Source organism: Pseudomonas sp. Colony2 (assembly GCF_019382755.1).
Taxonomy (GTDB): domain Bacteria; phylum Pseudomonadota; class Gammaproteobacteria; order Pseudomonadales; family Pseudomonadaceae; genus Aquipseudomonas.
Window position 1 is genome coordinate 5,473,255 of the sequence record NZ_CP080030.1, and the last position, 54,006, is coordinate 5,527,260.

49 protein-coding genes, 4 tRNA genes and 1 riboswitch are annotated in these 54,006 nt (G+C 60.3%); of the genes, 14 read left to right on the plus strand and 39 right to left on the minus strand.

What is annotated here, in order from left to right; genetic code table 11:
- Both JV201_RS21860 and ttcA read right to left on the minus strand, forming a co-directional pair.
- Positions 1-659: DNA-3-methyladenine glycosylase I (locus JV201_RS21860; RefSeq protein WP_219407211.1), on the minus strand; the 659-nt coding region annotated here is incomplete at its 3' end.
- A gap of 67 nt (positions 660-726) precedes the next feature.
- The gene (ttcA, locus tag JV201_RS21865) at positions 727-1,551 is read right to left on the minus strand and encodes a tRNA 2-thiocytidine(32) synthetase TtcA (protein ID WP_219406035.1); all 825 of its coding nucleotides are present in this window, start codon (positions 1,549-1,551) and stop codon (positions 727-729) included.
- A 362-nt stretch (positions 1,552-1,913) separates the two neighbouring features.
- Here ttcA and JV201_RS21870 point away from each other — a divergent pair, with 362 nt between their 5' ends.
- Together JV201_RS21870 and JV201_RS21875 are read left to right on the plus strand one after the other, a co-directional pair.
- Positions 1,914-2,516 (plus strand): Yip1 family protein, encoded by a 603-nt coding sequence (locus tag JV201_RS21870; RefSeq protein WP_004371402.1) that lies wholly within the window; start codon positions 1,914-1,916, stop codon positions 2,514-2,516.
- Between the two features lie 128 nt (positions 2,517-2,644).
- Positions 2,645-3,139, plus strand: a complete 495-nt coding sequence (locus tag JV201_RS21875) for a SprT family zinc-dependent metalloprotease (protein ID WP_004371405.1) — start codon at positions 2,645-2,647, stop codon at positions 3,137-3,139.
- 123 nt (positions 3,140-3,262) lie between these two features.
- Here JV201_RS21875 and JV201_RS21880 read toward each other — a convergent pair whose 3' ends face one another.
- Both JV201_RS21880 and JV201_RS21885 read right to left on the minus strand, forming a co-directional pair.
- The gene (locus tag JV201_RS21880) at positions 3,263-4,444 is read right to left on the minus strand and encodes a CaiB/BaiF CoA-transferase family protein (RefSeq protein ID WP_219406036.1); all 1,182 of its coding nucleotides are present in this window, start codon (positions 4,442-4,444) and stop codon (positions 3,263-3,265) included.
- Positions 4,445-4,593: 149 nt separating this feature from the next.
- Complete coding sequence (locus JV201_RS21885) at positions 4,594-5,928, minus strand: dicarboxylate/amino acid:cation symporter (protein ID WP_008435307.1); 1,335 nt, start codon at positions 5,926-5,928, stop codon at positions 4,594-4,596.
- A gap of 337 nt (positions 5,929-6,265) precedes the next feature.
- On the opposite strand from JV201_RS21885, the gene JV201_RS21890 reads away from it, so the two are divergent.
- Positions 6,266-7,264: an AraC family transcriptional regulator gene (locus JV201_RS21890; RefSeq protein WP_003214223.1), complete on the plus strand. Its 999-nt coding sequence runs from the start codon at positions 6,266-6,268 to the stop codon at positions 7,262-7,264.
- Positions 7,265-7,393: 129 nt separating this feature from the next.
- On the opposite strand, the gene JV201_RS21895 is transcribed toward JV201_RS21890, so the two are convergent.
- The 3 genes from JV201_RS21895 to JV201_RS21905 are packed head-to-tail and all read right to left on the minus strand — an operon-like array spanning position 7,394 to position 9,741.
- Positions 7,394-8,740, minus strand: coding sequence for an ATP-binding protein (locus tag JV201_RS21895; RefSeq protein WP_023659245.1), 1,347 nt, complete (start codon positions 8,738-8,740; stop codon positions 7,394-7,396).
- Complete coding sequence (locus JV201_RS21900; protein ID WP_003214228.1) at positions 8,737-9,414, minus strand: response regulator transcription factor; 678 nt, start codon at positions 9,412-9,414, stop codon at positions 8,737-8,739. Before JV201_RS21900 ends, JV201_RS21895 begins: the two co-directional genes overlap by 4 nt.
- An 18-nt stretch (positions 9,415-9,432) precedes the next feature.
- Positions 9,433-9,741: a hypothetical protein gene (locus JV201_RS21905; RefSeq protein WP_003214230.1), complete on the minus strand. Its 309-nt coding sequence runs from the start codon at positions 9,739-9,741 to the stop codon at positions 9,433-9,435.
- Positions 9,742-9,921: 180 nt separating this feature from the next.
- On the opposite strand from JV201_RS21905, the gene JV201_RS21910 reads away from it, so the two are divergent.
- A complete protein-coding gene (locus JV201_RS21910) occupies positions 9,922-10,638 on the plus strand; it encodes a 4'-phosphopantetheinyl transferase (RefSeq protein ID WP_102369713.1) in 717 nt (238 codons plus the stop codon).
- On the opposite strand, the gene JV201_RS21915 is transcribed toward JV201_RS21910, so the two are convergent.
- Positions 10,635-12,245, minus strand: coding sequence for an ATP-binding protein (locus JV201_RS21915; RefSeq protein WP_003214234.1), 1,611 nt, complete (start codon positions 12,243-12,245; stop codon positions 10,635-10,637). The genes JV201_RS21910 and JV201_RS21915 overlap by 4 nt on opposite strands.
- Positions 12,242-12,967 carry a response regulator gene (locus JV201_RS21920; RefSeq protein WP_008435295.1) on the minus strand — a complete coding sequence of 242 codons (726 nt, stop codon included), beginning with the start codon at positions 12,965-12,967 and terminating at the stop codon, positions 12,242-12,244. The genes JV201_RS21915 and JV201_RS21920 overlap by 4 nt, the downstream gene beginning before the upstream one ends.
- Positions 12,968-13,771: 804 nt before the next feature.
- Here JV201_RS21920 and JV201_RS21925 point away from each other — a divergent pair.
- Entirely contained in the window at positions 13,772-16,669 is a 2,898-nt protein-coding gene (locus JV201_RS21925) for a ribonucleoside-diphosphate reductase subunit alpha (protein ID WP_008435294.1), read from the plus strand.
- Between the two features lie 364 nt (positions 16,670-17,033).
- Here JV201_RS21925 and flgE read toward each other — a convergent pair whose 3' ends face one another.
- The 6 genes from flgE to JV201_RS21955 form a co-directional block, all read right to left on the minus strand.
- Positions 17,034-18,356 (minus strand): flagellar hook protein FlgE, encoded by a 1,323-nt coding sequence (gene flgE / locus JV201_RS21930; RefSeq protein WP_003214240.1) that lies wholly within the window; start codon positions 18,354-18,356, stop codon positions 17,034-17,036.
- Positions 18,357-18,387: 31 nt separating this feature from the next.
- On the minus strand, positions 18,388-19,116 hold the full coding sequence (flgD, locus tag JV201_RS21935) for a flagellar hook assembly protein FlgD (protein ID WP_003214242.1): 729 nt from the start codon (positions 19,114-19,116) through the stop codon (positions 18,388-18,390).
- 16 nt (positions 19,117-19,132) lie between these two features.
- Positions 19,133-19,585: a flagellar basal body rod protein FlgC gene (gene flgC, locus JV201_RS21940; RefSeq protein WP_003214244.1), complete on the minus strand. Its 453-nt coding sequence runs from the start codon at positions 19,583-19,585 to the stop codon at positions 19,133-19,135.
- A 3-nt stretch (positions 19,586-19,588) separates the two neighbouring features.
- On the minus strand, positions 19,589-19,996 hold the full coding sequence (gene flgB, locus JV201_RS21945; protein WP_003214246.1) for a flagellar basal body rod protein FlgB: 408 nt from the start codon (positions 19,994-19,996) through the stop codon (positions 19,589-19,591).
- Between the two features lie 233 nt (positions 19,997-20,229).
- Complete coding sequence (gene cheR, locus JV201_RS21950; RefSeq protein ID WP_003214248.1) at positions 20,230-21,057, minus strand: protein-glutamate O-methyltransferase CheR; 828 nt, start codon at positions 21,055-21,057, stop codon at positions 20,230-20,232.
- Positions 21,058-21,100: 43 nt separating this feature from the next.
- The gene (locus tag JV201_RS21955; protein ID WP_003214250.1) at positions 21,101-22,033 is read right to left on the minus strand and encodes a chemotaxis protein CheV; all 933 of its coding nucleotides are present in this window, start codon (positions 22,031-22,033) and stop codon (positions 21,101-21,103) included.
- A gap of 80 nt (positions 22,034-22,113) precedes the next feature.
- On the opposite strand from JV201_RS21955, the gene flgA reads away from it, so the two are divergent.
- The 4 genes from flgA to JV201_RS21975 all read left to right on the plus strand — a co-directional run bounded on the left by flgA (position 22,114) and on the right by JV201_RS21975 (position 24,705).
- Positions 22,114-22,878, plus strand: a complete 765-nt coding sequence (gene flgA, locus JV201_RS21960) for a flagellar basal body P-ring formation chaperone FlgA (protein ID WP_032899382.1) — start codon at positions 22,114-22,116, stop codon at positions 22,876-22,878.
- Between the two features lie 142 nt (positions 22,879-23,020).
- Positions 23,021-23,344 carry a flagellar biosynthesis anti-sigma factor FlgM gene (flgM, locus tag JV201_RS21965; RefSeq protein WP_003214254.1) on the plus strand — a complete coding sequence of 108 codons (324 nt, stop codon included), beginning with the start codon at positions 23,021-23,023 and terminating at the stop codon, positions 23,342-23,344.
- A 48-nt stretch (positions 23,345-23,392) separates the two neighbouring features.
- Positions 23,393-23,860 (plus strand): flagellar protein FlgN, encoded by a 468-nt coding sequence (gene flgN / locus JV201_RS21970; RefSeq protein WP_003214256.1) that lies wholly within the window; start codon positions 23,393-23,395, stop codon positions 23,858-23,860.
- 95 nt (positions 23,861-23,955) lie between these two features.
- Positions 23,956-24,705, plus strand: a complete 750-nt coding sequence (locus JV201_RS21975) for a flagellar brake protein (protein ID WP_087694479.1) — start codon at positions 23,956-23,958, stop codon at positions 24,703-24,705.
- Positions 24,706-24,765: 60 nt separating this feature from the next.
- Here the strand turns inward: JV201_RS21975 and JV201_RS21980 are convergent, their stop codons facing one another.
- On the minus strand, positions 24,766-26,148 hold the full coding sequence (locus JV201_RS21980; protein WP_003214260.1) for an MFS transporter: 1,383 nt from the start codon (positions 26,146-26,148) through the stop codon (positions 24,766-24,768).
- Positions 26,149-26,490: 342 nt separating this feature from the next.
- Positions 26,491-26,567 (minus strand) — tRNA-Arg (locus JV201_RS21985).
- 336 nt (positions 26,568-26,903) lie between these two features.
- Here JV201_RS21985 and JV201_RS21990 point away from each other — a divergent pair.
- The 3 genes from JV201_RS21990 (at position 26,904) to JV201_RS22000 (ending at position 28,093) form a co-directional block, all read left to right on the plus strand.
- A complete protein-coding gene (locus JV201_RS21990; protein WP_102604982.1) occupies positions 26,904-27,131 on the plus strand; it encodes a hypothetical protein in 228 nt (75 codons plus the stop codon).
- A 20-nt stretch (positions 27,132-27,151) separates the two neighbouring features.
- Positions 27,152-27,331: a PA3371 family protein gene (locus tag JV201_RS21995; protein ID WP_003214263.1), complete on the plus strand. Its 180-nt coding sequence runs from the start codon at positions 27,152-27,154 to the stop codon at positions 27,329-27,331.
- 435 nt (positions 27,332-27,766) lie between these two features.
- Positions 27,767-28,093 (plus strand): Arc family DNA-binding protein, encoded by a 327-nt coding sequence (locus JV201_RS22000; RefSeq protein ID WP_003175643.1) that lies wholly within the window; start codon positions 27,767-27,769, stop codon positions 28,091-28,093.
- A gap of 103 nt (positions 28,094-28,196) precedes the next feature.
- On the opposite strand, the gene mgtE is transcribed toward JV201_RS22000, so the two are convergent.
- The 8 genes from mgtE to ltaE all read right to left on the minus strand — a co-directional run bounded on the left by mgtE (position 28,197) and on the right by ltaE (position 35,948).
- Positions 28,197-29,639 (minus strand): magnesium transporter, encoded by a 1,443-nt coding sequence (gene mgtE / locus JV201_RS22005; protein ID WP_003214265.1) that lies wholly within the window; start codon positions 29,637-29,639, stop codon positions 28,197-28,199.
- A 339-nt stretch (positions 29,640-29,978) separates the two neighbouring features.
- A tRNA-Arg gene (locus tag JV201_RS22010) sits at positions 29,979-30,055 on the minus strand.
- 72 nt (positions 30,056-30,127) lie between these two features.
- Positions 30,128-30,204 (minus strand) — tRNA-Arg (locus JV201_RS22015).
- A 109-nt stretch (positions 30,205-30,313) separates the two neighbouring features.
- A tRNA-Ser gene (locus JV201_RS22020) sits at positions 30,314-30,404 on the minus strand.
- Positions 30,405-30,466: 62 nt separating this feature from the next.
- On the minus strand, positions 30,467-30,655 hold the full coding sequence (gene csrA, locus JV201_RS22025; RefSeq protein WP_002554426.1) for a carbon storage regulator CsrA: 189 nt from the start codon (positions 30,653-30,655) through the stop codon (positions 30,467-30,469).
- A 186-nt stretch (positions 30,656-30,841) separates the two neighbouring features.
- The gene (locus tag JV201_RS22030) at positions 30,842-32,083 is read right to left on the minus strand and encodes an aspartate kinase (RefSeq protein WP_003214308.1); all 1,242 of its coding nucleotides are present in this window, start codon (positions 32,081-32,083) and stop codon (positions 30,842-30,844) included.
- A 95-nt stretch (positions 32,084-32,178) separates the two neighbouring features.
- A complete protein-coding gene (gene alaS, locus JV201_RS22035; RefSeq protein ID WP_219406037.1) occupies positions 32,179-34,797 on the minus strand; it encodes an alanine--tRNA ligase in 2,619 nt (872 codons plus the stop codon).
- Positions 34,798-34,943: 146 nt separating this feature from the next.
- Positions 34,944-35,948 (minus strand): low-specificity L-threonine aldolase, encoded by a 1,005-nt coding sequence (gene ltaE, locus JV201_RS22040; protein ID WP_219406038.1) that lies wholly within the window; start codon positions 35,946-35,948, stop codon positions 34,944-34,946.
- 190 nt (positions 35,949-36,138) lie between these two features.
- Positions 36,139-36,308: riboswitch (FMN riboswitch) on the plus strand.
- A 111-nt stretch (positions 36,309-36,419) separates the two neighbouring features.
- Between ltaE and JV201_RS22045 the strand changes: the two genes are divergently transcribed.
- Positions 36,420-36,929, plus strand: a complete 510-nt coding sequence (locus JV201_RS22045; RefSeq protein WP_076015023.1) for a 6,7-dimethyl-8-ribityllumazine synthase — start codon at positions 36,420-36,422, stop codon at positions 36,927-36,929.
- Positions 36,930-37,059: 130 nt separating this feature from the next.
- Here the strand turns inward: JV201_RS22045 and astE are convergent, their stop codons facing one another.
- From astE to acs, 14 genes are all read right to left on the minus strand, one after another.
- On the minus strand, positions 37,060-38,064 hold the full coding sequence (astE, locus tag JV201_RS22050) for a succinylglutamate desuccinylase (RefSeq protein WP_003214315.1): 1,005 nt from the start codon (positions 38,062-38,064) through the stop codon (positions 37,060-37,062).
- An 11-nt stretch (positions 38,065-38,075) separates the two neighbouring features.
- A complete protein-coding gene (locus tag JV201_RS22055) occupies positions 38,076-38,366 on the minus strand; it encodes a hypothetical protein (RefSeq protein WP_003214319.1) in 291 nt (96 codons plus the stop codon).
- 23 nt (positions 38,367-38,389) lie between these two features.
- Positions 38,390-39,736 carry an N-succinylarginine dihydrolase gene (astB, locus tag JV201_RS22060; protein WP_177041352.1) on the minus strand — a complete coding sequence of 449 codons (1,347 nt, stop codon included), beginning with the start codon at positions 39,734-39,736 and terminating at the stop codon, positions 38,390-38,392.
- Between the two features lie 158 nt (positions 39,737-39,894).
- Positions 39,895-41,364 carry a succinylglutamate-semialdehyde dehydrogenase gene (gene astD, locus JV201_RS22065; RefSeq protein WP_219407212.1) on the minus strand — a complete coding sequence of 490 codons (1,470 nt, stop codon included), beginning with the start codon at positions 41,362-41,364 and terminating at the stop codon, positions 39,895-39,897.
- A complete protein-coding gene (astA, locus tag JV201_RS22070) occupies positions 41,361-42,386 on the minus strand; it encodes an arginine N-succinyltransferase (RefSeq protein WP_003214325.1) in 1,026 nt (341 codons plus the stop codon). The genes astD and astA overlap by 4 nt, the downstream gene beginning before the upstream one ends.
- A gap of 49 nt (positions 42,387-42,435) precedes the next feature.
- Positions 42,436-43,455 (minus strand): arginine/ornithine succinyltransferase subunit alpha, encoded by a 1,020-nt coding sequence (gene aruF / locus JV201_RS22075; RefSeq protein ID WP_003214328.1) that lies wholly within the window; start codon positions 43,453-43,455, stop codon positions 42,436-42,438.
- Between the two features lie 245 nt (positions 43,456-43,700).
- Positions 43,701-44,921, minus strand: coding sequence for an aspartate aminotransferase family protein (locus JV201_RS22080; protein ID WP_003214332.1), 1,221 nt, complete (start codon positions 44,919-44,921; stop codon positions 43,701-43,703).
- A gap of 310 nt (positions 44,922-45,231) precedes the next feature.
- Positions 45,232-46,212, minus strand: coding sequence for a GlxA family transcriptional regulator (locus tag JV201_RS22085; RefSeq protein WP_003214334.1), 981 nt, complete (start codon positions 46,210-46,212; stop codon positions 45,232-45,234).
- Positions 46,213-46,459: 247 nt separating this feature from the next.
- Positions 46,460-47,224, minus strand: coding sequence for an ABC transporter ATP-binding protein (locus JV201_RS22090; RefSeq protein WP_003214336.1), 765 nt, complete (start codon positions 47,222-47,224; stop codon positions 46,460-46,462).
- A gap of 27 nt (positions 47,225-47,251) precedes the next feature.
- A complete protein-coding gene (locus JV201_RS22095; protein WP_219406039.1) occupies positions 47,252-48,364 on the minus strand; it encodes a succinylglutamate desuccinylase/aspartoacylase family protein in 1,113 nt (370 codons plus the stop codon).
- 1 nt (position 48,365) lies between these two features.
- Positions 48,366-49,064: an ABC transporter permease gene (locus JV201_RS22100; RefSeq protein ID WP_008435252.1), complete on the minus strand. Its 699-nt coding sequence runs from the start codon at positions 49,062-49,064 to the stop codon at positions 48,366-48,368.
- The gene (locus tag JV201_RS22105) at positions 49,061-49,750 is read right to left on the minus strand and encodes an ABC transporter permease (RefSeq protein ID WP_003214341.1); all 690 of its coding nucleotides are present in this window, start codon (positions 49,748-49,750) and stop codon (positions 49,061-49,063) included. The genes JV201_RS22100 and JV201_RS22105 overlap by 4 nt, the downstream gene beginning before the upstream one ends.
- Positions 49,751-49,841: 91 nt before the next feature.
- Positions 49,842-50,627 (minus strand): ABC transporter substrate-binding protein, encoded by a 786-nt coding sequence (locus JV201_RS22110; RefSeq protein WP_003214343.1) that lies wholly within the window; start codon positions 50,625-50,627, stop codon positions 49,842-49,844.
- Between the two features lie 684 nt (positions 50,628-51,311).
- On the minus strand, positions 51,312-53,267 hold the full coding sequence (acs, locus tag JV201_RS22115) for an acetate--CoA ligase (RefSeq protein ID WP_219406040.1): 1,956 nt from the start codon (positions 53,265-53,267) through the stop codon (positions 51,312-51,314).
- A 394-nt stretch (positions 53,268-53,661) separates the two neighbouring features.
- Between acs and JV201_RS22120 the strand changes: the two genes are divergently transcribed.
- Positions 53,662-53,931, plus strand: a complete 270-nt coding sequence (locus JV201_RS22120; RefSeq protein ID WP_219406041.1) for a DUF2790 domain-containing protein — start codon at positions 53,662-53,664, stop codon at positions 53,929-53,931.
- Positions 53,932-54,006: the final 75 nt, after the last annotated feature.

Below are 54,006 nucleotides of genomic sequence, written 5' to 3' on the forward strand. Positions count from 1 at the left end.
GTGTAAGCCAGCATCATCGACAACTGGCACATCGGCCGCCCGCTCTCGGCATGCCACTGGTTGAACGCGCCCTGCACCGTGGCCAGGTCCCGCAGGCTGGTGGGCACCTTGTCGACGATCTTCTGCGCATTCAGCGCCGCCACCACGTCATAGCTCGGCACGAACGTGTCCTTGCCCACCATCCGTAAAAAGCGCGGCGCCGACAGCCCGCCCAACTGGTGGCCGTGCTTGCTCAGGTACTTCCACAGGCCGACGATATCGGTCACCGGCCAGTCGGCAATAAACCCGCCGAAGCTGCCTTTTTCCTTCTCGATATCCAGAATCATCTGCGCATTGCGCGGCACGCTCTTGAGCTTGCCCAGGTGACGGATGATGCGCGTGTCCTGCATCAGCCGCTCCAGGTGCTCGGCGCCCATGAGCACGACTTTTTCCGGGTCAAACCCAAAGAACACCTGCTCGAAGGCCGGCCACTTGGCGTCCACCACGCTGTGCTTCAGGCCGGCGCGAAACACCCGCAGCGACAAGGTCGACAGGTAGCGGTCATCGCTGATCTTGCGCAGTTTCGCCGGGGTCAGGGGCACAGGCAGGTGGGCTTCCAGCTCGGCCGCCGAACCAAACCGGTTCAGACAATATTCGTGCAGCCACTTGTAATCGCGCATGCCCTCTCCTAAGGATTGAAATGAAAACGGCGCCCAGGAGCGCCGTCTGTCAGAGCGGTGAAAACACTCAGAGGTTCACTACGTTGACGAAGCGCGACGTTGCACTTTCGTCGATACGCAAACTGGTGAAGTCGAACAGGTTACGGTCGGCCAACTGCGACGGCTGCACGTTCTGCAGACTGCGGAAGATGCTGTCGACGCGGCCCGGGGTCTTGCGGTCCCAATCCTGGAGCATGTCCTTGACCACCTGGCGCTGCAGGTTTTCCTGGGAGCCGCAGAGGTTGCACGGGATGATCGGGAATTGCTTGAGGTCGGAGTAGGCCTGGATGTCCTTCTCATGGCAGTACGCCAGTGGGCGGATCACCACGTTGCGCCCGTCATCGGCCCGCAGCTTGGGCGGCATGGCCTTGAGGCTGCCGTTGAAGAACATGTTGAGGAAGAAGGTTTCGACGATGTCATCGCGGTGATGACCGAGGGCCATCTTGGTCGCGCCGATTTCGTCGGCAAACGTATAGAGCGTGCCACGGCGCAGGCGCGAGCACAGCGAGCAGGTGGTCTTGCCTTCCGGGACCAGCTCCTTGACCACCGAATAGGTGTCTTTCTCGACGATGTGGTACTCGATCCCCAATTCCTTGAGGTAGGCCGGCAGCACATGCTCGGGAAAACCCGGCTGCTTCTGGTCCATGTTCACGGCAACGATGTCGAACTTGATCGGCGCGACCTTTTGCAGGTGCATCAGCACGTCGAGCATGGTGTAGCTGTCCTTGCCGCCGGACAGGCAGACCATGACCTTGTCGCCCTCTTCGATCATATTGAAATCGGCGACTGCCTCGCCGGCCAGGCGACGCAGGCGTTTTTGCAGTTTGTTCTGGTTGACCGTAAGAGTGCCCATGGCGCTTGGATCCGCGAAAGGTGTGTGACGAAAAGCCGGGTATTTTACCGGGATGGACGACCGAGTTCCAATGTGGGAGCGGGCTTGCTCGCGAACGCGAAGTGTCATTCGCCAGGTGTTTAGCTGACCCACCGCATTCGCGAGCAAGCCCGCTCCCACAGTTGACCGCATTCCAATCAACAGACCCCGCCGCGATTAAGCCCAATGTTTACAGCGCAATTTGCTCTAAAGCCCCACACTTTTTCCGGTCATCACTTCCTATACTGCGACATAAGGTCGCACATATATCCAGACCTTTCAGGCCTATTGGCCCGTGGGCGCTCCGCTGGGGGGCGATGGTAATAACGACAGGAGTGACTGGCATGATCCATCACGTCGTGGGACTTTTCACCCACCCCGATCAGGAATGGCGGGAAATTCGTGGAGATAAAGAAGAAAGCATCGGCCACATGTACCTCACCCACACGCTGATTCTCGCGGCCATCCCCGCTGTCTCAGCCTTTATCGGTACCACTCAGGTGGGTTGGGTTATCGGCAGCCGCGCCCCGGTGATGCTGACGGTGGAAAGCGCGTTGTGGATGACCCTCATGTCCTACGCGGCGATGCTCGGCGGCGTGGCGGTGATGGGCGCGTTCATTCACTGGATGGCCCGCACCTATGACGCCAACCCCAGCATGGCGCGCTGCGTGGCGTTTGCCACCTACACCGCGACACCGCTGTTTATCGGCGGGCTGGCGGCGCTGTACCCGCATATGTGGCTGGGCATGGTGGTGGGTACGGCGGCCATTTGCTACACGGTGTATCTGCTGTACGTGGGGCTGCCGACCTTCATGAACATCCACCCGGACGAGGGCTTCCTGTTTTCCAGCTCGGTACTGGCGGTAGGCCTGGTGGTGCTGGTGGCGATCATGGCCTTTACCGTGATCGTCTGGGGGCTGGGCGTAGGCCCGATCTACACCAACTGACGCGGTTTACCCGCAGGAAAAGCCACCGCAAGGTGGCTTTGTGCGTTATGCATGACCATTCGGCGCCTGACAGATTCGGATACACCCTTGTTTGCGGCATACTGGACGTCTCTGGAGATATGTACAGCATGCCCGAGCAACTCAATACCCGCGTCGAAGATTGTTTCCTGCAAGCCGAATCCTTTTTCAAACGAAGCTTCAAACGCCCCCAGGTCAGCCTCAAGCTGCGGGGCCAGAAGGCCGGTGTCGCGCATTTGCACGAGAACCTGCTGCGCTTCAACCCGCAGCTGTACCGTGAAAACAGCCAACACTTCCTTAAACAGACAGTCGCCCATGAAGTGGCCCACCTGATTGCCCACCAGTTGTTCGGCGAGCGCATCCAGCCCCATGGCGAGGAATGGCAGTTGATCATGCGTGGGGTTTACGAACTGCCGCCGGACCGCTGCCACACCTATGAAATCCAGCGGCGGCGCGTCACGCGGTATATCTACCGCTGTCCGTGTGCCGACAGTGACTTCCCGTTTTCGCCCCAGCGCCACGGGTTGGTGGGCCAGGGGCGGCGGTATTTGTGCCGCAGGTGCCGGCAGACTTTGGTGTTTACCGGGGAAACCCGCGTCGAGTGAGGTTTGTGGTGGATTTAAGGGCCCCTTCGCGAGCAAGCCCGCTCCCACATTTGATCGCATTCCAACGATGGAACTCGGTTGAATGTGGGAGCGGGCTTGCTCGCGAAGGGGCCGGCCCAGGCGCTACTGAATCACCTTGGCACGCCGCAAATCGTCTATCTGCTGAGCACTGAATCCCAACTCCGCCAACACCTCATCGCTGTGAGCGCCCACCGCCGCGCCTATGTGCCTGGCCGCCGGCAAACCCTCGGAAAACTTCAGCGGGCAGGCGATTTGCGCCTGGCTGGAACCATCGCCCCGCGGCACCTGGCTGACCAGCTCCCGGGATTTCAACTGCGGGTGTTCAACGGCCTCGCTCAGATTCAGCACCGGCTCGACACACGCATCAATCCCGGCAAACAGCTCACACAGCTCATCAAAGCTGCGTTTCTCGAACTCGACCTGCAGCGCCAGCTTGAGGGCTTTCTGCTGCTCGGGTTTGGGCGATAGGCCCATTGCCGCCAATTCAGGGCGGCCAAGGGCCGTACACAACTGCTGCATAAACGCCGGCTCCAGACTGCCCACCGACAACCAGCGTCCTTCCCGCGATCGGTAATAGTCATAGAAACTGCCGCCATTGAGCACTTGGTTCTCCCACGCCGGCTCCACGCCGCACGCCAGGTAACCGGCGCCGGCCATGGCATTCAGGCTGAAGGCGCAGTCGGTCATGCTCACGTCCAGGTATTGCCCCACCCCACTGTGCTGCCGGGCAATCACCGCCGCCAGCAAACCGATCACCGCGTGCAACGAGCCGCCCCCCACATCCGCCAACTGCACACCCAAGGGCAACGGCCCGCTGTCCTGGCGCCCGGTGTAGCTGGCAATGCCTGCCAGGGCCAGATAATTGATGTCATGGCCGGCGCGATCCTTGTAGGGGCCGGTCTGGCCGTAGCCGGTGATGGAGACGTAGATCAGCTTTGGGTTGATCGCCTTCAACGCCTCGTAACCCAGGCCCAGGCGCTCCATGACCCCGGGGCGGAACTGCTCGAGGACGATGTCGTAGTCCGCCACCAGTTGCCGCACGATCGCCACCGCCTCGACCTGCTTGAGGTCCAGGGCCAGGCTGCGTTTGTTGCGGTTCAGATAGGCATGGCTGGCCGACACGCCCTGGTCATGGGGCGGCAGTACTCGCAGCAGGTCCATGCGTGTGGGGGATTCGATGCGCAACACCTCGGCGCCCATGTCGGCCAGCAGCAACGAGGCGAACGGCCCCGGCAGCAAGGTGGAGAAATCCAGTACTTTGAGGGACGCCAAGGGACCTGACATGCGGACTCCGATTCCGATTCGATTGGCCACAGAGTAGGCAAACCCTGCGGTCGGCGGCAATCACATAAACCATCATCCGAAGTGACTGATGCTTCCCGAAGGCATAAAAAAACCCATCCGAAGATGGGTTTTTCACAAACGCTGCAGCCTTACTTGACGGCGGTTGGAGCCGGGCCTTCGGCCACGCCCAGGTCGTCTTCTTCACGGGTGTCGGAGATACCGCGACCACCGGAAGCCAGTTCAACTTTCAGCTTGTCTTCGTCCAGTTCCTTGACCCACTTGGCCACAACCAGGGTTGCAACAGCGTTGCCAACCAGGTTGGTCAGTGCGCGGGCTTCGGACATGAAGCGGTCGATACCCAGGATCAGCGCCAGGCCGGCAACCGGCAGGTGGCCAACAGCCGATAGGGTAGCGGCCAGTACGATGAAACCACTACCCGTCACGCCAGCAGCGCCCTTGGACGACAGCAGCAGTACCAGCAACAGGGTGATCTGGTGGGTGATGTCCATGTGGGTGTCAGTCGCCTGGGCGATGAACACGGCAGCCATGGTCAGGTAGATCGAAGTACCGTCCAGGTTGAAGGAGTAGCCAGTCGGGATAACCAGGCCGACTACCGACTTCTTGGCGCCCAGGCGTTCCATCTTGATCAGCATGCGTGGCAGTGCGGATTCGGACGAGGAAGTACCCAGTACGATCAGCAGTTCTTCACGGATGTAGCGGATCAGTTTCAGGACGCTGAAGCCGTGTGCGCGGCAGATGGCGCCCAATACCAGCACCACGAACAGGATGCAGGTGATGTAGAAGCAGATCATCAGCTGACCGAGCTGCACCAGCGAACCTACGCCGTAGGCACCGATGGTGAACGCCATGGCGCCCAGGGCACCGAGTGGCGCGAGCTTCATGATCATGTTGATGATGTTGAACATCACGTGGGCGAAACGATCGATGAAGTCCAGCACCGGCTTGCCGTAGGCACCCAGGCGGTGCAGGGCGAAACCGAAGATCACCGAGAACATCAGCACTTGCAGGATGTCACCGGTAGCGAACGCGCCAACGATGGTGTTCGGGATCACGTTCAGCAGGAAGCCAACGATGCTCTGGTCGGCACCGGCAGTCACGTAGGCCGCGACTTTGGAGGCGTCCAGGGTAGCCACGTCGATATGCATGCCGGCGCCCGGTTGCACGACGTTGACCACGACCAGGCCGATCAGCAGGGCGATGGTGGAGACGATTTCGAAGTACAGCAGCGCGTAGCCGCCGGTCTTGCCGACCGATTTCATGCTTTGCATGCCAGCGATGCCGCTGACAACGGTGCAGAAGATGATCGGGGCGATGACCATTTTGATCAGCTTGATAAAGCCGTCACCCAGTGGCTTGAGGGCCACGCCGGTCTGCGGGTAGAAGTGACCGAGCAAAATACCGATAACGATTGCAACGATCACCTGGAAATACAGGGATTTGTACAGTGGCTGACGAGTCGTCATTGCAAAGTTCCTCAATCGTCCCGTGTGGCAAATATCCGCCATTGCCCACGACACTTGAATTGCGAACCCTCCTGCACTGGAGGGATTTGTTGTTTGAGAGCCTGCTCGAGGCGGTCTCCCTGCGCTCTGTATCGCAAGCGTCGTGCCACTTCTGCTGAAACTCCCTGAAGGCCTTTAGACATCAGCGCTCGGGCGATTTCCAGCTTAAGGTTATGCCTACAGACAGTGGCGGATTTCCGCCTGCTCGCCTGATCTCGTCCTACAATTTGGCGGATATCCGCCTTGTTGCACCCGCCCGGGGTGGCTAACATCCGCCACTCAATGGACGAGGCCCCTCATGCGTGAACGAACCATCGCCAGTCACTACGCCCGAGCCGCTCTCGGCGGTGCTCGCCGGGCCGGCTACGATTATTCGGGCCTGCTGCAGCAGGTCGGCATCACTGCGGAACTGCTGAGCGAGCCCCGCGCCCGCATCGCTCCCGAGCAATTCACCCAGTTGTTGCAAATGCTGTGGCTGGCGCTGGATGACGAATACCTGGGCTTCGCCGAAGGCCCGAGCAAGCGCGGCACCTTCGCCATGATGTGCCACGCGCTGATTCACTGCCGCACCCTGGAGAAGGCTCTGGAACGCGGCTTATTATTTTATAGCCTATTCCCGCAGGGTCCGCGCTGGCGTCTGACACGTGAAGGGGAAATGGCCCGCCTGAGCCTGGACGATTCGCAACTCTGGGACCCGGATCACTTCCTCAGCGAATGCCTGCTGGTGATCTGGCATCGACTCGGCAGTTGGCTGATTGGCCAGCGCATCCGCCTGCACCAGGCCACCTTCAGCTACCCGACGCCGCCCCACGCCGGTGAGTACGACTTGCTGTTCCCCTGCCCACAGGTATTCGCGGCGCCCACCAGCAGCCTGGTGTTCCCCAGCCGCTACCTGAGCCTGCCGTTGTTGCAGGACGAGCGCACCCTCAAGCATTTCCTCGAACGCTCCCCGGCCGACCTGCTGTCGCGGCCGGATGAAGGCGACAGCCTGAGCAGCCAGTTGCGCCGCCTATTGAGCCGCGACCGCACGCCCTGGCCCGACCTCGAAGCCGTCGCCCAGCACCTGCATATCAGCCCGCAGACCCTGCGTCGGCATTTGCGGGAGGAAGGCACCAGCTTTCAGGCGCTCAAGGATGAGTTGCGCCGGGACATTGCGATCTATCATTTGGGGCGGGCGGATTTGTCGCTGCAGGAGATCGCCGAGCAGCTGGGGTTTTCCGAACCGTCGGCGTTTCATCGGGCGTTCAAGAAGTGGACCGGGTTGACGCCGGGGGCCTATAGAGCACAAGAAACCTAGGTGTGTATTGATGCGACTGGCCTCTTCGCGAGCAAGCCCGCTCCCACATTTGACCGAGTTCCACGTTGGGAATGCCATCGAATGTGGGAGCGGGCTTGCTCGCGAAGAGGCCGGCACAGCCAATAAAGATCAAACAGCCGGGAAGTGAATCTTGAACGCAGCCCCACCCAGCGGTGAATCCCCAAGGGTCAGCCGGGCGCCATAGCTTTCAATGATGTCCTTGACCACCGCCAGGCCAATCCCCTGCCCCGGATGCTGGCGGTCGAGCCGCTCGCCCCGCTGCAGGATGCGCGCACGCTGGTCCGGCGGCACGCCGGGGCCATCGTCTTCGATGCACAACTCGGTGCCCTCCAGGCTTTCCTGCAAGGTGATGCGCACTTCGCTCAGGCACAGGCGATAGGCGTTCTCCAGCAGGTTGCCGAGCAGTTCCAGCAAGGCGCCCTTCTCGATCGGCACGTCGCATTCGTCCGGCAGTTCAAAGGCGACCTTCACGCCCTTATCGCGATAAACCTTGTCCAGCGTGTCGCACAGGCTTTGCAGCACCGGCTCCAGCCGCACCTGGTGGCGCACCAGGCCGCTTTTACGCAGGCTGGCGCGCTGCAATTGGTAGCTGATCTGCTGGCTCATGCGTTCGATCTGCGATTGCAGTACCCAGGCCTGGTCCCGATCTTCGGGGCGCTGGGCCATGTCTTCACTCACGCCTTGCAGCACCGCCAACGGGGTTTTCAGGCTGTGGGCCAGGTCATCCAGGGAATCGCGGTAACGGGTGCGTTGCTCCCGCTCGCTGTGGAGCAACCGGTTCAGGGAGCCGGTCAGGCGCAGCAGCTCGCGCGGGTGTTGCTCGCTGAGGCTTTCCCGGGTACCGCCTTCGATTTCATCCAGTTCCTGGCTCAGCCGGCGCAGCGCCTGCAGGCCCCAGGTCAGGCCCAGCCACAACAGGGTCAGCAGCACCAGCAAGGCGGCGCCGAAGCCCAGGTAGAGGTTTTCCCGCAGGCCTTCGAGGGTCAGTTGGTATTCACGCACCGGTTGCAGGGCGACGATACTGAACGCCGCGCTCTTGCCGCCCAGCAGCTTGACCTCGACGTCATAGACAAAAAATTCCTGGCCGTTGGCCTCGCGGATCCGCGCAAATTCGTTACCGCGCCCGTCATAGCGCGGCTTGTAGTTGATGTTTTCTTCCTGGGTGGCGCGCGACCGCCAGACCAGATGGCCTTCGCGGTCATAGATGTAGCCCAGCAGGCGGCTGTCGGTGAGGTTGAAACGCTCGTCCGGCAACTGCGCGGGCATCAGCAGGCGATTGTTTTCAACCCGGGCAGCCGAAATCAGCGTCGTGACATCCGACGCCAGGCGCTGCTCGATGGAGTCCTGCAGGGCCAGGCTGAAGGCGCCCTGCATGGCCGGCAACAAGGCCAGCATAAACAGCACGGCCAGGATGGTGGCCGCGAGCATCAAACGTACACGTAGCGAGCGAATCAACGGCAGCGCTCATTGAACAGGTAGCCCAGGCCACGCACGGTGTCGATCGGTTTGAAACCCGCCGGGCCTTCCAGCTTGCGGCGCAGGCGGCCCACCAGCACTTCGATCACGTTCGGATCACGCTCGTCGTCATCGGGGTAGAGCTGTTCCATCAGGCGGTCCTTGGCGACCACTTGCTGGTGATGCCGCATCAGGTATTCGAGGATGCGGTATTCGTAGGCGGTCAGCGCCAGTGGCTGTTCGTCGAGGGACGCCTGCTTGCGATTGAGGTCCAGCAGCAACGGCCCGGCGACGATGGTGGATTGGGTGAAACCGCTGGAGCGGCGCAACAGTGCGTTCATCCGCGCTTCCAGCTCTTCGAACTGGAACGGCTTGACCACGTAGTCGTCGGCACCCGCTGCCAGGCCTTCAACCTTGTCCTGCCAGTTGCCACGGGCGGTCAGGATCAGGATCGGGAAGGTCTTGGCCTGGGCGCGCAATTGGCGGATCAGGTCCAGGCCGCCCATGCCGGGCAGGCCCAAATCGATGATCGCCAGGTCGTGGTTGAATTGCCCGGTCTGGTACAGCGCCTCTTCGGCATTGGCGACGGCCTCGACCACGTGACCGCTGTCGGTAAGGCGGGTCAATAGGTGATGGCGCAGCAACGCCTCATCTTCGACAACCAGCAATTTCATAAAGCTCTCCAAGGCAAATCAACTTTCCAACTGGGGTATATCATAGCGGCCCTGCAGGTCTTGCTGGCGCAATTTACTGCCGTTGAAGTGACCTGACAGGTTTTCGTTGCCCACGCGATAGTCTGACTGCGGGGTGTGCTGGCCCAGGGACTGGCCCCATGGAGCCGCCTGTTCACCGGCATCCTCGAAGCTCACCCGCTGGAGAAGGCTGTAGGGCTTTTTGCTCTTCTCCTTGGAGAAACCCGCGAAACTCGAATCAGAGGCCTGGACGCCAGCGGTGGCGCTGAGCATGGTTAAGGCCAACATCAGCTTCTTGATCGCAGTCATGGTGCTACCTCATACGCTTGGGCTTTGGGTACGGGGCCAGACTACGCAGACGCCCCTGAACTCCCCCTGAACACTCTCTGAACCTGGGCTGAACCGAGGCCGGCTACTGTGTAAAGAGTTATTTACGTATCCCCGGCCGCAGGCTATCCAGCGGCCCTGCAACTCGGCAAAATACCCGGCATGAATTCCCTACCCGCCTGCTGCACCCCACTTGACGCCCATTGGCCGTTGCCCGATGCCTTGCCCGGCACGGTCTTGCTGAGCACCCGTTTTGACCCGGCCCTGCTGGCCATCGGCGATTTCCAGCGCAGCGCCGTGCCGCCACCCGCGAGCATCCAGCGTTCGGTGGCCAAGCGGCAGGCGGAGTTCCTGGCCGGTCGCCTGTGCGCCCGCGCGGCCCTGCAACAGCTGGACGGGCTGGATTGCGTGCCGGCGATCGGCGAGGACCGCGCGCCGGTCTGGCCCGCGCACATCAGCGGTTCGATCACCCACAGCACCGGCCATGCAGCGGCCATCGTCGCCCACAAGTCACAGTGGCGCGGGCTGGGGATGGACCTGGAGAACCTGCTGACCCTGGAGCGGGCGGAACGCCTGGCCGGGGAGATCCTCACACCGGATGAATTGCTGCGCATGGCCGCCGGGCCGCGGGAGCAGGTTGCGCAACTGGTGACGCTGACGTTTTCGGCGAAAGAGAGCCTGTTCAAGGCGCTCTACCCGATCGTGCAGAAGCGCTTTTATTTTGAGCATGCCGAGTTGCTGGAGTGGTCGGATACCGGCCATGCGCGGCTGCGGTTGCTGACGGACTTGTCCGCAGAATGGTGCCATGGCAAGGAACTGGAGGCGCAGTTTGCGGTGGATGAGGGGCAGTTGTTGAGCCTGGTGGCCGTCCAGGCCTAGACCTTCTCCTGATCCCGTGGCCAACTCAGGCTGAAACACGCGCCACCCAGATTGTTGCTCTTGCTGATCAACGCCCGGCCACCGTGCCAATAGATGATCCGCCGCACAATGGATAACCCCAGGCCGTGCCCACCCGACGCGCGGGTCCGGCTGTCATCCAGGCGCAGGAACGGCGTGAAAATCCGCTCCCAGGCACTTTCCGGTACGCCCGGTCCGTCGTCTTCCACGTCGATGCGGCAACGCACCTGGCCCACCTGGTAACTGATCAGCACCTGCCCCTGGGCGTGGCGCATGGCGTTGCTCACCAGGTTTTGCAGGGCACGGTGCAGGTAGCGCGGCTCGGCCTCCACCCATGCATCGTCCCAATGTGCCGAGGACAGGCAGATGCCCCGCGCCACGTTGATTTCCGGGCGCAGCGGTGACAGTTCATCAATCACCTGATCCAGCAACGCATTGAGGTCGACCCGCTGGAAATTCAGTGCCGGCGCCCCCTGTTCCAGCCGCGCGTAGGTGAGCATTTCGTCCACCAGGCCATCGAGGTCCTGGATGTCGCTGTCCATGCCCTCCATATACTTGCGCCGCGCTTCAGGCGTGGCCGCGTCGCCGATCATCTCCAGGCCGAACCGCAGGCGCGCCACCGGGGTGCGCAGTTCATGGGACACCGCCCGCACCAGTTCGCGCTGAATTGCCAACAGGCGTTGCAGGTGCTCGGCCATGCCATTGAACGCTGCCGCCAGGCGCCCCACCGAATCGGCGCCGCGGGCCGGCACCCGCACTTCCAGGCTGCCTTTGGCGATGCGCGTGGCGGCGGCTTCCAGGCCACTCAAGCGCCGCTCCAGCTGGCGCACCAATAAATAGACGATCAAGCCGATCAAGGTCAGGCTGATCAGCGCAATCAGGATCAGCCATTGCGCCGGGTACGGATTCATCTGATACAGCGGGCCGATTTCCAGGACCCACGGCGTGCCGACCATGCCGGCAAATACCCGGATCGAATCCCCGCCCTTGCCCAGGGCCATCACGGTATCGCCTTCGGACACGCGGCGGCGCTGGTCTTCGTCCATATCAGCCTGATTGAGCATCACCAGGTGCATCTCGAAACCAAAGCCCTTGGCTTCCTTCAGGTCTGCGAGTTTCTGCGGTTGCTCCGCCACCGGGAAACGCACCAGCTCATCGGCCAGCAGGTAAATCGTCGCGCGCGCCAGTTGTTCGCTGATTTGCTGCACTTCACCGGTCAGCAACAGTTGCTCCTGGTCACTGACCAAGCGCAGCACCCTGGCCGCGTGAGGCCCGGTTTGCTCCACCAACACCTGGCCGCGTTGCAGACGGCTACGCTGGGTCAGGTCCAGGTGCGCCTCGGCCACGGTCTGCAATTGCAGCGGGATACCCAGCAAGCGCTCCCACACTGCCAGGGCGCGGCGGCGCTCGATGGCACTCATGGGTTGCAGGTTGTCGCCCATCAGCGCGAAGGTGCCGTGGGCCAGGCGCTCGCGGTACTGGCCGCTGCGCACTTCATTGAGCAGGTGCAAGGCCAGTACGCCGAGCAACGCCACCAGAATCAGCGCCGCGCACATGCCGCCGTAGATGCGCAGGAAGATTGAGTTCACGGCGTCAGGTCAGCCGCAGCTTCGGGGACGAACAGGTAGCCTTTGCTGCGAATGGTCTTGATCAGGCGTGGGTGGATCGGGTCGTCGCCGATTTTCGGGCGGATGCGCGAGATGCGCACGTCGATGGAGCGGTCCTGGCCGTCATAGCCAATACCGCGCAAGGCGGTGAAGATTTCTTCCCGGGACAGGATCCGCCCGGCATTCGCCACCAGCAACCACAGCAGGTCGAATTCGGCGCTGGTCAGTTCGATGCCGCCCTCATGCAGCCAGGCTTCACGCAGGGCGTTGTCCACCACCAGCGGGCCGAATTGCAGGCGCCGCTGTTTTTCGGGGAGTGCCGGCTCGACGCTTTCGCTGCGCCGCAGCAGGGCCTGGATGCGTGCCAGCAACAGGCGAGGACGCACGGGTTTGCACACGTAATCGTCGGCGCCCATGTCCAGGCCCAGCACCTGGTCCATGTCGTCGGTGCGCGCGGTCAGCATCAGGATCACCCCGTCGTAGCGCTCGCGCACCTTGCGGCAAATGCTCAGGCCGTCTTCACCGGGCAACATCAGGTCGAGGATCACCAGGTCCGGCTGCTCGGCGATGATCCGCGCCGCCGCGAGGGCGCCATTGCCTTCCACCGACACCCGCAAGCCGTTGCTCTCCAGGTAGTCACGGGTCAACTCGGCCAGTCGCTCGTCGTCCTCGACAATCAATACCTGCCAGGCTTCTTGCTCCATGCGTTACCTCGGTTCTAATTATTGTAGGGGCGGGTTTGCCCGAGAAAACTCGAGGGCGCCGCGCTTATTCAGGTTTCCAGCGTCATCGTTGACGTCCTTCGCGGGCAAGCCCTCTCCTACAGTTGTCATGTAGGCGAGGCATAAACTGTATGGATAACCGCCGATTGTAGCAACGGGCAGGCCCTCTGCCACAAGCGCGCAAATGGGTTCGGACATCGTGTTTTTTTGTGATAGGGTTCGCGCCCGCAAAAATCCAACCGGTTGTTTTTACCTCGGAATATTCGGTGACAAACGGCGCAATGCAGCAGTACTGCGGCCTACACGGCCATTCCACGTTTCATACACATTTTACCCACAGCGTTATCCACAGGTAGTCCGTTGCTAAGCCCCCCAAAACGCATTATCTTGTAGGTCGTCGCCAAAAAAACCCTACATGTAGGGTTTTCAGCGAAAAGACCAAACACAAATCAGACAAGAAACTCAAGCTCTTTCTTGCCCCTGTTTGGTGAACTTAAGCCTTTTTCAGAAGACCAAACCGCGCACGCGGATGGCAGCCGTTTTCTGCCCCGATCAGGCGAAAACGGTACGGGTGTTGCAGTACGAAACTGTCACCCACCAGGAATACGGTAAAGAGCCCCAAGGCTTGTAACCGAAGACTTCGGCATGGAAGCGGCGCGAACAGCTCCCTTCCTCCTGTCCCGAAGTTGTTATGCCAGGCCCCAGGCCTGTTGTAAGTGCTTCAGGACGGAACGGTGGGCACCGTGATGGTGCCCAAATAAATATAGAATGTGGAGACAACCCCCCATGCAAACCGACACAACTCGCGAGAACCCGCAGGGCTCCGTGCCGCAGGCCGCTGATTCGAACCTGGATCTGTCCGCCACCGCGCCCGGCCAATTGCGTGTGATCAAGCGTAACGGCACTGTCGTTCCTTACACCGATGACAAAATCACCGTCGCGATCACCAAAGCGTTTCTTGCAGTTGAAGGCGGCACCGCTGCTGCCTCGTCGCGCATCCACGACACCGTTGCCCGCCTGACCGAACAGGTCACCGCAACCTTCAAGCGTCGCATGCCATCGGGCGGCACCATTCACATCGAAGAAATCCAGGACCAGGTCGAACTGGCCCTGATGCGTGCCGGCGAGCAGAAAGTCGCCCGCGACTACGTGATCTACCGTGACTCGCGCGCCAAGGAACGTGCCGTACGTTCCCCGGCCGAAGAAGCTGCCGTACAAGCTCACCCGTCGATCCGCATCACCCTGGCCGACGGTACGTTTGCACCGCTGGACCTGGGCCGCCTGAACACCATCATCACCGAGGCCTGCGAAGGCCTGGAAGAAGTCGATGGCGACCTGATCCAGCGCGAAACCCTGAAGAACCTGTACGACGGCGTGGCCCTGACCGACGTCAACACCGCACTGGTGATGACCGCCCGTACCCTGGTCGAGCGTGAGCCGAACTACTCGTTCGTCACCGCGCGCCTGCTGATGGACACCCTGCGTGCCGAAGGCCTGGGCTTCCTGAAAGTCGCCGACAGCGCCACCCACCACGAGATGGCCGACCTGTACGCCAAGGCCCTGCCGGCCTACATCGCCAAGGGTATCGAATTCGAATTGCTGAACCCGATCCTGGCCACCTTCGACCTGGAAAAACTCGGCAAGGCGATCAACCACGAGCGCGACCAGCAGTTCACTTACCTGGGCCTGCAAACCCTGTACGACCGTTACTTCATCCACAAGGACGGGATCCGCTTCGAACTGCCGCAAGTGTTCTTCATGCGCGTGGCCATGGGCCTGGCGATCGAAGAGAAGCAGAAAGAAGACCGTGCCATCGAGTTCTACAACCTGTTGTCGTCCTTCGACTACATGTCGTCGACCCCGACCCTGTTCAACGCCGGCACCCTGCGTCCACAGCTGTCCAGCTGCTACCTGACCACCGTGCCGGATGACCTGTCGGGCATCTACCACGCGATCCACGACAACGCCATGCTGTCCAAATTCGCTGGCGGCCTGGGTAACGACTGGACCCCGGTGCGTGCACTGGGTTCGTACATCAAGGGCACCAACGGCAAGTCCCAGGGCGTTGTACCGTTCCTCAAAGTAGTGAACGACACCGCCGTAGCCGTGAACCAGGGTGGCAAGCGCAAGGGCGCTGTATGTGCCTACCTGGAAACCTGGCACATGGACATCGAAGAGTTCATCGAGCTGCGCAAGAACACCGGTGATGACCGTCGCCGTACCCACGACATGAACACCGCCAACTGGATCCCTGACCTGTTCATGAAGCGCGTCTTCGATGACGGCAAGTGGACCCTGTTCTCGCCATCCGAAGTACCGGACCTGCACGACCTGACCGGCAAGGCTTTCGAAGAGCGCTACGAGTACTACGAAGCCCTCACCGAATACCCGGGCAAGGTCAAGCTGTTCAAGACCATCCAGGCCAAAGACCTGTGGCGCAAAATGCTCTCCATGCTGTTTGAAACCGGCCACCCATGGCTGACCTTCAAAGACCCGTGCAACCTGCGCAGCCCGCAGCAGCACGTGGGCGTGGTCCACAGCTCGAACCTGTGCACCGAGATCACCTTGAACACCAACAAGGACGAGATCGCCGTTTGCAACCTGGGCTCGATCAACCTGCCGAACCACATCGTCAACGGCAAGCTGGACACCGCCAAGCTGGAACGCACCGTGAACACCGCCGTTCGCATGCTCGATAACGTTATCGACATCAACTACTACTCGGTACCCCAGGCGCAGAACTCCAACTTCAAGCACCGTCCGGTCGGCCTGGGCATCATGGGCTTCCAGGACGCGCTGTACCTGCAGCACATTCCTTACGGTTCGGACGCTGCAGTCGAGTTCGCCGACAAGTCCATGGAAGCGGTCAGCTACTACGCGATCCAGGCTTCCTGCGACCTGGCCGACGAGCGTGGCGCCTACGAGACGTTCCAGGGTTCGCTGTGGTCCAAAGGCATCCTGCCGCTGGATTCGCAACAGATCCTGATCGAGCAACGTGGCCAGAAGTACATCGACGTTGACCTGAACGAATCCCTGGACTGGGCGCCGGTACGTGCCCGTGTGCAGAAAGGCATTCGTAACTCCAACATCATGGCCATCGCACCGACCGCCACCATCGCCAACATCACTGGCGTGTCGCAGTCGATCGAACCGACCTACCAGAACCTGTATGTGAAATCGAACCTGTCGGGCGAATTCACCGTGATCAACCCGTACCTGGTTCGCGACCTGAAAGCCCGCGGCCTGTGGGACTCGGTCATGATCAACGACCTGAAGTACTACGACGGTTCGGTGCAGCAGATCGAGCGCATCCCGCAAGAACTCAAAGAGCTCTACGCGACTGCCTTCGAAGTGGACACCAAGTGGATCGTCGACGCCGCCAGCCGTCGCCAGAAGTGGATCGACCAGGCTCAGTCGCTGAACCTGTACATCGCCGGCGCATCGGGCAAGAAGCTCGACGTGACCTACCGCATGGCCTGGTACCGTGGCCTGAAAACCACTTACTACCTCCGTGCCCTGGCTGCCACCAGCACCGAGAAGTCGACCATCAACACCGGCAAGCTGAACGCTGTTTCCAGCGGCGGCAACCACGGTGATGATTCGGTTCTCGCCGCACCTGCCGGCCCGGCGCCAGTGCCTAAAGCCTGCGCGATCGACGAGCCGGATTGCGAAGCTTGCCAATAAGCTGAGCACACCCTGGGTCTAACCACCCAAGGTTGAAAAACCCCCGATAGGCCTACGGCGTATCGGGGGTTTTCTTTTGCCTGGAACAACACCGTCGCGATTCGCGCACGTATTTCACCTCCTTGAAAACATCGGTGGGCTTCTGGCCGACGTGCATCATGGCGGCTTTTATCGCTGAAACAGTGATGCAGTTGCCGTCGGAGCCCTGACTGAATCCGCTCCAGATATCGCCCGGCTGGCCTTGTACCGTTCCGACAGCCGTGTATCCGCCTGTGACGCCCCCACCTATAGGCGTTATCTGAACGTCCAAAAAAAAGCCCCTCACGTGAGGGGCTTTTCGGTAAAGCGAGTTAAAGCGACAACATCAGGTCATCTGAATGATGGTCTGCATGATGGTGCTTTGGGTGGAGATGGTCTTGGCGTTCGCCTGATAGTTGCTCTGGGCCTTGATCAGGTCCACCAGCTCGTTGGTCAGGTTGACGTTGGAGTTCTCCAGGGAGTTGGCCACGATCGAACCCAGGGTGCCGACTTGCGGGGTATCAAAACCCGGCTGGCCCGACGCGAAGGTTTCTTTCCAGGTGGTGCCGCCGGCTGGCTGCAGGCCCTGCTCGTTGTTGAAGCTGGCCAGGGAGATCTGGCCGATGGCCTTGCTCTGCTGGTTGCTGAACGTGGCGAACAGTACGCCGCTGCCGTCGATTTTCAGCCCGGTGATTTGCCCGGTGGCGTAGCCATCGGTGGTCGGCGGGTTGCGGTAGGTGGCGGAGTTGTACTGGGTGATGTTCCCCATGTTGACGGCCACGCCGTCTGCGTTGGCGGCCGCACCGTTAGGCGTCCAGACACCATTGACCAGGCCGCCCGGCTTCCAGTCGGAAATGGTCAGGGTGGTATTGGAAGCGGTGGCTGGCGGGGTAACGATCCCGGTCAGCTTGCCGGAGGTGTCAAACGACAGCGTCGAGGCGACTGGCGCCTTCACGTCAGTACCGGTGCCGCTGATCGGCGAGCCGTCAGGGTTGCGCCCATCGATCAGGGTGTAGGACTTCCAGGTGTTGGAGTCGGTCTTCACCAGGTACTGCACCATCGGATGCGCGTTGCCCTGCGTATCGTACAGCGTGGTGGAATATTGAGTGGTGAAGCTGTCCGATTTGGTCGGATCAAACGGGTGCGCCGTCTGGTCGATCGCCGTCTCGGAGGAGTTCAGGTTACTGGTGGAATCCACCTTGCTCGAAGCCTTCGGCGGCAGGTACGACAGGTTGAGCTGCAGGTCGGTCAAGCCGCCCTTCTGGATGTTGCCATCGGCATCCGCTGCGTAGCCTTGCAGCCGCGAGGTGCCGGTGTTGTTGGTGATGTAGCCGTCCTTGTCGGCCCGGAACGCACCGTTGCGGGTGTATTCCAGCGAACCGTCGCTGCCCTTCTGCACGAAGAAGCCGCCGCCCTGGATCGCCATGTCGAGCGTGCCGCCGCTGTTGTTGACGTCACCCTGGGTGAACTGCTGGGACACGGCCGCCAGGTTCACGCCATTGCCGATGCTGTTCTGGCCGGTACCCAGCTTGGAAGCCGCGTAGATATCCGCGAATTCCGCACGGGACGACTTGAAGCCGGTGGTCGCGACGTTGGCGATGTTGTTACCCGTCACGTCCAGTTGTTTGTTGGCCGCATAGAGGCCGCTAAGGCCGATGTTAAAAGACATTGTTCTCTCCTTTTGCCGTATTTAGCCGGCTCTATGTACCGATAGTCTGAATTTGCGACAGCTTGATACTGCCCAGGCCGCCCGCCAGGTTCAGCACCATTTCAGCGCCGTTCGTGCCCAGGGTTACGCTGGTCACCGTTGCCGGCAGCGAGGTGGCGAGGGCCACCGAGTCACCCTTGTCATTCTTGGTGGTGGCATTGAAGGTGTAGGTGCCGGGTGGCGCCGTCTCACCCGCATCGGTCTTGCCGTCCCAGACGAAGCTGGAGTTGCCGGCGCTCTGGGCGCCCATGTCGATGGTGCGAACGACGTTGCCATCCTTGTCGGTGATCTTGACGGAGACGTTGCCCGTCGCCGCCGTCACCGCCACGGAACCGGTCATGCTCTTGCTGGTATCCACCATCGCCTTGTCGGTCTGGGTGATGACCGAACGCCCCACCAGCGACGAAGCCTGCAGCGCCTGGGAGGAGCTGAAGTTGCTGGAAATCGCATTCACCGAGTCATTCAGGTTGTTGATGCCTTCCAGACTGCTGAACTGCGCCAACTGTGCGACGAACGCGCCATTGTCCTGGGGCGACAGCGGGTCCTGGTTTTTCAGCTGGGTCACCAGCAATTGCAGGAACGCGTCCTTGCCCATCGCCTGGTTGCCCGTCGCCGACTTGGCGGCGTCACCGACGCTGGTGTTATCTGTCGCCGTCTTGACCTTGGAGTTAAAAAGGTCCTGGACTGCCGTGTTCGTCGAACTGTTATCAACAATGGCCATTATTTGGCGCCCCTTATCACTGACCCAGGGTCAGGACCTTCTGCATCATGGTTTTGGCGGTGTTCATCATTTCCGCGTTGGTCTGGAACGAGCGGCTGGCGGAAATCATGTCGGCCATTTCCTCGACCACGTTGACGTTGGGGTAGTACACGTACCCTTTTTCGTTCGCGGCAGGGTGGTTCGGCTCGTAGCGGGCTTCGAGGTTGCTCTGGTCTTCGACCACACCGAGCACCTGCACGCCCTGGCCTGCGGCATCCTGGTTCTGGAACAGCGAATCGCCGCTGCCACTCTGGCCGCCCTGGCCGCCCTGGAACATGGTGGCGAACACCGGGTGCCGGGCGCGGTAGGTCTGGTCGATGCTCGAAGACACGGTCTCGGCGTTGGCGATGTTACTGGCGACGGTGTTGAGGCGCGTGGTCTGCGCACTCATGCCACTACCGGCAATATTGAAAACACTGGCGAGGGACATGGCTTATTCTCCACGCAGGGCTGACATCAGCCCTTTGAATTTGCTGTTGAGCAGGGTGAAGCTGGCCTGGAAGTTCACTGAGTTCTCGGCGTAGGCCGATTGCTCCAACTGGGCGTCCACGGTGTTCTGGTCGATCGACGGTTGCATCGGCGTGCGATACAGCAGCGACTCGTCACCATTGCCCAGGCCTTGCGCCTCGATATGACGGCTGTTGGTCATGTTCAAGGCGAAGGTGCCGTTCTTGGTCTTGTCTTGCTGGGCGGCGAGCACGGCAGAGAAGTCCAGGTCCCGAGCCTTGTAGTTCGGGGTGTCGGCGTTGGCGATGTTGTTGGCCAGGACTTCGGCACGCTGGGCGCGAAAGCCCAGTGCTTGTTCGTGGATACCGAGCGCTTTATCGAAGCTGATGCTCATGGCGGAAACCTTTAGGGGCTGACCTGCTTTTCGTAACAAGGATTTAGCAAGGGCCATGCCAAGTTGCTTGAGCCCCGTAAATCAAGGGTTTGCGAGGGAATTGCCGGCGGCAATGCCAGAAAAGCGGCAAAGGGTTTCCGCGAAACGCCAGTAAAGCGGCAATGAGGGCTTGCCGCTTTGCGGCCATAAAAAAAGGAGGCCTGTGCAGGCCTCCCTTTTTGTCCAAGCACTCATCACTTGGCCTGGTAAATGATTCCAGGACTGCACTGCACCATCTGGTAATGATCCGGCAAACCGTTCAGCGCCTCGGAAGCCCCCAGGAACAGATAACCGCCACGCTTGAGGGTGCCGTGGATGCGCAACAGAATGTCTTTCTTCACCTCGGCCGAGAAGTAGATCAGCACGTTGCGGCAAAACACCATGTCGAACTTGCCCAGGCTGGCATAACTGTCCAGCAGGTTGAACGAACGAAACTCCACCCGGCTCTTGATCGGCGCCTTGACCGCCCAACGCCCTGCTCCCTTGGGATCGAAGAAACGCTGCAAGCGCTCCTGGGACAACCCGCGCCCCAGCGCCAGGCTGTCGTACTCGCCGGTCTTGCAGTTGGTGAGCATGGTGCCGGACAAATCCGTGGCCACGATTTGCGCCCCGGCCTTCAACTGGCCCATGTTGGTCCGCTCGAACTCATCGATGGCCATCGAAATCGAATACGGTTCCTGTCCCGACGAACAGGCGGCCGACCAGATGCGCAGGCGCTGGCCGGGAGCGGCCTTGATCGCCTCGGGCAGCACCTTGTTCTTGAGCACTTCAAACGGATAGGTATCGCGAAACCACAAGGTTTCGTTGGTGGTCATGGCGTCGACCACCATCTCCTTGAGCCCGCTGCGTGGCTGGCCCTGGATCCGTTGCACCAACTCCCCGAGGGACTTGATGCCTTGCTGCTCCATCAGTTTGTTGAGACGGCTGGATACCAGGTACTGCTTGTTTTCACCGAGCAATATGCCACAGGCCTTTTCCAGGAAGACCCGGAACTGTTCGAAATCCAAATTACCCGTAGACAATGATACCGCCTCTTAAATCGTGTGACCGCCAGGGAAAAGGCCCCTAGCCGTGATCTGCTGCCTTGATCCGGTCGACTACCCGGGATGCCAGGTCATCAGGGCGGAATTTGGCCAGGAAGTCATCGGCACCGACCTTCTTGACCATCGCCTGATTGAATACACCCGACAACGAAGTATGCAGGATGATATGTAGTTTTTGCATGCGTGGGTCGTTGCGTATCTCGGCCGTGAGGGTGTAGCCGTCCATTTCCGGCATCTCGATGTCGGAGATCATCATCAGGAATTCTTCTTCCGGCTTCTTGCCCTCATCCACCAGCTTGCGCAGGTAATCCAGGGCCTGGCGACCGTCATTGAGCGCGACCACTTCGACCCCAACGGTCTGCAGGCAACGGGATACCTGCTTGCGCGCAACCGAAGAGTCGTCCACCGTCAGCACCCGCAGCGAGATCGCCTTGTGCGCGGTTTCGGCGTCTACCACACCCACCGATATCGCCTCCGAGGTCGGGGCCACTTCGGCGAGGATTTTCTCCACGTCGATGATTTCCACCAACTGGTTGTCGACCCGCGTCACCGCCGTGAGGTAGTGATCGCGACCGGTGCCCTTGGGCGGCGGATGGATCTCTTCCCAGTTCATGTTGACGATGCGCTCCACCGAGCGCACCAGGAAACCCTGGGTCTTGGTGTTGTACTCGGTAATGATCACGAACGGGCTCTCGCGGTCCTGCAACCCCGCCGAACCGGTGGCCATTGCCAGGTCAAGAATCGGGATGGTCGCGCCACGGATATTGGCCACACCGCAAACCACCGGGCTGGACTTGGGCATTATTGTCAGCTTGGGACACTGCAGCACTTCGCGAACCTTGAAGACATTAATCCCGTACAGCTGCTTGCCGTCCAGACGGAACAACAGCAACTCCAGGCGATTCTGCCCCACCAGCTGTGTGCGCTGGTTCACTGAATCCATTACACCGGCCATGCCCAGACTCCTACGCTAAAACTTAGGGGTACGACGCGTACCCAACACTAAACGGCACGAGCTTTGCTTTTTTATTGGCCATGGACATCAAAACGACAGTTTCCCGACGCCTCCGATCCCCACAGTACCGCAGATTGCTCTGCGTCTCGATGGCGTTGCTTGCCTTGGCTACGGGCCAGCCGGCCCGCGCCGATAACGTCACCTTGCCTGATCTGCTTATCGGCGTCACTCAAGGCTTTCTTGAGTTCACTGTAGAAGATTATCTGGCCACGACGCAGACACCGGGCCGCTACGAAATCCAGGTCAACCAGCTGGATCCGCGCCTGCGCATGCCCATGTGCGACAGAGAATTGACAGCTTCCCTGGAAAGCCCCGCCCAGCCCATCGGGCGCGTGACCGTGAAAGTGCGCTGCGAAGGCGCCTCGCCCTGGACGGTGTTCGTGCCCGCCCAGGTCAAACTGTTTCGCGAAGTGGTGGTGGTGACGCGCCCGCTGAAACGTACCGGAATCATTGGTTATGATGACGTCGCGATGCGCGAGCGCGACATCAGCATGATCACCCAGAGCTACCTCACGTCCCTTGACCAGGCACTCGGGCAGAAACTTACCCGACCAATGGTTGCTGACCAGGTGATTACCCTGGTCCATCTCGAGCAGGCCGAAGTCGTGCGCAAAGGTGACCAAGTGGTGATTTCCGCCAGCAGCGGTGGCCTGAATGTAAAAATGCCGGGGGAAGCCCTGTCCAACGGCGGCATGAGTGAACAGATTCGCGTCAAGAACCTGAATTCCAACCGCGTGATCAAGGCCCGGGTGACGGCGCCGGGGCAGGTTGAGGTGGCTTTATAGATCACTGGCATCGGACGCCAGCTTTTCCTACACTGTGCGCAAAGCGGCATCGCGCATAGGTTTATTGTCAATCGAGCCTAAAGTTTGTCCGGGTATGGCCGAAAACATGGCAAGCGTCCAAATACCCAGAGGTTTTTTTAACATGGTCATCGATTTCAGTCGTTTGAATAACGCCCTGCCAACGCCCGGTTCTTCGCGCACCAACGGTGCCAAAGACAGCGTTGAAGCCAAGTCCCAGCCTCTGCCTGCCAAGACAGAACAGGCCGGTGCGAGCCAAAGCGGGGAATCGGTACACCTGAGCAATGAGGCTCAACAGTTGCAGAAGGTCACTGACTCGCTGAGCGATCAGCCAGTTGTCAATAAAGCCCGTGTGGCCGAATTGAAACAGGCGATTGCCGATGGCAGCTATAAGGTCGACAGCAACCGTGTAGCCAGCAAACTGCTTAACTTCGAAGCCGAGCGCTAGGCAAAGGCCTGCGCCAGGCTTTTGGACGCTTAAACCCCAAGGCCAGCCATGCACGACGAAAACTTGCTACAACTGATCATTGAAGACCTGCCTCCCGCACAGCAGCTGCTGGAGCTCCTTCGAGAAGAATCACTGGCCCTGTACGGCCGGGACATGCGCATGCTGGAAGAAATCCTGGCGCGCAAGCAATCGCTGATCGTCCTGCTGGAACAGCACGGCAAGAAGCGCAGCCAGATTCTGATCAGCCTGGGCCTTACGGCCGACCACAAGGGCCTGGAACAACTCGCCAGCCACTCCACGGTGGGCGACCAGTTGCTGGCCCAGAGCAAAGAACTCAACCAGTTGCTGACCCTGTGCCAGGAAACCAACCTCCTCAACGGCCAGGCCATCCAGCTTCAGCAAGCCACGACCGCCAATCAGTTGCGTATCCTCCACGGCGGCGAGCCTCCGGCTCTCTACAACGCTCAAGGCTCCACCTCACGCCTGGCCAAGCCAAGCACCCGCAGCCAAGCCTGAAACCAGTTTGAGCGCGCCCTATCCAAGTCGCGCCACATACTGGCAAAATGACAGCACTTGCGTGTAGTCGTATTTTGTCTGGAGATGGAAGAACCGTGTTCAACGCCCTTAACGCGGAAGATGCTCCGCAGCCACCCAAGGTACTCACCACGCCGCTGGAAATCGCTGGCACCTTGCGGATGCTGCAAGAAAGCCATGATCCGCTGATCATCACCTTCCATGAACGCAACCAGCGGTTTCAAAGCTACCTGGTGGAAATCGACCGGGACAGCAAGACACTGGCCCTGGACGAAATGGTCCCGCGCGACGGCGAACGCTACCTCGAGAATGGCGAAGCTTTCCGGATCGAAGGTTTTCACGAGGGGGTGCGGGTAGCCTGGGAAAGCAACGGCACCCTGACCCTCGATGAAGCCGGCGGCCACCGTATTTACCGCGGCAGCATGCCTGGCGAGGTGATTTACCATCAGCGTCGCAACGCCTTCCGCGCGGCGTTGAAGCTGGCGCAACTGGTGAGCGTCGAACTGGGCGGCGACAAACTCAAGGCCCCCATCAGCGGCAAGTTGCTGGATATTTCCGCCACCGGCTGCAAATTGCGCTTCGAAGGGGATATTTCCGAGCGCCTGCAACTGGGCCAGGTCTACGACCGATTTATCGCCGCGCTACCCTTTGGCAGCATGACCACCTCGGTAGAACTGCGTTACCTGCACTTCGAAGAAAGGATCAACACCACCTTCGCCGGCCTACGCTTTCATAACATGAGCGGGCTGGTGCAGCGCCAGGTCGAGCGGTTTGTGTATCAACTGCAGCGTGAAGCGCGGCGGTTTGACAAGGACGACGACCTTTAAACAATAAAGGTCGCGACAAAAAAACGGGCAGTCCCTCAAGGGGGCTGCCCGTTTTTGCTTTCAGGGGCGCGCCCTGCTCAAGTCGTGGGGGTGATCATCCGGGTCCGGATGCTCTGGTGGCTCGGTGACAGGCTCCGGCTGATCCAGTTCGGGATCGACTTCCGGCTCGGGATCCACAACGGCGGTCTGCATCTGGTCCTGCACCACCTGTTCGTCCACTCGCGGATCGAGGCACGCTACCAGGGGCGAGCTGGACATGCTGTCGGGCATCGCCACGTGATGCAGCGGTGCGTCGTCCACCTGATGCAGGTTGGTGACCGCCTTGGGCCGGATGCGCCACACCAGGATCAATGCGCACACGCTGAAAAACGCATACAGCATATGGCTGCCGAACAGCTTCATCACCACACCGGCCAACAGCGGGCCGACACTGGCGCCGATGCCGTAGGTCACCAGCAACATCGCAGTGAGCGACACCCGGCGATCACCCTCGACGTGGTCGTTGGAAAACGCCACAGCCAGCGGGTACAGGCAGAACTGCACCAGGGAACAGAGAAAGCCCGCGACGAACAGCACTTCCAGTGGTACCTGGGTCATGATCGCCAACGGCAACGCGGCCACCGCCAGGCACAAGGCGAAACAGCGAATCAACAGCGCGCGGTCATATCGATCGGACAGCCAGCCCAATGGCCACTGCACCAGCAGCCCGGCGAAAATGCAGCTACCCATGAACAGGCCGACCTGCTCGGTGGTCAGCCCTTGCTGAGACGCGTACAGCGGTGCCAAACCGTAGAACGAGCCGACGATCAGCCCGGCCCCCAACACCGTACTGAGGGACTGCGGCACCCGCTTGATAAAGAAGCGCGGCTCCATCGGCGCCGGATGCAGCGGCGCCGGGTGAATGCGGCGAGTCATGGCCACCGGCACCAGGCACAGCGCAAAACACAGCGCGACCAGCATCAGCAACTCAAGCCCCAACTGCGGGTGCATCACAAGGATCAACTGCCCCAGCACCAGGCCCAGGTACGAGGCGATCATATAGCCGCTGAACACCGCACCGCGTTGCTTGGCTTCAGCCTGTTCGTTAAGCCAGCTCTCGATGACCATGTACTGGCACATCATGCCCAGGCCGACAATCATCCGCAGCACAATCCAGGCTGGCAGCCAGTTGATCAGCCCGTGGCCCAACACCGCCGCGCCGACGATCCCGGCACAGGTGGCGTAGGCCCGGATATGCCCGACGCGGCCAATCAGGCGGTGACCGATCTTGCCCCCCAATACCAGGCCAAAATAGTTGGCGGCCATCAACGCACCGACCCACAGGCTGTCGACGTGATCTGCCGCCAGGCGCAAGGCCAGGTAAGTACTGAGCAGGCCAGAGCCGATCAGCATCATCAGGGAAGCAAAATAAAGGGCTCGAAAAGGTTTCCAGATCTGGCGCATCGGCGTTCCGAGCGGCTCCTTGCTGTGGGTGTCAGGACTACCGGAATGATAGTCCCGGGTCGTCGGGTCCGGACAGCCAAAACATGCGGTTGCCGGGGAATATTTTGCTCATGCCAATTGGCTACGTGTCAGACGCTCGCCAGTCACCCGCGAGGTACAGGATGCAGACGAATACTTGCGCCGCCCCGCTCTTGCCTCCCGTGTGAACCTCAAACGCGGGCAAGGTTCGGTTGGTGTTTTAAAAGACTGCCGCACTCAAACGCCCGGCCACAAAAAAGCCCCGCCAGATAAATCTGATCGGGGCTTGCGGACGTCGAGGCCGCATGGGCAGCAACGGTGAAGTGGTGTCCCAGGGCCGGTTCGAACGGCCAACCTTCCCCTTAGGAGGGGGATGCTCTATCCAATTGAGCTACTGGGACTAATGACAGCCAACCGGCGATGGGCACGGCGACGGACGGCGTGCATGTTAACGGCGCAGGTGAATTTTGTCATGTCGTCCGTTGGCTTTTTGAGTGTAGGCCCATGCCAGTGACAGCCGGTGGTATTCCGCTCAACGATTACGGACGGTTCGGACCATCGTGCAAAATGCACTCCCCCATAATGCCATCATTGCAAATTGCAACAGCATGGCAATCTGGACACTATATAAATGTTTGATTTTAAAGGATTTATTATCAATTAAAGACTGGCACGACACCTGCAATCCTTTATCCTACAAATACAGTCCGGCCCAGCCATCTGCGGAGAACATGCACATGAACAGCGCACTTCTACTAGCCCTCAATACCGTTGCACTGGCTGCGCTGGTGATGTTCCATTTTCAGTCCACCACTTCCGACGACGCCGCGCAGGTCAGCCAGGCGATTCCCCATCACCTGCAACAGCGCCCGCAACTGGCTGTCATGAAGCCGAACATGCAATCCCCACTGCAACTGACCCAGGGCACTCAAGCTGCTCCTGCCGCTGAACACTGGGTTTTCTGAACCGCTTACCGGAGCATTCCATGAACAAGTCCGCCTGGCTGTTTCTGACCCTGGCACTGGCCGCCGCCGGCCTCGGCCTGAACGTATTGTCGCAAGACGTACAGACAGTCTCCTTCGTCGCCGCCGGCGTGTTTGGCAGCCTGTGGGTCTTGGCAGTCTTCATTGGTCGCCGCATCAAATTCGATCCCGTACTGCGCTGAATCCCCCCGCTCGTCGCCCTCGCTAAAATCGCTGCCACGCCTCGGCTTGTCCGTCCGGACAGCCGACCATATGTCGCTCCGCATTCGTAAATTGGCAATTTGCCACTAATCTTAAAGTTAAGGGCAAAAGGCCATATTGCTATAGGATGTGCGCCCGAAAAGCCTTTTGCGCCCAGGGTCTGCGGGCTCAACACTCATTTGGGTGCGTCCGCGGAAAGTTTTCCAACCAGTCCGCAAATTTTGAAATGAGTACTGGCATAAAGCCGGTAGCCGGTTCAATATTTGTCACAGAATTGACGCCAAGGAACTGGCAAATCTGAGGCATGATGCGGCCTCTTTGCAATTCAGGTTGAACATTTGGCAGCAAACCTTGTCCTAACATGCATCTTGCGGCCAATTCCAAAAACCGCTCCCCTGAACTAACCGGTTAAATATATGCGCCCATTGAAACAGGCAATTTATTCCAGCCGTACGGCTGACAAGTTCGTCGTACGTCTGCCAGACGGAATGCGGGAACGCATTGCCGAGGTGGCTCGCAATCATCACCGCAGCATGAACTCTGAAATCATCGCACGCCTGGAACAAAGCCTGATTCAGGAAGGTGCGCTGGGCGACGAGCTGAGCATGCGCCTGGACAGCCCCGAGCTGTCACTGCACGAACGCGAACTGCTGCAGCGTTTTCGTCAGCTCTCCCACCGCCAGCAAAATGCTCTCGTCTCGCTGATCGCCCACGACGTTGAGGCAGCTGCAGAAGCCAACTGATTGGCAACTGAAAGCTGAAAGCCAGCCATGCGCTGGCTTTTTTTTGCCCGGGATTTGGTCAGGAAAGGATCAAGGGGCAAACGCCCCCGATCCATGGAAGGGATCAAAGCAGGAAGATGGTTGCCAGGCCCAGGAAGATGAAGAAGCCGCCACTGTCGGTCATGGCCGTGATCATCACACTGGCGCCCATCGCCGGGTCTCGTCCAAGGCGCACCAGGGTCATTGGAATCAGAACCCCCATCAACGCTGCCAGCAGCAGGTTAAGCGTCATGGCCGCCGTCATGACCACGCCGAGCGACCAGCTGCCATACAGCAGGTACGCCACGATACCGATGACACCGCCCCACACCAGGCCGTTGATCAGCGCGACCGCAAGCTCCTTGCGCATCAAACGCTTGCCATGCCCGGTCCCCACCTGATCCAGCGCCATGGCGCGGACGATCATGGTGATGGTCTGGTTACCCGAGTTACCGCCAATACCCGCCACAATCGGCATCAGTGCAGCCAGGGCCACGAGCTTCTCGATGGAGCCTTCAAACAGGCCGATCACCCGTGAAGCAATAAACGCGGTAATCAAATTCACCGCCAGCCAGGCCCAGCGGTTACGCAGGGATTTCCAGACCGACGCAAAAATATCCTCTTCTTCCCGCAGACCGGCCATGTTGAGGACTTCGCTTTCGCTCTCCTCACGAATCAGGTCGACCATTTCATCGATGGTCAGACGGCCGATCAGCTTGCCGTTCTTGTCGACCACCGGGGCGGAGATCAAGTCATAACGCTCAAACGCCTGGGCCGCGTCGTAAGCGTCTTCGTCCGGATGGAAACTCACCGGGTCACTGGCCATGACGTCCGCGACTTTTTTGTCCGGATCATTGACCAGCAGGCGCTTGATCGGCAGTACGCCCTTGAGGATCCCTTCGTAGTCGACCACGAACAGCTTGTCGGTGTGGCCTGGCAGCTCTTTCAACCGGCGCAGGTAGCGCAGAACCACTTCCAGGCTGACGTCTTCACGGATGGTGACCATCTCGAAGTCCATCAACGCACCGACCTGCTCCTCGTCGTAGGACAACGCCGAGCGCACACGCTCGCGCTGCTGGCCATCGAGGGTTTCCATCAGCTCATGGACGACGTCACGCGGCAGCTCGGAAGCCAGGTCAGCGAGTTCGTCGGCATCCATGTCCTTGGCGGCCGCCAGGAGCTCGTGATCGTCCATGTCGGCGATCAGGGTTTCACGGACCGAGTCGGATACTTCGAGGAGGATGTCGCCGTCGCGGTCAGCCTTGACCAACTGCCAAAGGGTCAGGCGGTCATTCAGCGGCAAGGCTTCGAGGATGTAGGCAACGTCGGCGGAGTGCAGGTCATCGAGCTTGCGTTGCAGCTCGACAAGGTTTTGCCGGTGGACCAGGTTCTCGACCCGGTCATTGTTCGCGCCTTCCTGGCGATGCGTCAGGTCTTCGACCACGCGCTGGCGCTGCAGCAGCTCGACGACTTGAGCCAGGCGATCCTGCAGGCTTTCTTGTGTTTTCTTTACTTCAACTTCGGTCATAGGCGAACTCCACTCCCAGCAGCGGGGCACGCCGGAAGGATCAATCAGTCAATTCATGATTGGTAAAACGGGGTACTGAGTAACTACTGGGTAAGTCCATGGAGGTGTTCCACAAGCCCCGGCGGGGCTGACGGGCGCAATGATACACCGGGCGGCCGCGTTTAACGTCAAAAAACTGGAAAGAACAAGCGCTTGCGACACAAAGCTGAGCATTGGCCACACATATGAACTGCGACGACGCAGCTTGAAAGGAAAACACATGGGCGGGAGAAAAAGGCGCCCCGGGAAATAAAAACCCCAGACGGCAAAAAGCCCGCACTAGGCGGGCTTTTTGTTGTTTGGTGCACTCGACAGGATTCGAACCTGTGACCGCTCGGTTCGTAGCCGAGTACTCTATCCAGCTGAGCTACGAGTGCAGATTGTGTTTTTAGACCAGATCACAACTGGTTGAAGCCAAGCTACCTGCATTGCTGCAACTAACTCTTAAATGGTGCACTCGACAGGATTCGAACCTGTGACCGCTCGGTTCGTAGCCGAGTACTCTATCCAGCTGAGCTACGAGTGCATTTGTTGCCGCGCATTATAGGCCGTTCAATCTCTATGTAAAGCTATTTTTTCGTTTAGTTTCAACAACTTAGCGAAAAAAACCAGATTGCAACGTACTAAGCAAATAATGGCGGAGAACGGGGGATTCGAACCCCCGACACCCTTTTGAGGTGTACTCCCTTAGCAGGGGAGCGCCTTCGGCCACTCGGCCAGCTCTCCGCAACACGGGGCGTATATTAACCAGCTTCATCCCCGTTTGCAAACATAAAAAACGATAAAAATTAATGGCTTGGTTCTTCGTCCTTCTCTTTCTTGATCCGCAGGTAGATTTCCTCGCGGTGGACAGCCACCTCTTTCGGAGCGTTAACCCCGATACGCACTTGATTGCCTTTGACGCCGAGCACGGTCACGGTGATTTCGCCATCACCAATAATCAGGCTTTCTGCGCATCGACGAGTCAGAATCAGCATACCTTTCTCCTCACGCATTTCATTTCGGGAACAACAGTCTGCAAAAAAAAGGCATTCGACCTACAACCAAATGGCCATAGCCCTACACGCCTAAGTATTGTCGAGCGCAGGCAAAAGAACAGGTCTTCACCACGCGCCCGACAAAAAAATGAAAGGCGCGGATAACCGCGCCTTCCTGGCAACGCATCACTCGCCCTGTCGGGCCGGAGCGTCCAGCTCAAAAGCGGTATGCAGTGCGCGTACAGCCAGTTCCAGGTACTTCTCTTCGATCACCACCGACACCTTGATTTCCGATGTGGAGATCATCTGGATGTTGATGCTTTCCTTGGCCAGGGCTTCGAACATGCGGCTGGCAACACCCGCATGGGAACGCATGCCCACACCCACGATCGACACCTTGGCAATCTTCGTATCGCCGACCACTTCACGGGCGCCGATTTCCTTCGCAGTGTTCTGCAGGATCCGCTCCGCCGCATCGTACTCGTTGCGGTGCACGGTGAAGGTGAAATCGGTGGTGTTATCGTGCGAGACGTTCTGCACGATCATGTCGACTTCGATGTTCGCGCCACTGATAGGGCCCAGGATCTTGAAAGCCACGCCCGGGGTGTCTGGCACGCCACGGATAGTCAGCTTGGCTTCATCACGGTTGAAAGCGATACCGGAAATGATCGGCTGTTCCATGGATTCCTCTTCATCAATAGTAATGAGGGTGCCCGGACCCTCCTTGAAGCTGTGCAGTACGCGCAGCGGAACGTTGTATTTGCCGGCGAACTCAACGGCACGGATCTGCAACACCTTGGAACCGAGGCTGGCCATTTCCAGCATCTCTTCGAAGGTGATCTTGTCCAGGCGCTGAGCCACGGACACAACCCGCGGGTCGGTGGTGTAGACGCCATCCACATCGGTGTAGATCTGGCATTCGTCAGCCTTCAGGGCTGCCGCCAGGGCCACGCCGGTGGTGTCGGAACCGCCACGACCGAGGGTGGTGATGTTGCCGTGCTCGTCGACGCCCTGGAAACCGGCGACAACTACCACACGACCGGCTTTCAGGTCAGCGCGAATCTTCTGGTCATCAATCTGCAGGATGCGGGCTTTAGTGTGCGCGCTATCCGTAAGAATGCGGACCTGGTTGCCAGTGTAGGAAACCGCCGGCACACCACGCTTGTTCAGCGCCATGGCCAGCAATGCGATGGTCACCTGCTCACCGGTGGAAATGATCACGTCCAGTTCACGGGGAACCGGTTGCTGATCGCCACTGATTTGCTTGGCCAGATCGATCAGGCGATTGGTCTCGCCGCTCATGGCCGACAGCACCACCACCAGGTCATCGCCGGCATCGCGGAATTTCTTAACCTTGTCGGCGACCTGCTCGATTCTTTCGACAGAGCCGACCGAGGTGCCTCCAAATTTCTGTACGATCAAAGCCATTTCTAAGCCGCCTCAGCCCGTAAAGGGGCGCCTGTTATTCAATCAACCAGCACTGACTGAGCCCGCGACTAGACCACGGGCTCATTAACAGCGTCTTAAATACCTGCCTCGACAAACGGCACGGTCAGGGCCAGGGCCGCGTCCAGGGCGCCGGCGTCAACACCACCGCCTTGCGCCATGTCCGGACGACCACCGCCCTTCCCGCCCACTGCCGCGGCGGCTTGCTTCATCAAATCACCAGCCTTGAGTTGGCCAGTCAGGTCTTTGGTCACACCGGCAACCAGAACGACCTTTTCCTCATGGACACTGCCGAGCAGGATCACTGCGCGGCCGAGCTTGTTCTTCAACTGATCGACCAAGGCCAACAGCGCCTTGCCGTCCTGACCGTCCAGGCGTACGGCCAGCACTTTCACACCCTTGACGTCCAGGGCAGAAGCCGACAGATCGTCGCCCGCCGCGCTGGCCGCCTTGGCCTGCAACTGCTCCAGCTGTTTCTCCAGCTGACGGTTGCGCTCCAGTACGCCGGAGAGCTTGTCGATCAGGTTTTCGCGGCTGCCCTTGACCAGGCCGGCCGCTTCCTTGAGTTGTTCTTCTGCCGCATTGAGGTACGCCAGGGCCGCAGCACCGGTGATCGCTTCAATACGACGTACGCCGGAAGCCACGCCGCCTTCGCTGATGATTTTCAGCAGGCCGATGTCGCCGGTACGGCTGGCGTGAATACCACCACACAGCTCCACCGAGAAGCTGCCGCCCATGCTCAATACGCGCACTTCGTCGCCGTACTTCTCGCCAAACAGCGCCATGGCGCCTTTTTGCTTGGCGGTCTCGATATCGGTTTCTTCGGTTTCCACCGGGGTGTTCTTGCGAATCTCGGCGTTGACGATGTCTTCCAGGGCCTTCAACTGCTCAGGCTTGATCGCCTCGAAATGACTGAAGTCAAAACGCAGGCGCTGGCTATCGACCAACGAACCCTTCTGTTGCACATGCTCACCCAGCACCTGACGCAACGCAGCGTGCAGCAAGTGAGTGGCAGAATGGTTCAAGGCAGTTGCATGCCGTACGTCGGCATCTACCTGAGTGTCCACCGGGGCGCCGACGGTCAGGTTGCCCAGCACCAGCACGCCGTGATGCAGGAACGCACCGCCGGTCTTGGTGGTGTCGCGCACTTCAAAACGACCGGAGGTGGAGCTCAGGAAACCACAGTCGCCAACCTGGCCACCGGATTCAGCGTAGAACGGGGTCTGGTCGAGGACCACAACGCCCTCGTCACCTTCGTTCAGCACGTCAACCGACTTGCCGTCCTTATAGATAGCCACGATCTTGGCCGAGCCAACGGTGGCTTCGTAACCAATGAACGAAGTCGCCACATCAACCTTTACCAGAGTGTTGTAGTCCAGGCCAAAGGAGCTGGCGGAACGGGCACGGACGCGCTGGGCTTCCATCTCACGCTCAAACCCGGCCTCGTCGATGGTCAGCTCGCGTTCGCGGGCGATGTCGGCGGTCAGGTCCATCGGGAAACCGTAGGTGTCGTACAGCTTGAACACGACGTCGCCCGGCACCACGGTGCCCTTGAGCTCCGCCAGGTCCTGCTCGAGGATCTTCAGGCCGTGCTCCAGGGTCTTGGAGAACTGCTCTTCTTCAGCCTTGAGCACGCGCTCGATGTTGGCTTGCTGCTGCTTGAGTTCCGGGAAGGCATCGCCCATCTCGGCCACCAGCGCGGCAACGATCTTGTAGAAGAAGCTGCCGGTGGCGCCCAGCTTGTTACCGTGACGGCAGGCGCGACGGATGATGCGGCGCAGCACATAGCCACGGCCTTCGTTCGACGGCAGCACGCCATCGGCGATCAGGAAGCCGCAGGAACGGATGTGATCCGACACCACCTTGAGCGACGACTGGTTGTCGTTGGCACAGCCAATGGCCGCCGCCGAAGCGCTCAGCAGGTTGGTGAACAGGTCGATCTCGTAGTTGGAGTGAACGTGCTGCATCACCGCACTGATCCGCTCCAGGCCCATGCCGGTGTCCACCGACGGCGCTGGCAACGGATGCAACACGCCATCGGCGGTGCGGTTGAACTGCATGAACACGTTGTTCCAGATTTCGATGTAGCGGTCGCCGTCTTCTTCCGGCGAGCCCGGTGGGCCACCCCAGATGTCGGCGCCGTGATCGTAGAAAATCTCGGTGCACGGCCCGCACGGGCCGGTATCGCCCATGGTCCAGAAGTTGTCGGACGCGTAAGGCGCGCCCTTGTTGTCGCCGATGCGAATCATGCGCTCGACTGGCACCCCGATTTGCTGGGTCCAGATGTCGTAGGCTTCGTCATCGGTGGCGTAGACGGTCACCCAGAGTTTTTCCTTCGGCAGCTTCAGCACGCCGGTCAGGAAGGTCCAGGCAAAGGTGATCGCGTCTTTCTTGAAATAGTCGCCGAAGCTGAAGTTACCCAGCATCTCGAAGAATGTGTGGTGGCGGGCGGTGTAGCCCACGTTTTCCAGGTCGCTGTTCTTGCCGCCGGCGCGTACGCACTTCTGGCTGCTGGTGGCGCGGGTGTAGGCGCGCTTTTCCTGGCCCAGGAAGCAGTCCTTGAACTGGTTCATCCCCGCGTTGGTGAACAGCAGGGTTGGGTCATTGCCTGGGATCAAGGAGCTGGAGGCGACACGGGTGTGACCTTGCTCTTCGAAGAAGCGAAGGAAGGCTTCACGGATTTCTGCGCTTTTCATTAGGTTCTTCCACGGAGGCTGCGGCCAAAGGCCAGTGCTAAACGTCATCAGACGGAGCGACGGCAAAGGGCCGCATTATATCGGCCCTTTGCCCGTGGTACAGCGTGTTTATGTGATAGAAACAGTCAATTAGACGGTCTGCACTGTCATTTCCGGGAAAACTCGACAAATGTCGCGAGCACTTGCTCGATCTGCGCCCGGCTGACGTCCAGGTGCGTGACCATGCGCAGGCGAGGCGCCGCGCTCAACTTGATCCCGCGCTCGGCGGCAAACGCCTTCAAGGCCTGGGCTCGATCACCGATGTCGACGTAGACCATATTGGTCTGCACCGGCTCCACCGTATAACCCGCCTTGCGCAGTTCATCCCCTAGCCATTGGGCGTTGGCGTGGTCGTCGGCCAGGCGCTGCACCTGGTGATCCAGGGCGTACAGCCCCGCCGCCGCCAGCGAACCGGCCTGGCGCATGCCGCCACCGACCATTTTGCGCAAACGGCGGGCCTTGGCGATCAATGCCGTGGAGCCGCACAACACCGAGCCGATCGGCGCGCCCAGGCCTTTGGACAGGCACACTGACACCGAATCGAAGTGCCGGGCAATTTCCCGCGCATCCACACCCAGCTTGACCGCCGCGTTGTAGAGCCGCGCGCCGTCCAGGTGCAAGGCCAGGCCGTGTTCCCGGGTAAAGGCTCGCGCGGCCGCCTGGTATTCCAGCGGCAGGACCTTGCCCTGCATGGTGTTTTCCAGCGCCAACAAGCGGGTACGGGCGAAGTGGAAGTCGTCCGGCTTGATCGCGGCCAGCACGTGCTCCAGGTTCAGGGAACCGTCGGCCTGCACTTCCAGGGGTTGTGGCTGGATCGAGCCGAGAACCGCCGCGCCGCCGCCTTCGTATTTGTAGGTGTGGGCCTGCTGACCGACGATGTATTCCTCGCCACGCTCACAGTGCGCCATCAACGCCAGCAGGTTGCTCATGGTGCCGGTGGGCACGAACAACGCGGCGGCAAAACCCAGGCGCTTGGCCAGTTCGGCTTCCAGGCGATTGACGCTCGGGTCCTCGCCGTAGACGTCGTCGCCGCTGGCGGCCGTGGCCATCGCCTCGAGCATGCCAGGGGTCGGTTGGGTCACTGTGTCGCTGCGCAGGTCAATCACGTTCATCAAACTAGCCTCTAGCGGATTGGAGCGTTTCTTGTGTTGACGATTACTGCGGGCAAACCCGCGGAATATCAAGCCCCGTGCTTGCACAATCGAATACCAACCAAACAAACCGATATAGGTTATCGATAAACCAACCGTGCAGTTTCTGAAAAACCATGATAAAAACTCTCCGCCGCCAGGGTTCTGGCGGCAACGTTCTCAGGGCGGGGTGTAATTCCCCACCGGCGGTAATTGCACGCAACGTGCATAGCCCGCGAGCGCTTGGCGCCTCGAACTGCCTCGGCAGGACGGCGACAAGGTCAGCAGACCCGGTGTGATCCCGGGGCCGACGGTCATAGTCCGGATGAAGAGAGAACGGGATTGGCACCTAAGGGCCGCGCTGACGTCATGTTCACATGAGCCAGCTGTGCGTACCCTTAAATCCCATTCGATTCATAACGCCCTGTTTTTTTCTTAAACAGGAGTCAGAACATGCAACCCACCGCAATCGACAGCAAAAGCAAAAACCACCACGGCGAGCGCGTCGCGTTTATCCAGGCCTGCTGGCACAAGGATATTGTCGACCAATCCCGTAAAGGTTTCCTCGCCGAAATGATCGCCCAGGGCTACCAGGAATCGGACATCGATTTCTTCGAAGTCGGCGGCGCCTTTGAAATGCCCCTGCACGCCAAGCTGCTGGCCAAGTCCGGCCGTTATGCCGGTATCGTCGCGGCCGCCCTGGTGGTGGACGGCGGGATCTACCGTCACGAGTTCGTGGCCCAGTCCGTGGTCAGCGGCCTGATGCAGGTCCAGCTGGAAACCGAAGTGCCGGTGTTCTCGGTATCCCTGACCCCGCACCACTTCCACGCGGGCAGCGAGCACCATACGTTCTTCTATGAGCACTTCGTGCACAAGGGCCAGGAAGCGGCACGCACCTGCGCCGACACCCTGCACAAGGTTCGCGCACTGCGTCGCAATGAGCCACGGGCGGTAGCGGTTTAAGCAACACCACCAAGCAAATGTGGGAGCGGGCTTGCTCGCGAAAGCGGAGTGTCAGTCAATACATGTCTGACTGATACACCGCCTTCGCGAGCAAGCCAGCTCCCACATTTGACCGAGTCGGTCTCGGGGTTCAGGCCAGGCCGGCATCCGTGGTCGGCACAATCAATATCCCTGCTCGCAAGCCATTCTTGACCTTCGGGTTTGGGAAGATGATGCGTGCGCCCTCCTCCTCGATCACCCAGCGGGTCTTGGCAATGTCCTCGGCCAGCAGATAACCCTTCTCCAACTCCGAAAAGTTTTCCACGTCCGCCGGCAAATGCAGGACGAAGGTATCGCTGTGCTTGATCACTTCCCGGGAGACGCTGAACAGCTGCAGGCCATCCAGGCTCTCGGTGGCCGGCTCGTTGCCTTCGATGATCTGCGTGAGGCGGGTTTCCAGGCGCGATACGTCCACGCCCTGGTTCTGCCCGAACGGCCGGGCCTTGCCCAATTCCAGGGTGAAGGACTCGGCCTCCAGCTGCTCGTAGGTAAACGCCGTGAAGGTGATCGACGTCTTGTTCTGCAACAGCACCGCCTCCAGGCCAGCGGCTCGCAGGCGCGCCAGTTCACGACGTGAATGCTGGCGACCGTCCTTCCACGGGTACAGTGCGAACTGCTCGATCTTCGAGCCACGGATGGCGGTGTGCAGGTCGTAGTGCAAACGGCTACGCCCAGGCACGCTGAAGAAGGTGCGGGCCAACTGTTCAAGCTCGGCGGCGCGCATGGCTTCAGGGCCGATGTTTTGTTCATGACGGCCGTTGAACAGCCGGTTGACGTCCAGTTCGAGGTAACGCTCGCCGCGGCGCATGGCCTCGGGGTTGCCGAACAGGAACAGGATACGGGTACGGGGCTTGATCTCCCCACGGGCGATGCCCTGCAGCAAGCGGTCGGCCAATTCGATCGGCGCGGTTTCGTTGCCATGGATGCCGGACGACAGCAGCACGTCGCTGCCGTTGTCCCGCGCCTCAGGAGGCCGCACTTCCAGCGCACCCTCACTGAGCCAGCGCAGTTGCACGCCGTCGACAGTCAGTTGAATTTTTTGCGCCGGTTCGCGACCGGCGAGGGTCAGTTCAAGCAGTTTGCCGAGGGCGAGCATACGCAGCTTCCTTAGTGGTTGCAGCCAGGACCGTGGACGTGATCGTCGTCATCACCTTCAACGTCGGCCGGTTCCATTTCCAGTTGCAGGCTCATCAGGTTGGTGGCCAATGGGCGCATCAGCAGGTTGGCGTATTCCGCGTCGCCTTCTTCCACGTCCACGCCGATCAGCAGTTGGCCACGGCCGTCGTGCTGGATCCAGATCTCCTTGCCCTGCCACACCACGGCGACGCGGGTGCAGGAGGTTTCCAGCTGGGTGCCGTCGGTATCTTCAAGGATCAGTTTCAGGGTGTCGGTGGTCATAAATAGTTCTCAGCCGTGCGGCGTTAATTGATCTGGAAAGGATAAACCGAGCCCAGTTTAAGGATTTGCGTCAGTTCATCCAGTGCCGTCCGGCACTCAAGCAGCAATTGCGGGTCAGCCAGGTCGGTTTCCCGCAGGCTGTCGCGGTAGTGCTTGTCGACCCATTGGGTGAGCGTGTCGTACAACGGCGCCGTCATAATAACCCCTGGGTTGACCGCCGCCAGTTCGGTTTCATTCAAGGCTACACGCAAGCGCAGGCACGCCGGGCCACCGCCGTTCTGCATGCTTTGCTTGAGGTCGAAGACTTTGACTTCGCGGATCAGCCCGCCGGAGGACGTCAGGCCTTGCAGGTACTGCCAGACACGCTCGTTGGCGCGGCATTCTTCTGGCACGATCAGCAGCATCGAACCGTCGGCGCGGGTCAGCAGCTGGCTGTTGAACAGGTAGGAACGCACCGCGTCTTCAACACCCACCTGGGCCCGTGGCACGCAGATCGACTGGAAATTGCCACCGAGCTTGCCGAGCTTGCCCTGCAATTCACCGAGCATCTGCTCAGTATTGAGGAAGGCATCCTCGTGATAGAACAGCACCTCGCCATTGCCCACCGCGATCACATCGTTGTGGAACACACCGGCATCGATCACCGCCGGGTTCTGCTGGGCGTAGACCACGCCGTCGTCCCGCAGGCCATGCAGGCGCGCGACCGCCTGGGAGGCTTCGAGGGTCTGGCGCGCCGGGTACTTTTGCGGCGCCGGGTAGCGGGTGTCGAACGCGCTGCGGCCGAACACGAAAAACTCTACGCCCGCCTCACCATAGTCCCGGCAGAAACGCGTGTGGTTCGCCGCGCCTTCGTCGCCGAACTGCGCCACCGCCGGCAGCGCGGCGTGGTGGGCGAAGTGTTTGCTATCGGCAAACATCGCCCCCAGCACGCGGCTGGTGGTCGGGTGTTCGATGCTGCGGTGGTATTTGCAGTTGAGGTTGGCGGCGGTGAAATGCACGCGGCCGTCAAAGGTGTCGGCGCTCGGGCTGACGGTGGCGGCATTGGCCACCCACATGCTCGACGCCGAGCAACTGGCAACCAGCAACGGCATGGCTTGCTTGGCGGCCTGCTGGATGACTTGTGCGTCTGTACCGGCAAAACCGAGGTTGCGCAAGGCGGCCACATCCGGACGTTCCTGGGGCGCCAGCACACCTTGCACAAAGCCCATTTCCATCAGGGCCTTCATCTTCGCCAAGCCTTGCAGCGCAGCTTCCTTCGGGTTGGAGGACTGCTGGCTGTTGCTTTGGGACGCGACGTTGCCGTAGGACAAGCCGCCGTAGTTATGGGTCGGCCCCACTAGACCGTCAAAATTGACTTCACAGGATTTCATCGGCGAGGCTCCACGAACATCTGTATTTTTATAGGCATCAAATTACTTGAACACACCACAAATCAAGTGTGGGAGCGGGCTTGCTCGCGAAAGCGGTGGTTCAGTCGCCTGAAATGTTGAATGACACACCGCCTTCGCGAGCAAGCCCGCTCCCACATTTAGATCAGCGTCACACCCGGGGTTAACGTCGCCGGTAGCACCAGGCTCGGGGTCTCAAGGGAGGCCACCGGGTACGCGCAATAGTCCGCCGCGTAATAGGCGCTGGCGCGATGGTTGCCCGAAGCCCCTACCCCGCCAAATGGCGCGCTGCTCGCAGCACCCGTCAGCTGTTTGTTCCAGTTGACGATCCCGGCACGGCTTTCCAGCCAGAACTGCTGGTAACGCGCCTCGGAATCCGACAGCAACCCGGCCGCCAAGCCGTATTGAGTGTTGTTGGCCTCGGCAATCGCCGCCTCGAAATCAGCGTAGCGGATCACTTGCAGCAGTGGGCCGAACAGCTCTTCGTCAGCGCGTTCCGTAACCTCGGTCACATCGATAATCCCCGGCGTCAGCAACGCAGCCTGGACCTGGGGTTGAGTCATTTCCAACAGCGCCACGGCGCCATTGGCCAACAGCAATTCCTGGGCATCCATCAACGCCTTGGCAGCACCGAGGGAAATCACCGAGCCCATGAACGGCGCCGGCGTTTGGTCAAATGCGCCGACTTCGATGGTCGAGCTCACCGCCACCAGGCGTGCGAGCAACGCATCGCCCCAGGCGCCTTCCGGCACCAGCAGGCGACGGGCACAGGTGCAACGCTGGCCAGCGGAGATAAACGCCGACTGGATAATGGTGTACACGGCCGCATCCACATCGGCCACTTCGTCCACCACCAGCGGGTTGTTGCCGCCCATTTCCAGCGCGAGGATCTTGTCCGGGCGCCCGGCGAATTGCTGGTGCAGATGGTTGCCGGTGCGGCTGGAGCCGGTGAAGAACAGACCGTCGATGCCCGGATTCGCCGCCAGGGCGATCCCGGTTTCCCGTGCGCCTTGCAGCAGGTTCAACACGCCCGCCGGCAGGCCGGCGTCGATCCAGCATTGCACGGTCAGCTCGGCGACTTTCGGGGTCAGCTCGCTCGGTTTGAACAGCACGGTGTTACCCGCCAGCAAGGCCGGCACGATATGCCCGTTAGGTAAGTGACCCGGGAAGTTGTAAGGGCCAAACACCGCCACCACCCCGTGGGGCTTGTGGCGCAACACGGCAGTGGCGTCGCCCAATGGGCCGCTCTTCTCGCCGGTACGCTCGCGGTAGCTTTGCACCGAGATCGCGACCTTGTTGACCATGCTGGTGACTTCAGTCGCCGATTCCCACAAAGGCTTGCCGGTTTCCTCACCGATGCAGCGGGCGAGTTCGTCAGCACGACTCTTCAGGTTGGCGGCGAAGGCTTCCAGCACGCTCAGGCGCTCTTCCAACGAACGCTTGGCCCAGGCCGGAAACGCCTGGCGTGCGGCCTGGACGGCGGACTCGACCTGCTCGGCGGTGGCGCCATTACCCGACCACACCACCTGCTGGGTCACCGGGTTCAGCGACTCAAACACTTCACCCTGGCCAGCCAGCCATTCACCTGCGATGTATAGCGAATTCATTATTTCGACTCCCGGGCAGCGGACAACGGTACGGCACGCACTTGATCACCGGCGATCAGTTGCAGGCGCTTGGCGGTCTGTTGATCGACCACCAGGGTGCCCGCAGCCAACCGCGCCGGTGCGGCGGTGATGCGGCAATCTTCACGTTTGCGGTTATGGATCAGGAACGGCGTGGCGTCGTCGCCCGGCGTACCAATCGCCAGCACCAGCGCTTCGCTGTCGCGCACGGCGCGGATCTTGGTGGTTTCACACTCCACCGCCGGGCCCGCGTCGAAGATGTCGACGTAGCCCTGGTAGCTGAAACCTTCGCTCTTGAGCATGCTCAGGGCCGGCTCGGTGTCGGTGTGGACCTTGCCGATCACATTGCGCGCGTCTTCAGACAGGAAGCAGGTGTACAGCGGAAACTTCGGCATCAGCTCGGCGATAAACGCCTTGTTGCCCACGCCGGTGAGGTAGTCGGCCTGGCTGAATTCCATCTTGAAGAAGTGCCGGCCCAGGCTTTCCCAGAACGGCGAGCGCCCGGCTTCGTCGGACATGCCGCGCATCTCGGCGATGATCTTGTTGCCGAACAGCTGCGGGAATTCCGCGATAAACAGCATGCGCGCCTTGGCCAGCATGCGGCCGTTAAGGCCGTTGCGGTAATCGGCGTGCAGGAACAACGAGCACAGCTCGGAGTTGCCGGTCAGGTCGTTGGCCAGAAACAGCGTCGGGATTTCACGGTAGATGTTCAGCTCCTGGGAGGCGCTGACCGTCAGGCCGACCCGGAAGTTGTACCAGGGCTCGCGCAGGCCGACTGCACCGGCGATGGCGGAAATCCCCACCACGCGGCCTTCGTCGTTTTCCAGCACGAACAGGTAGTCCGCATCACCGCGCCCGGCTTCGCCGCGAAAGGTCTTTTCAGCCCAGCCGACCCGATGGGTCAGGCGCTCTTCGTTGGCCGGCAAGGTGGTGAGGCCGGTGCCGGTGCTGCGCGCCAGATCAATCAGGGCCGGTAAATCGCTGCTGCGTACGGGACGAACGATCATGCTATCTCCTCAAACGGGCCGCCTTGCAAGCCACCCGCGAAACTCATTCTTAAACCGCTACCAGTCGAACGCTGGCACCTTCGCCGACGCCCAGGGCTTCGGCGGTTTCCAGGTCCAGGGTCACTGGCTTGCCCGGCGCGTAGTCCAGCTCCAGCATCACCGCGCGGTAATCCTGCAACTGGCCGTTGCTCACCAGGTACTGGCGGCCGACACCCTTGACCATCTCACCGATCTTCACCGGCACCACACGGCTCTGGGCGATCGAGCGAATGCCCGAGACGCGCGCATGCAGGGTTGGGCCGCCGTCGAAGATGTCGATGTAATGGTCGGTCTCGAAGCCTTCGCGCATCAGGATGTCGAAGGTGATCTGCGCCCGCGGGTGCACCTGGCCCATGGCTTCCTGGGCTTCGTCGGGCAACAGCGGCACGTAGATCGGATAGTGCGGCATCAGCTCGGCGAGGAAGGTCCGGCTCTTCAACCCGCACAGGCGCTCGGCAGCGGCGTAGTTGAGGTCGAAGAAGTTGCGGCCGATGGCGTCCCAGAACGGCGAATCACCGTTCTCGTCGCTGTAGCCCACAATCTCGGTGACCACCGAATCGGCGAAGCGCTCCGGGTGGCCGGCCACGAACAGCAGGCGGCCACGGGAGTTGAGCTCCGACCACGGCGAACCCACCAGCTCCGGCACCACGTAGAAGCTGGTCAGCAGGCTGTTGCCGGTGAGGTCATGGCACTGCGAGAGCACGTGGATCTTGTTGTGGATCTTCAGCTCGCGGGAAGCGTGCACGAAGGTCTCGTTACGGAAGCTGTAGAACGGTTCCGAGTAGCCGGCCGAGGCAACGATGGCCGAACAGCCCACCAGCTTGCCGGCGTCGGTGTCTTCCAGGACGAAGAAATAGCTTTCTTCACCGTTGAAGCTGACCTCGGCGGCGAAGGACGCTTCGCTCGCAGCGATCTTGTCGCTCAGGCGTTCGACATCATCCGGCAAGGAGGTGACACCAATCGGGCTGTCCGCAGCCAGACGCTGTACCTCGCCCAGATCAGCCATTTGCGCGGGGCGCATCACCAGCATGGTGTCACTCCTTAACTCGAAAAACTCACAGGAAAAAATGCCGGACACGATCTTGAAATCAGTGAGGTCAAGTGTGGGAGCGGGCTTGCTCGCGAAAGCGGTGTGTCATTCAACATTTCAGGTGACTGAGCCACTGCATTCGCGAGCAAGCCCGCTCCCACATTTGATCTTCACAGCTTCAACTAAAGAGTCCGGCATACAAAATTTGTGTTGGGCGCCCGACTCGCCGGGCACCCAACGGTCCATCAGGCTTGCGTCAGCTTTTTCACCGCACGTTCGAAGCGGTCCAGGCCTTCCTGGATATCGGCATCTTCCACCACCAGGCTCGGGGCGAAGCGCACCACATCCGGGCCGGCTTGCAGGATCATCAAGCCTTCGCGCTCGGCGGCGTTGAAGATGTCCTTGGCCTTGCCTTTCCAGGCATCGCTCAGCACGCAACCGAGCAGCAGGCCCAGGCCACGCACTTCGGTGAAGATGCCGTATTGCTGGCCAATCTTCTCCAGACGGGAAACGAACAAGTCGTGCTTGGCGTTAACGCCGGCCAGCACTTCTGGCGTGTTGATCACGTCGATCACCGCTTCCGCCACCGCGCACGCCAGCGGGTTGCCGCCGTAGGTGGTGCCGTGGGTGCCGACCACCAGGTGCTTGGCCAGGTCTTCGCGAGTCAGCATGGCCGCGATCGGGAAACCGCCGCCCAGGCTCTTGGCGCTGGTGAGGATGTCCGGCACGACGCCGTAATGCTGATAGGCGAACAACTCGCCGCTGCGGCCCATGCCGGTTTGCACTTCGTCGAACACCAGCAGCGCGTTGTTCGCGTCGCACAGGTCGCGGGCACCTTGCAGGTACGACAGTTCTGCCGGCAGCACGCCGCCTTCGCCCTGGATCGGCTCCAGCACCACGGCGCAGGTCTTGTCCGAGACGGCGGCTTTCAGCGCCTCCAGATCGTTGTAAGGCACGTGGGTGATGCCGACGATCTTCGGACCGAAGCCGTCGGAGTACTTCGACTGGCCACCCACGTTCACGGTGAACAGGGTACGGCCGTGGAAGCTGTTCAGCGCGGCGATGATTTCGTATTTCTCGGTGCCGAAGCGGTCGAACGCGACACGACGGGCCAACTTGAAGGCGGCCTCGTTGGCTTCGGCGCCGGAGTTGCAGAAGAACACACGCTCGGCAAACGTGGCGTCGATCAGCTTATGGGCCAGGCGCAGGGCCGGCTCATTGGTGAAGACGTTGGACACGTGCCACAGCTTGTTGGCCTGTTCGGTCAGTGCACCGACCAGCGCCGGGTGGGCGTGGCCCAATACGTTGACCGCGATGCCGCCGGCAAAGTCGATCAGCTCTCGGCCCGCCTGGTCCCATACGCGGGAACCTGCGCCACGCACGGGGATGAAAGCGGCAGGTGCGTAGTTGGGAACCATGACCTGGTCGAAATCGGCACGTTGCACCGGGGCTTGCTCAACGGACATCGGAGTCTCCTGAAGAGGAACGCCTGCCTGAAACTGGCGGGCGATGCAGGGATTGTAAGGACAGTTTTCAGCGCGGCCTTGCCGCCAAGCGACAACTTCTTATAGCGCCAACCCGCGATTTTCGCGGGTTTACGCCAATGCGACAAATAGCATCGCAATGGCGCAGTTTAAACCGCCCGGGCCGGTTTTGGGCGGTCGGTGAGGCACAACTATCCAATGCCGTCGCCGATGGCCGTTTTGGTCTGCTGTTGATCTCATCCGCGCACAGGAACAGCGTCATCGCCTGGAGATGCCGGCCGAGCACTGATGCCTAGCCGCGCTCGGACGGCACCGACGACAATTCGAACGGGCTGCTGCTGCGGCGCTGGTTGCGGTCTTCACGAGGGGTGGCGCCGAAGAAGTTGCGGTAGGCGCTGGAGAAGTGCGGCCCCGAGGAGAAGCCGCAGGACAGGCCGATCTGGATGATCGACTTGCTGGTTTGCATGAGCATCTGGCGGGCCTTGTTCAGGCGCAGTTCCAGGTAGTACTGGCTGGGGACACGATTGAGGTATTGCTTGAAGATCCGCTCGAGCTGTCGTCGGGACACGCACACATGCTGGGCGATTTCGTCGGTGGTCAGCGGCTCTTCGATGTTGGCCTCCATCAGCAACACGGCCTGGGTCAGCTTTGGATGGCTGGAACCCAGACGGTTTTGCAGTGGGATGCGCTGGCGCTCGCCGCCCTCACGGATGCGCTCTACCACCAGCTCTTCCGAGACTGCCCCGGCCAGTTCGGCGCCGTGGTCACGGGCCAGCACTGCCAGCAGCAGGTCGAGTACCGACATGCCACCGCAGGCGGTCAGGCGGTCACGGTCCCAGTCGAACAGATGGCTGGTGGCGATGACCTTGGGGAAACGCTCGGCGAAATCGTCCTGCCAGCGCCAGTGCACAGCGGCGCGATAGCCGTCGAGCAGACCGAGTTGGGCCAACGGATACACACCGGCCGACAGGCCGCCGATCACACACCCGGCACGCACCAGTTGCTTGAGGGCGGTGCTGAGCTGGGAGGCGATGACGGTCGGTGGCTCATCGGCCAGCAGGAACAGCTTTTGGAAACCTTCCAGCTTGCCAGCCCAGGGCTCACCCGGCAGTTGCCAGGCGCCGTCGATTGGCGGTTCGGCCTGCAAAAACGAGAGTTCGTACACCACGTCCGGATGCACCCGCTGAGCAACGCGCAAGGCCTCCTCAGCCAGCGCAAGCGTCAGTGCTTTAGTGCTGGGCCAAATCAGGAAACCAATTCGATGGGCAGTCATGGAGTGCTATCCGAAGCGAGTAACAGTAATGAAGACAAAGGCCAATGCTAGCCGGTAAACCAACACAAATCTCTAAAGCGGGTGAAGATCCAAATGTGGGAGCGGGCTTGCTCGCGAATGCGGTGGATCAGTCACCGGATGTATCAACTGATACACCGCTTTCGCGAGCAAGCCCGCTCCCACAGGGGATTGGGCAACCTCAGGATTGTGAAGCTTGCACTAATTCAGTGCATAAAAGCAGTTCTGTTTACTTCAAGCTGCCGGAAAGAAACTGCTGCAAACGCTCGGACTGTGGGTTGACCAGCACTTCGCGCGGGTTGCCACGTTCTTCGACGATGCCTTTGTGCAGGAATACCAACTGGTTGGAGACTTCACGGGCAAAGCCCATTTCGTGGGTCACCACCACCATGGTCCGGCCTTCCTGGGCCAGGTCCTGCATCACCTTGAGCACTTCGCCCACCAGCTCCGGGTCCAGCGCCGAAGTGGGTTCGTCGAACAGCATCACCTCAGGCTCCATCGCCAGGGCACGGGCAATCGCCACGCGTTGCTGTTCACCGCCGGACATGTGGCCAGGGAACGCATCCTTACGATGGCCCACACCGACTTTAGCCAGGTAGTGCTCGGCCTTTTCCCGGGCGTCTTTTTTCGACATGCCCAAGACGTGCACCGGTGCTTCCATGACGTTTTCCAGCGCGGTCATGTGGGACCACAGGTTGAAGTGCTGGAACACCATCGACAGTCGCGAGCGCATGCGTTGCAGCTGTTTCGGGTCCGCGGCCTTCATGGCGCCGTCTTTGTTGGCCACCAGTTTCAGCTCTTCGTTATTGAGCAGAATCTTGCCGGCGTGGGGCTGCTCCAGCAGGTTGATGCAGCGCAAAAAGGTACTTTTGCCCGAGCCACTGGACCCGATGATGCTGATCACATCACCGGCCGCGGCGGCCAGGGAAACACCTTTGAGCACTTCATGACTGCCATAGCGTTTATGCAGGTCTTGGACTTCAAGTTTGTACATGCGGTCGGTTCTCACAAAAACAGTTGGTCAGTCGTTGAGCAAGCGCCCGTGCCGCAGCGCTTCGCGCCCCGCCACCTTGGCCAGCCAGAAACCCGCTTGGGCATAACGTAGCCGTTCAACGGCAAACAGCACCCCAGGCGTGCCCGCGCAAACAATGCTCACGCGGTCGGACAAGGGATCGATCACTTCAAATATCGGGTCGCCGGCTTCGACTACGTCACCGGCTTTACGCAGGTAGCTGATCACGCCGGCGTGGGGCGCGAACAACAACTCGGTGCCTTCGAAGGGCAGGCCTTCGCAGGGCTCGTGCTGCGGCGCGGGCCATTCACCACGGATCAGGCCTTGCTCGGCGAGGAACGCCAGGATGCCTTCAGCGTGGAAAATCGCTTCGTCACGGCCAGTATCGGCCTGGCCACCCAGCTCCAGAGTCGTCGCCAGGCACGCCAGGGGAATCTGCGCCTCGGGGAACGCCCGGGACAGCCGCAGCCACGGTAGCGAGCAGGCTTCGTCAAACGAACTGCCGCCGGAATCTTCCGCCAGCAGGCCGACCTTCACATTCAGGTGCGCCGACAGCGAACGCCACTGCGGCCAGTGTTGCGGCAGCGCGTACATGTGCAACGCGGCTTCGGCGTCGCAATGCAGGTCGAGGACCACGTCGGCGGCGCAGGCATGGCTCAGCAACACTCGCTGCATGCCTTGCAACTGGCTGCTCGGCGCCGGCAACGCATTGAGCGCATCGCTCATGGCCTGGCGGATCAAGCGCACATTGGCGTGAGGATCATCCCCCAGCTTGCCTTTGAGCAACTCGGTAACCGGCTCGCTCAACTCAACGAAGTCGCGGTTGAAATTCTTGCCGCTGCCGATCTCGAAACGGCCCTGGTGACTGCCTTGCAGCAGTTGCCCCAAGCCCATCGGATTGGCGACGGGAACCAGCTCGATCACGCCGTTGAGGGCGCCTTGCTGTTCCAGTTCCGTCAGGCGCTTTTTCAGCTCCCAGGCGGCGCGCATGCCGGGCAATTCATCCGCGTGCAGGCTGGCCTGGATATAAGCCTTGCGCTCGCCGCTACCGAAACGAAACACCGTCAGCTGGCGTTCGCAGCCCAAGTGACCCCAGGGCAACAGGTGATCGATACGTTCCATATCAATGCTTCCGTGGAGCCAGGTAGCTCAGCCAGCGGCCTTCGGCCAACTTGAACAGGCGCACCAGGATGAAGGTCAGGCACAGGTAGAACGCACCCGCAGTGATATAGGCTTCGAACGGCAAGTAGTACTGGGCGTTCACCGTGCGTGCGGCACCGGTGATGTCGATCAGGGTGACGATGGAGGCCAGGCTGGTGGTCTGGAGCATCATGATCACTTCGTTGCTGTATTGCGGCAGCGCACGGCGCAGGGCCGATGGCAGCAGGATCCGGCGGTACAGCTTGTAGCGCGACATGCCCATGGCCTTGGCTGCCTCGATCTCGCCGTGGGGCGTGGCCTTGAGGCTGCCGGCGATGATCTCGGCGGTATAGGCGCTGGTGTTCACGGCAAACGCCAGGCACGCGCAGAAGGTCGCGCTGGACAGCAGTGGCCACATGAAGCTTTCGCGCACCGCTTCGAACTGGGCCAGGCCGTAGTAGATCAAGAACAGCTGCACCAGCATCGGCGTGCCGCGAATCACATAGGTGTAGAGCCAGGCAACACCATTGACGATCGGCTGCTTGGACACGCGCATCAGGCCCAGGGGCAAGGCCGCGAGCAAACCGAAGAACAGCGAAATGGCCAGCAGTTTCAGGGTGGTCAGCAAGCCGCCGAGGTACAGCGGCATGGCCTCCCAGATGACGTTGTAGTCGAAGATCATAGATCAGCCGCCTTTACGCCTACCGAGTAGCGCTTCTCAAGATGACGCAGGGCCAGCAACGACACGCTGGTGATCACCAGGTACATCGCCGCCACTGCGAGGAAGAAGGTAAAAGGTTCGCGGGTGGCGTCTGCCGCCTGCTTGGCCTTGAACATCATGTCTTGCAGGCCCACCACCGAAATCAATGCGGTGGCCTTGGTCAGTACCAGCCAGTTGTTGGTAAACCCGGGGATCGCCAGCCGAATCATCTGCGGCACCATCACCCGGAAAAACACCTGGAACGGGCTCATGCCATACGCCAGGCCGGCTTCGGCCTGGCCCTTGGGAATGGCCATGAAGGCGCCACGGAAGGTTTCCGAAAGGTAGGCGCCAAAGATGAAACCCAGGGTGCCGATACCGGCGGCCAAGGGGTTCAAGTCAATGTAGTCGTTGTAGCCGAGCAACGGCGCAACGCGGTTAAGCAGGTCCTGACCGCCGTAGAAAATCAGCAGGATCAGCACCAGGTCGGGGATCCCGCGGATCACCGTGGAGTACAGGTCGCCCAGCCAGGCCAACCAGCGCACCGGCGAGAGGCGCAACGCGACCCCGATCAGACCCAGAACAATGGCCAAGGCCATGGACGACAAGGCGAGCTGAAGCGTCAACCATGCGCCATCGAGGATGACAGCCCCGTAGCCTTTCAACATGATTCAGGTCCTCGAAAAGGGGGATGAAAAAATGGCGCAAACTTCAGAGATCCTGGTGCTTGCGCCATTCTGGACAGACAGCTGCGACGGTTTACTTGGCTTCTGGGCCGTAAATGTCGAAGTTGAAGTACTTGTCCTGGATTGCCTTGTACTTGCCGTTGGCACGGATCGCAGCGATTGCAGCGTTGATGCGGTCCAGGTTTTCCTTGTCGCCTTTACGTACCGCGATGCCGATACCGTCGCCGAAGTACTTGGCGTCAGTGAAGGCCGGGCCGGTGAACGCGTAGCCTTTACCGGCTGGCGTGTCGAGGAAACCTTCCTGCAACAGGGTGGCGTCGGCTACGGTGCCATCAAGGCGACCGGCTTCTACGTCCAGGTAGATTTCGTTCTGCGAGCTGTAAGGAACAATGGTGGCGCCTTTGGGAGCCAGCACTTCCTTGGCGAAACGGTCGTGGATCGAACCGCGCTGCACGCCGATTTTCTTGCCTTTCAATTCATCCAGGCTGTCGCTGACGGCAGTGCCTTCCTTCAATACCAGGCGAGCTGGGGTCAGGTAGTAGCGGTTGGTGAAGTCCACGGACTTCTTGCGATCGTCGGTGATGGACATCGAGGACAGGATGGCGTCGATCTTGCGCACTTTCAGCGCCGGGATCAGGCCGTCGAATTCCTGCTCGACCCAGGTGCACTTGACCTGCATCTGCTCACACAGGGCGTTGCCGATGTCGTAGTCAAAACCGACGATGCTGCCGTCCGGTGCCTTGGAGGCAAACGGAGGGTAAGCCGCTTCAATACCAATCTTCAGTGGCTTGCCTTCGGCGAAAGCCTGCATGGACAGCACGGACAGCGCCAGGGCGCCCAACAGCACGAGTTTCTTCATCTTGGGACTCCATCGGTATAGGGCAAAACAGCAGTATGAGCCAGGGCCCACGATGCGAATGAGTGAAACCGAATAGCGGTGCTGCGTCCTGCGCCAGTTCAGCATCGGCGACGACGAGCGAGTGATCGGCATTCTAACGACAGGCCGGAAGCCGATATTTCCTCAATGCGACAACAATTTACAGAAGCACCGAGAAAGCGGTTCCAGCACATTGACAGCCTCTTGATTTTATGCAGAGGCAAAAGATATTAAACCTGTTAACGCTGCAAGTTGCGGGCCTATTATTCGCAAACCCTTCTAGCACGGCAAGTGTAGCGTTGGATCTAATTTTTCAGGGCGTCTAAGACGCGGGTTTTCGGGGCATGGGCGTAGCACTTTGCCTCATGTTTGGGCGTGGGGTTACACATTTGCTAGGTTCGGTAACATTCAGAAACTTCCTACAACACAATCCGATATTTATTGGCCTTGTGTAAGTCGCCCCACCGGATGACCAGCCTTGGAATGCAATCTAAATGTGGGAGCGGGCTTGCTCGCGAAGGCGGTGTGTCAGTGGGTGATGTGCTGGCTGACACGCCGCCTTCGCGAGCAAGCCCGCTCCCACAGGGGTTATAGGTCGCCTGTCCGATCGCACAAAAAAGCCCCATCCGGCCTACGCCGAATGGGGCTTCGTCCCACAAACCCGCCTTACGCGACGTTCATGGTCTTGTGCGTCTTGATCAAATGCGCCACCACACTCGGATCCGCCAGGGTGGAGATATCGCCCAACCCGTCGTATTCAGCGGTGGCAATCTTGCGCAGGATCCGGCGCATGATTTTCCCCGAACGGGTCTTCGGCAAGCCCGGTGCCCACTGGATCACATCCGGTGAAGCAATCGGCCCGATCTCTTTACGCACCCAGTTTTTCAGCTCCAGGCGCAGCGCTTCATTCGGCTCTTCGCCGTTTTTCAGCGTGACATACACATAGATGCCCTGGCCCTTGATGTCATGAGGCACACCCACCACCGCCGCTTCCGCGACTTTCGGGTGCGCAACCATGGCGCTCTCAATTTCGGCGGTGCCCATGCGGTGGCCGGACACGTTCAGCACGTCATCCACCCGCCCGGTGATCCAGTAGTAGCCATCCTCGTCACGACGCGCACCGTCACCGGTGAAGTACATGCCACGGAAGGTCTTGAAGTAGGTGTCCACAAACCGGTCATGGTCGCCATACAGCGTACGTGCCTGGCCCGGCCACGAATCCAGGATCACCAGGTTACCCTCGGCCACGCCTTCAATCAGGTTGCCGAGGTTATCCACCAGCGCCGGTACCACGCCAAAGAACGGACGTGCCGCCGAACCCGGCTTGAGCGCATGGGCGCCCGGCAGCGGGCTCATCATGTTGCCGCCGGTCTCGGTCTGCCACCAAGTGTCCACGATCGGGCAACGGGATTGGCCGACGTTCTTGTAGTACCAGTCCCACGCTTCCGGGTTAATCGGCTCACCCACCGAACCCAGCAGGCGCAAGCTGCTGCCATCGGCGCCTTCGCAGGCGGCGGTGCCGGAAGCCATCATGGCGCGGATCGCGGTCGGTGCGGTGTAGAGGATGTTCACTTTGTGCTTGTCGACGATCTTCGCCACCCGGGTGATGTCCGGATAGTTCGGCACGCCTTCGAACATCAGCGTGGTCGCGCCGTTGGCCAGTGGGCCATAGACGATATAGGTGTGGCCGGTGACCCAGCCGACGTCGGCGGTGCACCAATAGATTTCGCCCGGGCGGTAGTCGAACACGCGCTCGTGGGTCAGGGCTGCGTACAACAGGTAGCCGCCGGTGGTGTGCTGCACGCCCTTCGGCTTGCCGGTGGAGCCGGAGGTGTAAAGGATGAACAGCGCTTCTTCGGCGCCCATCTCTTTCGGCGCACACGCGGTGCCCGCCACTTTCATCAGGTCTTCGTACCAGATGTCGCGATGCTGGTTCCACTTGATGTTGCCACCGGTGCGCTTGCACACGATGACTTTCTGGATGCTGCTGGTTTCCGGGTTGGTCAGGGCGTCGTCGACGTTGGCCTTCAGGGAAATCTTCTTGCCGGCACGAATGCCTTCGTCGGCGGTGATCACCACCTTGGATTTGCAGTCGATGATCCGACCGGCCAGGGCCTCTGGCGAGAACCCGCCAAACACCACCGAGTGAATCGCACCGATCCGGGCACAGGCCAGCATGGCGACCGCGGCTTCGGGAATCATCGGCATATAGATAGTCACCACGTCGCCGCGGTGCACATCCTGGCCGCGCAGGGCGTTGGCGAACTTGCAGACTTCTTCATGCAGCTCGCGGTAGGTGATGGTGCGGCTTTCGGCAGGGTCGTCGCCCTCCCAGATGATTGCTGGCTGGTCGCCACGCTCGGCGAGGTGGCGGTCCAGGCAGTTGTAGGAAACGTTGAGGGTGCCGTCGGCAAACCATTTGATGTCGACATGGTGATCGTCGAAGGAGGTCTGCTTCACCGTGGTGAAAGGCTTGATCCAGTCAAGGCGCTTGGCTTGCTCGCGCCAGAAACCGTCGGGGTTGACCACCGACTGCTGGTACATGGCCTTGTAGGTCGCCTCATCGGTCAGCGTATTGGCCGCTACTTCGGGGCGAACGGGGTACAGAGAAGCCGCACTCATCTTTCTTACCTCGGTGACATAGTTGTTGTTGTATGGCCCTGTTGTAGCCGGGCCGGACCTATAGAACCATTCGACGATGGTAGTAACAAGCCCCTACAAATTGCCCACCTATCCCCCGGCAGCGCTCTGGCCCGCGGCCCGTGGCGCTTTGCAGGTTTCTGAAAAAACCTTCATTTCGCGATTGTTACAAAAACCACCAATAGTGTTTATCAAAAGCACGGGTATATGAATATAACTCGGACGCCTAAAATCAACCTCGCCATCAAGGCACTGTGATTAACAACGTAACAGCCCCCACGAAGGCAACGTTAATCCGAACTTCCCAATCAAGTTACACACGTGGCCTCACAAGGGCCCCGTGACCCCTTTCGACCGCCAAAAGGTAAATAGTCAAATGAAAGCGTTATTAGTTATGGCCCTTAGCAGCTTGTGCGCCACCGCCGCCCTGGCCGACGAAGCCCCGACTGACATAGCCAGCCAGAGCACCCCGATTGTTGAGGATTACACTTACAGCACCCATCTGGACGTCGCCAAAGTAGTGTCCATGAGTGAAGTCCCGGATGTATGCAAAGTTGTACCGGTAAAAATGGAATATGAAGACTCACAAGGTCAGCGTCATATTCTTCAATATCAGGTCATGGGTAACGGTTGCTCTAACGGATAATAACTTCGTTAGTTTGAACTGAACCTGATCTTATTCGCCGCAAGAAATCGTTCTTGCGGCAAAGAGCCCTCCCCC

Coding starts and splice junctions, on each gene's coding strand:
- ttcA (WP_219406035.1), bottom strand. CDS start 1,551: ATGGGCACTCTTACGGTCAACCAGAACAAACTGCAAAAACGCCTGCGT.
- JV201_RS21870 (WP_004371402.1), top strand. CDS start 1,914: ATGATCCATCACGTCGTGGGACTTTTCACCCACCCCGATCAGGAATGG.
- JV201_RS21875 (WP_004371405.1), top strand. CDS start 2,645: ATGCCCGAGCAACTCAATACCCGCGTCGAAGATTGTTTCCTGCAAGCC.
- JV201_RS21880 (WP_219406036.1), bottom strand. CDS start 4,444: ATGTCAGGTCCCTTGGCGTCCCTCAAAGTACTGGATTTCTCCACCTTG.
- JV201_RS21885 (WP_008435307.1), bottom strand. CDS start 5,928: ATGACGACTCGTCAGCCACTGTACAAATCCCTGTATTTCCAGGTGATC.
- JV201_RS21890 (WP_003214223.1), top strand. CDS start 6,266: ATGCGTGAACGAACCATCGCCAGTCACTACGCCCGAGCCGCTCTCGGC.
- JV201_RS21900 (WP_003214228.1), bottom strand. CDS start 9,414: ATGAAATTGCTGGTTGTCGAAGATGAGGCGTTGCTGCGCCATCACCTA.
- JV201_RS21905 (WP_003214230.1), bottom strand. CDS start 9,741: ATGACTGCGATCAAGAAGCTGATGTTGGCCTTAACCATGCTCAGCGCC.
- JV201_RS21910 (WP_102369713.1), top strand. CDS start 9,922: ATGAATTCCCTACCCGCCTGCTGCACCCCACTTGACGCCCATTGGCCG.
- JV201_RS21920 (WP_008435295.1), bottom strand. CDS start 12,967: ATGGAGCAAGAAGCCTGGCAGGTATTGATTGTCGAGGACGACGAGCGA.
- JV201_RS21925 (WP_008435294.1), top strand. CDS start 13,772: ATGCAAACCGACACAACTCGCGAGAACCCGCAGGGCTCCGTGCCGCAG.
- flgE (WP_003214240.1), bottom strand. CDS start 18,356: ATGTCTTTTAACATCGGCCTTAGCGGCCTCTATGCGGCCAACAAACAA.
- flgD (WP_003214242.1), bottom strand. CDS start 19,116: ATGGCCATTGTTGATAACAGTTCGACGAACACGGCAGTCCAGGACCTT.
- flgC (WP_003214244.1), bottom strand. CDS start 19,585: ATGTCCCTCGCCAGTGTTTTCAATATTGCCGGTAGTGGCATGAGTGCG.
- flgB (WP_003214246.1), bottom strand. CDS start 19,996: ATGAGCATCAGCTTCGATAAAGCGCTCGGTATCCACGAACAAGCACTG.
- JV201_RS21955 (WP_003214250.1), bottom strand. CDS start 22,033: ATGGCCGGTGTAATGGATTCAGTGAACCAGCGCACACAGCTGGTGGGG.
- flgA (WP_032899382.1), top strand. CDS start 22,114: ATGGACATCAAAACGACAGTTTCCCGACGCCTCCGATCCCCACAGTAC.
- flgM (WP_003214254.1), top strand. CDS start 23,021: ATGGTCATCGATTTCAGTCGTTTGAATAACGCCCTGCCAACGCCCGGT.
- flgN (WP_003214256.1), top strand. CDS start 23,393: ATGCACGACGAAAACTTGCTACAACTGATCATTGAAGACCTGCCTCCC.
- JV201_RS21980 (WP_003214260.1), bottom strand. CDS start 26,148: ATGCGCCAGATCTGGAAACCTTTTCGAGCCCTTTATTTTGCTTCCCTG.
- JV201_RS21990 (WP_102604982.1), top strand. CDS start 26,904: ATGAACAGCGCACTTCTACTAGCCCTCAATACCGTTGCACTGGCTGCG.
- JV201_RS21995 (WP_003214263.1), top strand. CDS start 27,152: ATGAACAAGTCCGCCTGGCTGTTTCTGACCCTGGCACTGGCCGCCGCC.
- JV201_RS22000 (WP_003175643.1), top strand. CDS start 27,767: ATGCGCCCATTGAAACAGGCAATTTATTCCAGCCGTACGGCTGACAAG.
- mgtE (WP_003214265.1), bottom strand. CDS start 29,639: ATGACCGAAGTTGAAGTAAAGAAAACACAAGAAAGCCTGCAGGATCGC.
- csrA (WP_002554426.1), bottom strand. CDS start 30,655: ATGCTGATTCTGACTCGTCGATGCGCAGAAAGCCTGATTATTGGTGAT.
- JV201_RS22030 (WP_003214308.1), bottom strand. CDS start 32,083: ATGGCTTTGATCGTACAGAAATTTGGAGGCACCTCGGTCGGCTCTGTC.
- alaS (WP_219406037.1), bottom strand. CDS start 34,797: ATGAAAAGCGCAGAAATCCGTGAAGCCTTCCTTCGCTTCTTCGAAGAG.
- ltaE (WP_219406038.1), bottom strand. CDS start 35,948: ATGAACGTGATTGACCTGCGCAGCGACACAGTGACCCAACCGACCCCT.
- JV201_RS22045 (WP_076015023.1), top strand. CDS start 36,420: ATGCAACCCACCGCAATCGACAGCAAAAGCAAAAACCACCACGGCGAG.
- astE (WP_003214315.1), bottom strand. CDS start 38,064: ATGCTCGCCCTCGGCAAACTGCTTGAACTGACCCTCGCCGGTCGCGAA.
- JV201_RS22055 (WP_003214319.1), bottom strand. CDS start 38,366: ATGACCACCGACACCCTGAAACTGATCCTTGAAGATACCGACGGCACC.
- astB (WP_177041352.1), bottom strand. CDS start 39,736: ATGAAATCCTGTGAAGTCAATTTTGACGGTCTAGTGGGGCCGACCCAT.
- astA (WP_003214325.1), bottom strand. CDS start 42,386: ATGATCGTTCGTCCCGTACGCAGCAGCGATTTACCGGCCCTGATTGAT.
- aruF (WP_003214328.1), bottom strand. CDS start 43,455: ATGCTGGTGATGCGCCCCGCGCAAATGGCTGATCTGGGCGAGGTACAG.
- JV201_RS22080 (WP_003214332.1), bottom strand. CDS start 44,921: ATGTCCGTTGAGCAAGCCCCGGTGCAACGTGCCGATTTCGACCAGGTC.
- JV201_RS22085 (WP_003214334.1), bottom strand. CDS start 46,212: ATGACTGCCCATCGAATTGGTTTCCTGATTTGGCCCAGCACTAAAGCA.
- JV201_RS22090 (WP_003214336.1), bottom strand. CDS start 47,224: ATGTACAAACTTGAAGTCCAAGACCTGCATAAACGCTATGGCAGTCAT.
- JV201_RS22095 (WP_219406039.1), bottom strand. CDS start 48,364: ATGGAACGTATCGATCACCTGTTGCCCTGGGGTCACTTGGGCTGCGAA.
- JV201_RS22100 (WP_008435252.1), bottom strand. CDS start 49,064: ATGATCTTCGACTACAACGTCATCTGGGAGGCCATGCCGCTGTACCTC.
- JV201_RS22105 (WP_003214341.1), bottom strand. CDS start 49,750: ATGTTGAAAGGCTACGGGGCTGTCATCCTCGATGGCGCATGGTTGACG.
- JV201_RS22110 (WP_003214343.1), bottom strand. CDS start 50,627: ATGAAGAAACTCGTGCTGTTGGGCGCCCTGGCGCTGTCCGTGCTGTCC.
- acs (WP_219406040.1), bottom strand. CDS start 53,267: ATGAGTGCGGCTTCTCTGTACCCCGTTCGCCCCGAAGTAGCGGCCAAT.
- JV201_RS22120 (WP_219406041.1), top strand. CDS start 53,662: ATGAAAGCGTTATTAGTTATGGCCCTTAGCAGCTTGTGCGCCACCGCC.